Source organism: Pseudomonas sp. efr-133-TYG-23 (genome assembly GCF_030209215.1).
GTDB classification, from domain to species: Bacteria; Pseudomonadota; Gammaproteobacteria; order Pseudomonadales; family Pseudomonadaceae; genus Aquipseudomonas; species Aquipseudomonas rhodesiae.
The window spans coordinates 57,483-112,688 of the sequence record NZ_JARVSL010000005.1 but is presented as its reverse complement, the minus strand read 5'-3'; the positions used below and the strand labels follow the sequence as shown (position 1 = coordinate 112,688).

Genomic DNA, 55,206 nt, shown 5'->3' with positions numbered 1-55,206 from the left:
GGGGCAGTCATGAATGAATCTCAAAGGGAAATACGAAGTAACACATTGTTTAACGTTAAAGGCTTTGACTCAAGCCGTTCGTGATTTAGCACACCTGAGCGCAACCGTTTAATCCGCCAGTAGTGGCATTTTTGTCGATCGCATCACAGCAAAAAGCCATTGTTTTGCCAGTTATGGCGCCTATAATGCCGCGCCCTGTTAGTGCGAAAGGGAATGTCATTCCGGATTTTTATGCGAAATGACCACATTGGCTGACAACTTTCAGGGAAGAAATCTGCATGGCATTTCGCGCTTTAACCCCGCTCACGCTCGCGGCGGTAACCTTGCTGTCCGGTTGTTCGATGTTCCGCAGCTACGACACCGAGCTGCAAGCCACTAACCAGCAACTGGCCACCGGCAACGTCGATGCCGCCCTGACCTTGCTGGAGAAGAACAACACCGGCGAAGACAAAGACCTGCTCTATTTCTTCGAAAAAGGTGAATTGCTGCGCGCCAAAGGCGACCTCACCGGCAGCCAGACCGCCTGGCGCAGCGCCGACCTGCAAGTCTTCAAATGGGAAGAGTCGGTCAAGTTCGACAGCGCCAAGTACCTCGCCCAGTTCGGCAGCTTCCTGGCCAACGACAAGGTTCGGCGCTACGAAGGCTACGACTATGAAAAAGTCATGCTGACCACCCAGATGGCCCTGAACCTGCTGGCCGTGAACGACTTCGACGGCGCCCGCACCGAGATTAAGAAAACCCACGAACGCGAAGCAGTGATCGCCGAGCTGCGCGATAAGGAATACCTCAAGCGCGAGGGCGAAGCCGAGCGCGAAGGCGTGACCACCCAGTTGAAAGACCTGAACGGTTACCCGGTGGAAGCCCTGAACGCTCCGGAGGTGGTCGGCCTGAAAAACAGTTACCAGAGCGCGTTCAGCCATTACCTGGCCGGCTTCGTCTATGAAGCCCTGGGCGAAAAAGACCTGGCCGCCCCTGGCTATCGCAAGGCAGCCGAATTACGCCCTAACACTCCGCTGCTGGAACAGGCCTTGCGGGACCTGGACAAGTCCAAGGTCGGCGCCAATGAAACCGACGTGCTGATTGTGGTCCAGAGCGGCCTGGCGCCGGCCCGCGACTCGATACGCCTGCCGTTGCCGATCCCGATCAACGGCAACCTGGTGATTACCCCGCTGTCGTTCCCGGTGATCAAAGCCGACACCTCCACCGCCACCTTCGCCCAGATCGGGGTGGACGGCCAGCAACAGAACCTCACCGCGCTCAACAGCACCACTGCCATGTCCCGCCGCGCCCTGCGTGACGACATGCCGGGGATCATCCTGCGCACTACCGTACGCGCGGTCAGCCGTGGTGTGGCGCAGAACAACCTGAACAAGACCAACCCCATGGCGGGCCTGGTGCTGGGCATCGCCTCGGCCGTGACCGAAGGCGCCGACACCCGCACTTGGCGCACCTTGCCGGACATGACCCAAGTGACGCGCCTGCGCCTCAAGCACGGCGAGCACCAGGTCAGCCTGCCCAACGCATTGGGCGGCACGCTGGTGACGGTCAAGGCCGATCAGCGCTACCAGGTGATCACCCTGCGCATGGTGGGCAATCAGGTGTTCGCCGGCGGCCTCGCGGCCCATGTGGTGCCGAGCAACACGCCCCAGGCGATCGCCACCCTCAAACAACCTTAAGGAGCACGCTATGCGTCATTTCATCCTCGGCGCTTTGGCGCTGGTCCTGCTCGCCGGCTGCGCCACCCCGCCGCCACCGGCACCCGGCAGCGCCGCCAGCAAAATCGTCGTGATGGGCAAATTCAAGGGCATCGCCGTCGGCGCCATCCGCGTCGCGCGCGAGAACGGCTTCCTGACCGCCAAAGTGCAACTGAGCAACATCACCAGCAGCAACCAGACGATGTATTACCGCTTCGCCTGGCTGGGCGCCGACGGCTTCCCGGTAGGCGACGAAGAAACCTGGAAAGTGCTCAACCTGTATGCCAACCAGGCCACTTTCCTGCCGGCCATCGCCAACCTGCCCCAGGCGGCGGACTTCCGTCTTGAAGTGAAAACCCCTTGAGCCGCTCATCCTTTCTGAGAGATTTCCCCATGTTTGCACGCTTCTCGATGCTCGCCGTGGTCGCCGTTCTGGCCAGCGGCTGCGCCAATACCTCGCCAGTACTCGGCAGCAAGAACATCAACTACGGCGATACCAAGGCCGTGGAAACCGTCACCAACGAGTTCGGCTCCACCGACTTGCAGATGATCGCCGAAAGCATGACCCGCTCCCTGGCCCAGTCCGGCGTGCTGCGAGGCCGCCCGGTGGTGCAGGTGTATGACGTGAAGAACAAGACCAGCGAGTACATCGATACCCGCGAGATCACCACGTCGATCAAGACTCAGTTGATGAAGACCGGCACCGCGCGCTTCGCCAGCGACAACACCGACATGCAGAGCCAGGTCGACCAGCTCAAGCTGCAAAACCAGAGCGGCCTGTACAAGAAGTCCACGGTCAGCAAAACCGGCAACATGATCGCCGCCCAGTACCGTCTGGAAGGCTCCATCAGTTCCATCGTCAAGCGCAGCGCGGACTACAAGGACGTGTTCTACAAGTTCAGCCTGCAACTGATCGACGTCGAAAGCGGCGTGGCCGAATGGATGGACGAAAAAGAAATCCGCAAAACCACGGAGCGCTAAACAATGCGTGCATGGATCGGCATGATCGGCCTGCTGTGCGCCTTTGGCGCCTCGGCCGCGCCTAAGATCGCGGTAACCGACCTGGCCTACGAGGCGCGGGTCGAGGAATACATCCACCAGGTCTCGGCCAGCGACACCTTCCAGGCCAGCGCTTATCACGCCAGTGGCGCCTCCAATTACAGCGAGTACGAAAGCCGTACCAGCTATATCGAGCAGACCGAGCTGCGTAAATTCAGCGGTGATATCAAGGGCGAGATCCTCAAGTCACGGCAGTTCCAGCTGGTGCAGGGCACGCCCTACACCGCCGATGCCAAGGGTGACGTCTACGACGTGATCAAACGCATCAAGGCCGGCCACTTCAAGGGTGCCGATTATGTGCTGTTCGGCACGTTGTCGGACATCGACTTCACCCAGGACATCAACGCCCTGGACCACACCAACAGCTACTCGGCGGTACTGGGCCTGACATTGGTGGCGGATTTCAGCTTGATCAACACCCGTACCTACGAGATCACCTCGGCGTTTACCGCCATGGGCGAAGGCCAGGACACCAAGCTGGTCAACAGCCGTGACATCCGCGTGAGCTTGAACCGGCCACGGGTGGTGAAGGAAGTGTCGAAAGCGCTGGGTGAGGATGTGGCCAGGCAGTTGGCAGAACAGTTGGGCGGTGGCTACCAGGAACCTGGCCAGCCGGCACCGCGTAACAACCTGCCAAGGGATGAAGCGCCGAAGATTCTGCGCTGAGCGGTAATCCCCCAGGCAACACAAAACCAATGTGAGAGGGGGCTTGCCCCCGATGGCGGTGCCTCAGCTACAGCTAAGCTGACTGACACCCTGCTATCGGGGCAAGCCCCCTCTCACACGTTTAGCGACCGAGCTTTACGCCGTTGCGCGATGCAAGCTGGCCAGGAAACCCGCTGCCCCCACGAACAATCCGGCAAACGTCCGGTTTACCCGCTTTTGCTGCGTGGGCGTGCGCAACAGGCGCAGGACTTTGGACGCCAACCCCGTATACCCCGCCATCACGATCATATCGACGCTGATCATCGTCGCGCCGATGATCAAATACTGAGCCAGCAACGGCGCCTGCGGGTTCACGAATTGCGGCAACACCGCGAGCATGAACACCAAGGCCTTGGGGTTGCTGGCGTTGACCAGGAAGCCACGGAACATCATCGCCATCGGCTTGCCGATGGGGCGTACGGCCGCGTCATCGGTCATGTCCAGCGGCAAGGCACGCCATTGCTTGATGGCCAGGTACACGAGGTACGCCACACCAAACCATTTGATCGCATAGAACGCGGTGGACGACGCAGCCAGGATGGCACCCAGGCCACCCGCCACCACGGCAATCTGCATCGCCAGGCCCAATTGCAGGCCGATGGCGTTCCAGTAACCGCGTAAAAAACCGTATTGCAGGCCGCTGGACATCGACGCAATGGCGCCGGCGCCCGGGGAAAGGGAGATGATCCAACTGGCCAGGAAAAAGGCCAGCCACGTATCGAGAGCCATGACATACCTCGCGCGAGAATAAGCGGTGGAGCCTTAAGCTAACTCCACCGACCAGAGGCTGGCTATCGGTTTTTATCACCGTGCAGGCTAGCGATCGCCCGGAAACACGTGGGTACCAGGCCAACGCCGTACCGAACGCTGGAAAAACAGACTGTTAGGCACCTGCACGATCGCGCTGTCGGTACCGGCGGCCTCCACTTCAACCAGTGTGGTGTAGAGCAAATTGATTGCCACCACCCGCCCCTTGACGCCCGGTTTGTCGACGGTATCCACCAACTCGACAATGTCGCCGAGGCGAAATGGGCCGACGGTAAAGATCAGAACCGCGCAAAGCAGGTTGGACAATACCGACCACATGGCGAAGAACGCCACGGCGGCGACCGCCACGAAGCCCGACAGTGCCGTCCACAACACGGTGGCGGACACACCCAGGCGCTCCAGAACAAAAATCAGCGCACTCCCCATGATCAGCCAGCGCAGGCCGCCGCGTAGTGGCATCAGCAGCTGCGGTGGGAATGGGTAGCGCTCGCCCAGGCGCGTAAGGACTTTGCTCACAAAGCGCTGCGCCAGGTAACCGGCCAGCAGGATCAACAGGATCTGCACGCCAATCCACACGGGCTCGATCCACTGTGCCGGCAACTGCAACGCTTCCATCAGGACAGCGCCTCCAGCTCCGCTTGCAGGGTTTCGAGCAGTTCGAGGGCTTCCATCCAGGCTTCCTCCAATTGCCCTTCGCGCACCTTGAGCTTGGCCTGTTCGGCGAGCAGGTCACGCAGTTCGTCCTTGCGCGCGGCTTCGTACACGGCGCTGTCGCCGAGGCTGGCTTCGATTTTGGCCAAGCGCTCATGCAGCTTGCCCAGCTCAGCTTCCAGCTTGTCGGCTTCGCGCTTGTGCGGCGCCAGCTGCTGACGCAATGCAGCGGCGGCCTGGCGCTGGGCCTTCTTATCGGTTTTGTCCGGATTCACCGGGGTGTTGCTCACCGGCGCATTGCGCAGGCGGTAATCGGTCAGCCAACGGGCGTAGTCGTCGAGGTCGCCGTCGAATTCTTCGACTTTGCCATCGGCCACCAGCAGGAAGTTATCCGTGGTGCTCTTGAGCAAGTGCCGATCGTGGGACACCACCAATACCGCACCACTGAACTCTTGCAACGCCATGGTCAGCGCCAGGCGCATTTCCAGATCCAAGTGGTTGGTCGGTTCGTCGAGCAGCAACAGGTTCGGACGATCCCAGGCGATCAGGGCCAAGGCCAAGCGGGCTTTCTCGCCGCCGGAAAAATTCAGCACCGGCTCATCGATGCGCGCGCCACGGAAGTCGAAGCCACCGAGGAAGTCACGCAGGGTCTGCTCGCGCTCGGTCGGCGCCAGGCGTTGCAGGTGCAGCAATGGGCTGGCCTTGGCGTCGAGGGAATCCAACTGATGCTGGGCGAAGTAACCCACCACGGTGTTCTCGCCACGGGTCAAGCGACCGGCCAGGGGTTCCAGCTCACCCGAGAGGTTCTTGATCAGGGTCGATTTACCCGCGCCGTTAGGCCCCAGCAAACCGATACGCGCCCCCGGCGTGAGTTGCAGCTTGACCTTCTCCAGGATGGTTTTGTCGCCATAACCCAGGCGCGCATCCGAAAGATCCAGCAGTGGGCTCGAAATCTTCACCGACTCGCGGAACACGAAGTCGAACGGCGAATCGACGTGAGCTGCCGACAATTCTTCCATGCGCTCCAGCGCCTTGATCCGGCTCTGTGCCTGGCGGGCCTTGGTGGCCTGAGCCTTGAACCGGGCAATGTAACTTTCCATATGCGCACGTTGCGCCTGCTGCTTCTCGTAGGCCTGTTGTTGCTGGGCCAGGCGTTCGGCACGCGCACGCTCGAACGCGGTGTAGCCGCCGCGGTAGAGGGTGATTTTTTTCTGCTCGACATGGGCGATGTTATCGACCACGGCGTCGAGGAAATCCCGGTCGTGAGAGATCAGCAGCAAAGTGCCCTGATAGCTCTTGAGGAAGTCTTCCAGCCACAGGATCGCGTCGAGGTCCAAGTGGTTGGTCGGTTCGTCGAGCAGCAACAGGTCCGAGGGGCACATCAGCGCCTGGGCCAGGTTCAGGCGCATCCGCCAGCCACCGGAGAAGTCGGCGACCGGGCGGTCCATCTGTTCGTTGGTAAACCCAAGGCCGGCAAGCATCTTGCGAGCGCGGGCGTCGGCGGTGTAACCGTCGGCGCTGTCGAGTTCCGAGTGCAGGCGCGCCAGAGCTGCGCCATCCTGGGCCTTCTCGGCTTCGGCCAGGTCGTGTTGCACCTGGCGCAAGCGCAGGTCGCCATCGAGCACGTAGTCGATCGCGATGCGGTCAAGGGTGTCGATCTCCTGGCGCATATGAGCGATGCGCCAGTCGGCCGGCAGCAGGCAGTCGCCGGAGTCCGGGGTCAGCTCACCCAGCAACAGGGCGAACAGCGTGGATTTGCCGGCGCCGTTGGCACCGATCAGGCCGGCTTTGTGACCGGCGTGCAGGGTCAGCTCGGCGTCTTCGAGAAGACGTTGCGGGCCACGCTGTAATGTTAGGCTTTGAAGTCGGATCATAATGGCGGCGGAGTCTACCAGCTTCGTTGGCCGCTGGCTTGGGTGTGACTATGTGCGCTGACCTGTGGAGCTTTGCTCTCTCGATTTACGCCCGTCCGGGTATGGAAGCCGCCTGCCTGCGGTTGCAGGCGCAAGGGGTGGATGTGTGCCTGATGCTGTGCGGCGTCTGGCTGGAACAGCGCGGCGTCATCCTGACCGACGAGCGAGTGCAGGCCCTCAAGCACATCGCCGCGCCTTGGCAGACGCAGGTGATCGAGCCGTTGCGCCAATTGCGCGTGCAATGGCGAGCGAGCGCGCAGCACGACCAGCCGCTGGCGGCCTTAAGGGAACGGATCAAGTCGATGGAGCTGGAAGCCGAACGGCACTTGTTGATGCGTCTGGAAGGACTGGCCGACACATGGCCATCGGGCAAGCGGGCAGATCAACAAAGATGGTTGGAAAGACTGGCGGCCGAGGATGCCGCCAACCTTGACCACGACGCGCTGCAGCAGCTGCGCGTCGCGGCCACCGGCGCTTAGGAAGCGCTGGTTGGGGTAGTGCTTGGCGCTGCCGGTGCAGGGGTGCTGCTGGCCGGTGCGGTTGGAGCGGTGGCGGCTGCCGGGGTCGCTGCCGAAGTGGCCGGCGCAGGCTTTGCAACGGCCGGCTTGGCGGCAGCAGGTTTGGCTACTGGCTTAGCGGCGACGGGCTTAGCTGCTGGTTTGGCTGCTGGCTTAGCGGCAACGGTTTTAGCCGCTGGTTTAGCCGCTGGCTTAGCGGAGGCGGTTTTAGCTGCTGGTTTGGCGGCTGGCTTAGCGGTGGCGGGCTTAGCTGCTGGTTTGGCTGCTGGCTTAGCGGCAACGGTTTTAGCCGCTGGCTTGGCTGCTGGCTTAGCGGCGGCGGTTTTTGCTGCTGGCTTGGCGGCTGGTTTAGCGGCGGCGGTTTTTGCTGCTGGCTTGGCGGCTGGTTTAGCGGCAGCGGTTTTAGCTACTGGCTTGGCGGCTGGTTTAGCGGCAGCGGTTTTGGCTGCTGGCTTGGCGGCTGGTTTAGCGGCAGCGGTTTTAGCTACTGGCTTGGCGGCTGGCTTAGCGGCAGCGGTTTTAGCTGCTGGTTTGGCGGCTGGCTTAGCGGCAGCGGTTTTAGCTACTGGCTTGGCGGCTGGCTTAGCGGCAGCGGTTTTAGCCGCTGGTTTGGCCGAAGTCTTCTTCGCCGCGCTTGCTGCAACAGCTTTTACCGGTGTACGAGCACCCAGCACTTTAGCCACGGCTTCTTTTACACGGCCAACGCCCTGGGCCAGTTTCAGGCTTTCCTGAGCATCTTTTTTGAGTTGAGAAATGTAGGCGCGGGTTTCAGCTTGGCGATCCTTGAGCGCGTCCAGCAAGTCCTCAAGTTCTTTAACAGCGTCTTTGGCTTTGGCTTGTGCCTTGGCCTTGCCGGCGGTGGCGGCATCTTGCAATTTGGTGCGGGATTTGTGCAGCTTTTCTTGCGCCTTACCGCGCTGTTTTTCCAACTTGGCGAGCAGTTTTTCTGCATCGGCCAACGCTTGGGAACAGGCGCTTTCCAGATGTTCGAGCAAGCTGCCCGACAGTTGTTGGAGTAAGTGCAACGGGGTATTAACAGGCTTCTGTTTGGCCGACATGGTTTACCTCCTGGCTGACGTGGGTGCGGCTCATACTAGCCCTCTGCTCTTACCGCCGCTAGCGCATGTTGACAGTATCGATTGCCTCGCGTTGCACCGTACGAAAATTCTTATCGTGAGAACGAAAATGGGCGGCACTTTTTACGTTTCCACACTGGCATAATCCATCGCACTTTCGGCCGGAGAATGTCCATGTCGCGTTACCTTTTTCTTGTGCTTGGCCTGGCAATTTCGGTAGCCAATGCGAGCGCGCCGTCGCCGTCTAAAACCATCGAGCCGGATCAGCATGACCTCGCCTACAGCCTGGGCGCCAGCCTCGGTGAGCGCCTGCGCCAGGAGGTTCCAGACCTGCAGATCCAGGCCCTGATCGACGGCCTCAAACAAGCCTATCAAGGCAAGCCACTGGCCTTGGATAACGCGCGTATCGAGCAGATCCTCGCGCAGCACGAAGCGCAGAGCGAAGCGGACGCCCAAGCGCCCCTGAGTGAAAAAGCACTCGCAGCCGAACAACAATTCCTGACCCAGGAAAAAACCATGAAAGGCGTTCGTGAATTGGCGGATGGAATTTTGCTCACGGAACTCACGCCAGGTTCCGGCCCCACGCCAAAAGCCAATGGTCAGGTTCAGGTGAAATATGTCGGTCGGCTACCCGACGGGACGGTTTTCGACAAGAGCACACAGCCTCAGTGGTTTCGCCTGGACAGCGTGATCAGCGGCTGGAGCAGTGCTCTACAACAGATGCCCGTGGGTGCGAAGTGGCGCCTGGTTATTCCATCGGCGCAGGCCTATGGCGCCGACGGTGCCGGCGAATTGATCCCGCCGTACACGCCCTTGGTTTTCGAGATCGAATTGCTCGATACCCGTTCTTGAGCCAATAAAAAACGGTGCGACCTGCGCACCGTTTTTTTATCGCGTATCTCGAAGTCAGGCCTGAGCGACAGTGTTTTCTTTGTGAGCGTTGTGCAGCACTTCAATCAGGCAGTCTTCGAGCTCGAAACGCTCGTGGAGCAGCGCACCCAATTCTTTGAATTTCTCGGCGACACACTTGCCTTGATCGCACAGGTCGGTGAATGCCAGCAGCTTCTCGGTGATCACATCGATGCGTGGGTAAAGGGTCTTGGCAAAATCCAGACCGCGCTGGTCTTTGAAGGCTTCCGCCTCCTTCGTGAGCTGGGTGTAGATGCTCAAATGCCCCGCGGACACGTAATCCACCAACACAACGCAGAAATCCTGCAACGGTTCACGCTTCTGGGCCAACGCCTCGGGCTCGGCACCGAGCGCATCAAAAGCCCGAATCAATTCGTGACGTGCCTTCAACCAGCTGTCGATCAGCTTGTGCACCCCGCCCCAGCGTTCGCGAGCATTCTTGCAACGTTCCAACATGATGATCTCTCTTCCCTATTAGGGGCGCTGCCGCCTGATGCCCGCGAATACTTCAAGGATAAAACAGCAGCGGGACAAGGCTGCATCAGACAACCGGTTTGAATAACGCGTGCGGGCCAGATTATGCCCGCATGACTATGGCTTCAAGGTACGCAGGACAGAAAGTTCATACAAGTGTTTAATCCCGTCCTACAAACCTCAGCCTGCTTTTAAGGCCTCATCGGGTACAGGCGACGGCGAAGTAACGGTCGTGAAAACTGCGTGATGCCCAGAATCAGCATCCCCACGAAAAACAGCAGACTCCACTCCGGCAGGCTTAAATCGAACAACGTCCAGTTGATTTCCACGCAGTCGACAGTGCCTTCGACGGCCTGTTGCAGCGCCTGCCAAAGCGAAAGATTGTCGAGCATATGGTTGAGACTGGGCCAGCAATCGGCGGCCTGGTCGGGTGCGGCATTTTGCAGCAGTATCTGGCGTACAGCTGTGATAGCGCCCAGCGTTGCGCACGCCACGCTGGCCAGCCCATATAGCGAGATGACAGGACGTTTGGGGTTATGGAGGGCAGCGATCAAATTGATCAGCGTGAAAGCAGCCAGAAAAACCCGCTGCAGTTGGCATAAAAAACACGGGCGTAACGAGACGCCGAACTCAAGGTAATAGGATGCGCCCAACGTCAGCGCACCGGCCAGGAACGCCAGAAAAAACAAGGAGCGAGAAGGGGCCAAAGACATGCTTTATCCGCATCGCGAAAAGTAGATCGCTACGGTAGAGGAAAGGCCTGAACGCTTTCAATATACGTTAGACCAGACGATTCCGTGAGAGCCTGCAGACATCCCGCCAGAGGATGGAAGACTTCAGGCGACGGCGCGTAGGAGTTTGCTGCCAGACACTTACCCTACCTATTCGCGTGCATCAAAGGCGTGAGGGTTTGACATATCTGAGTCAACCCTCCGCTCCTTCCTACATCAAACCCGGGCAGGGACTGGCAACGGTGACGCCAATAGACGGCTATCCAACAACCCCAGGCCTTCCTGGAACAACTGGTTGCTGCGTTCGGTATCTCCCAACTGCGCCAACAGACGCGCCAGCTCGGCGCAAGCCTCAGGGTTGCGCTGCACCTGCAGGCTACTTTCCAGATAGTCGCGCGCCTTGCCCCACAAGCTGTTTTGCAGGCACAAGCGCCCCAAGGTCAGTAGCAGGCTGGCATCACCGGGATGATCCTTGAGCCAACCTTCGGCGAACTTCAACTGCCGCGCCGAGTCGCTGCCGCGTAAAAGACCGTAGAGGCGAATGAGATGGCTGTCGTAACCGCGCTTGATCGCACCACGCAGGACCTCTTCGGCCTTGGCGTCGGCGCCCAATTGGCGCAGTTGCTCGGCGTAAGCCAGCACCAACTGCGGCTCCTGACGCTGGGCCGAGGTAAGTTGTTGCCAAGCCCGCTCCAGGGATTGCTGGCCAGCTTCGTCGTGCTCCTCACGCTGAGCCGCAAGGCTGAGGTTTTCACCCCATGCGCGACGTTCCAGCTCGGCCAGTTCGCCGGCGGGCAGCACCTTGTCCTTACGCAGCTGCGGCAAAAGGTGAATCACCGACGACCAGTCACCGCGCTGTTGATGCAAACGCTGCAACTGACGTAGCACCTGCGCGTTATGCGGATGACGCTCGTGCATTGCCTGTAGCGTGACCAGCGCACCGTCCGTATCGCCACGGTCCAGTTGCAGTTGCGCATGACTCAAGGCGACCGCCAGCTCAGCCTGGGGCTGGCGCTCCAACGCGCGCTCAAGCAAAGCGTCGCACTCTTCGTAACGCCCCTGTTCATTGGCGGCTCGCGCCGCGCCCAGGTAGTACAACAACGGTTGGCGTTCGGCTTCGGCGGCACGCCGCAAATGGCGTTCGGCACTGGCCCAGCGCCCTTCGGCGAGGTCCATCTGGCCCTGTTCGATAGCGATCTGTGTACGGCGGCTGCGATTACGCCGCGACCAAGGGTTGACCACGCCGCCCGACGTGGTAACCAGGCTCAGCAAGACGCGGACCAGGTAGATCGCCAGAATGATGGCAAACACGGCGAACAGGGTCGCCCACAGGCTCGACTCGTAATGCAGCACATGTGGATAAGTAATCAGCACGTAGCCGGTGTGTTTCGAGATGCCCACAGCCAGTGCCAGGGCGATCGCGATCGCCAGCACCAGGATCACATAGAAACGCTTCATCGGCTCTACTCCTGGGACGCCGGCTTGGCAGCCGCCTTGGCTTCATCGGCAGACAGGTGGCGACGATCAAGATACGCCTGCACCGCGGCGAGGCTCGCGGCCAGGTCCGGTGTCACCACCGACACGGCTTTGGGCTCAAGCTCGGCGATGCGCGCCAGCATCGCTTTGCTCTGCGGGTTGTCCTGATTGAAGTTGTCCTGCAGCACGCTGCGCGCCTCACCCAGTGAGCGGCTATACACCGCCGACTCACCATTGAGCGCCGCCCATTGCGCCTGTTCGAGCGCCAGGCTCAGGGCCAGACGCACTTGGTTCAGGCCCTGACCGGCAAGCAACGGACGGATGTTGTCGTCTGGGTTGAAATCAATGCGGAAGTAGCGGGAAATCTGCTCCCACCACTGGCTCCAACGTCCCTCGGTATCGGTGGTGGGACGACCTTCAGCGGCAGGTTCAGTCAGTTGATACTCCGGCGCAATCGCCGCCAGCTGCACCACTTGATCGCGCAGGGCGGCCAATTGCAGGTACAGCCCGGTGCGGTCCGGCTGTTCGGTACTGCGCAGAGCGACCAGGCTCTTGGCCAACTGCTCGCGGGCCGCGTAGGCGCCGGGATCGCTTTGCTCGCGCAGAATCTCGTCAGCGCCCTGCACCAGCGCCTGAGCGCTATTGATGTCCTGCAAAGCCGACAGGCGCAGGCTCGCCAGGCGGATCAAGTGCTCGGCCTCGGCCAGACGCCAGTCCTGACGGCTGGCACCCAAAACAGTTTCCAGGCGCTGGCTCAGGTGTTGCTGATCACCCTGCAACTGGGCCACCAGACGGCGACGCTCCTCCAGCTCATCCGCACCCGGCAGTTGGGCCAGGCGCGCGGCCAATTGTTGCTGGGTTTGCTTGAGAGTTTGGGATTGCTCATCCAGGGTCTGCACTTGGCCCAGTTGCTGCTGGTGACTGGCTTGCAGGGCACGGACCTGCCAGATCCCCCAACCGCCGGCGGCCACTCCGGCAGCGCCGAGCAGCAAGGCGACGACCGCCAGGCCATTGCCACGGCGCGGCGCGGTGACCGGTGTCTCGACCGGCGCATCAAGTGCGGGTTGAGCTTCATCTTTAGGCAAGGCTGTTTCGCTCACGTATCCGTCCTTTGCGTATCAGAGAGTGGGGGCGGGATGTTTTTATAAGACATAGCCGCCTAACGCCACTAACAAAGCCGCGGCACTCGCGCCGCGACAATCCACCACTTTTTCTGCACCGGCAGCCCGCGCCATTTCCTGGACTCTTGGGCTGGGCACGAACAACGGCAGCTGTGCCACCTCCGGCCAATCGGCGCCGGCCAGGGCTTGCAGGTGCAAGAAACCCTGCCCACTGCTGACCACCACGCCGTTCAAGCGTTCCAACTGGATGCGCTGCATCAACTCACCGGCGTCGTAGGTCGGAAGGAACCGCCGGTACAACTCCAGGTAGTCGACACTAGCACCTCTCTCGCGCAAACGCTCTGCCAGCAATTCGCGGCCGCCCTCACCCCGCAGGATCAGCACCCGTGCATCGGGGCGCGCAATAGCCTCGCGTAATGCCGGCAGTTCAAGCAAGGCCTCGCTGTCATCGCCGGTGTGCGGATAGTGAACCGTGTAGCCTTGATCGGCCAGCACCTGCGCAGTAGCTGCCCCCACACTGAACCAGGGCATCTCGGACCATTGGCGATCCAGCTGTTGCAAGGCCAGGCGCGCGGCGGGTTTGCTGACGACAATCACGGCACAGTAGCGGCCGAGGTCACGCAACAGCGCTTGCTGGTCAGGGGTGATCGGCAAGGGCTCGATATCCAGCAAGGGCAGGCTGCTGCTGTAGATCCCGACGTCAGACAACACCGTCGCCAGCGCCGCCGATTCCTCGGCGGGCCGCGTCAGCAGCACACGCCAGCCGGTCACTGCGGGCCGGCCTCGCCGTAGACTTTTTGCAGGATGGCGCCGGCGCCTTTCTCCAGCAGCTCTTGCGCCACTTGGATGCCCAAAGCCGTCGCTTCGCATTGCGGGCCACGCACCTCGGCGGTCAGCAAGGTGCCGCCTTCCGGATCGCCCACCAGACCGCGCAGCCACAAGTTATCGCCTTCAAGTACGGCGTAGCAGGCAATCGGCACTTGGCAGCCGCCATTGAGGTGCTTGTTCAAGGCACGCTCGGCGGTGACGCGAACTTCGGTATCACGATGGTCGAGAGGCTTGAGCAGAGTATGGATTTCACTGTCGGCGCTGCGACATTCGATACCCACGGCGCCCTGCCCACCGGCGGGCAGGCTGTCTTCGACACTGATGGCCGAGGTGATGCGGTCTTCGAAGCCAAGGCGGATCAAACCGGCGGCGGCGAGGATGATCGCGTCATACTCACCGGCATCCAGCTTGGCCAGACGCGTATTGACGTTGCCGCGCAGAAAGCGAATCTGCAGATCCGGACGGCGCGTCAACAGCTGGGCCTGACGGCGCAGGCTGGAGGTACCGACGATGCTGCCCAGGGGCAACTCGTCCAGTGAAGCGTAGGTATTGGAAACGAAAGCGTCGCGGGGGTCTTCGCGCTCGCAAATGCAGAACAGGCCCAGACCGTCGGGGAAGTCCATGGGCACGTCTTTCATCGAGTGCACGGCGATGTCGGCTTCGTTCTCCAGCAACGCGGTTTCCAGTTCTTTGACGAACAGGCCCTTGCCGCCGATCTTCGACAACGGTGAGTCGAGCAGCTTGTCGCCGCGACTGACCATGGGCACCAGGGACACCTTGAGGCCGGGGTGGGCCAGCTCAAGGCGAGCTTTGACGTATTCGGCTTGCCATAGGGCCAAGGCGCTTTTTCGGGTGGCGATGCGGATTTCGCGAGGGGACATGGATCAATCCGTACTGAATAGATACGGCAGATAATAACAGCTCAGGCAAATACGCCTTGATTTGAATCAGCAAGTGCGGGGCCTCCCTGGCCTCGTCGCACCGGGATAAGGAATGCAGTCCCGCTACAGCCCTCGGGCTAAAGCTGCTGCATCATTTTGCGCACGCCGGCGACATGCCGACGACTGACAATCAAGGCATCGCCGTTGAGCCCTTTGAGGAACAACTGAAAGTGCCCCAGCGGCGTACGTTGCAGACGCTCGATACGCTCACGGGCCACCAACGCATTGCGGTGGATACGCACGAAGCGGTCGCCGAACTCGTCTTCAAGGGCCTTGAGCGGTTCATCCAACAAGACTTCACCCGCTTCGTGACGCAGAGTGACGTACTTGTGATCGGCGATGAAGTAGACCACTTGATTCAGGGGGATCAACTCGATGCCCTTGCGGGTACGTGCACTGATATGGCTGCGGGGGCCGTTGCCACTTTGGGCGGCAGGCTGGGTCAACGCGGCGAGCTGGGCGCGGTTGGGACGCTCGGCCTTCTTCAGGGCTTTGAGCAACGCTTCGGCCGTCACCGGTTTGGTCACGAAGCTCACGCCACTGTCTTCCAGCGTCTGCGCGGGAAACTCATCCTGAGCCGCACACAACACCAAGGCCGGAGGCGATTCGCGCTCACTCAGGCGGGCAGCAACCTGCAGGCCATCCAGGCCCGGCATACGGATATCGAGCAACAGCACATCGGGCTTGAGGCTGTCGATCAGCGTCAACGCCTCCTCACCGGTGGTGGCGCTCGGTTCAAGAACGGTATAACCCTCGAGTTCACTGATTAAACGACTCAGTCGCTCGCGGGCTTGGGGTTCGTCATCAACGATCAGGACATTCATATTGCGCTGGATTCCTGCGTGAGTCTCGCACAAGGATAACGTAGACAGGTGCGGTGACTTGCGTCACAGCGATCCACGCTAAGACTCGTGCGAGCGGCAAAAAGTGCCCCGAAGGTGGCACCCATATTTACCCGGACCTGTTCAATAGCGCCCAAGACCCGCTGCCTTCGGGCATCGTCGTAGGGTTTGCTGATACACAATCCGAATACCCCCCTTGTTTAATGGTTAGTCTGGGCTCTGACCGCGTTACCCGACTTTGGTGCATTCACACACTATCAGTCCAACTGTAGACGCTTGCCGAGACGACATTGCTCAATCGTCAAATATCGTTTCAATAAGTCTCTTTTTCCAGTCTCATCCCGGACGCGATCGACGGCAAGGCACTTAGCCATCCTTTGCACAAATAAAAATGCCAACGACCCGCGCCACCGCCTCCGCGAGCAACCCTGTTATGATCGGCGCCACACTTCCACGCCTTTTTATTAAAGCAACTCACGAGCGAATCCATGAGCACCGACAAGACCAACCAGTCCTGGGGCGGCCGCTTCAGTGAACCCGTCGACGCCTTCGTCGCGCGCTTCACCGCCTCCGTCACCTTCGACCAGCGCCTGTACCGCCACGACATCATGGGCTCCATCGCCCACGCCACCATGCTGGCCAAGGTCGGCGTGTTGACCGAGGCCGAGCGCGACAGCATCATCGACGGCCTGACCACCATCCGCGGTGAGATCGAAGCCGGTACGTTCGACTGGCGCGTCGACCTGGAAGACGTGCACATGAATATCGAGGCCCGCCTCACCGATCGTATCGGTGTGACTGGCAAGAAATTGCACACCGGACGCAGCCGTAACGACCAAGTCGCTACCGATATTCGCCTGTGGCTGCGTGACGAAATCGACCTGATCCTGTCCGAAATCACCCGCCTGCAAAAAGGCCTGCTTGAGCAGGCCGAGCGTGAATCGGACACCATCATGCCCGGCTTCACCCATCTGCAGACCGCACAGCCCGTGACCTTCGGCCACCACCTGTTGGCCTGGTTCGAAATGCTCAGCCGCGACTACGAACGCCTGGTGGACTGCCGCAAGCGCGCCAATCGCATGCCTTTGGGCAGCGCCGCGCTGGCCGGTACGACCTACCCGATCGACCGCGAATACACCGCGCAACTGCTGGGTTTCGACGCCGTGGGCGGTAACTCTCTGGATGGCGTTTCGGACCGTGACTTCGCCATCGAATTCTGCGCCGCCGCCAGCATCGCGATGATGCACTTGTCGCGGTTCTCCGAAGAGCTGGTGCTGTGGACCAGTGCACAATTCCAGTTCATCGATTTGCCGGACCGTTTCTGTACCGGCAGCTCGATCATGCCGCAAAAGAAAAACCCCGACGTGCCGGAGCTGGTACGTGGCAAGAGCGGCCGTGTATTCGGCGCACTGATGGGCCTGCTGACCTTGATGAAGGGCCAGCCATTGGCCTACAACAAGGACAATCAGGAAGACAAGGAACCGCTGTTCGACGCCGCCGACACTTTGCGCGATTCGTTGCGCGCGTTTGCCGACATGATCCCAGCAATCAAGCCCAAGCACGCCATCATGCGCGAAGCGGCTTTGCGCGGGTTCTCCACGGCGACTGACCTGGCGGACTACCTGGTGCGTCGTGGCCTGCCGTTCCGCGACTGCCACGAAATCGTCGGCCACGCCGTGAAATACGGCGTGGACACCGGCAAGGACCTGGCGGAAATGAGCCTGGAAGAACTGCGCCAGTTCAGCGATCAGATCGAGCAAGACGTGTTTGCCGTGCTGACCCTGGAAGGTTCGGTCAACGCCCGTAACCATGTGGGCGGCACCGCGCCGGCGCAGGTCAAGGCAGCGGTCGCGCGCGGCCAGGCCCTGTTCGCCAGCCGCTGAGTACAGTAGTGGGAGGGGCTTGCCCCCTCCCACACTTGATCACTTTTTCGCCGCCACCATGGCCAGGAACGCCGGCATCGCGGCTTGCCTGTCCGCCTCCACTTTTTGCGCGTTGGGCATTGCGTTAAGGCGATCCAGCAACGCTTTGGCCGCCGGCAACTGCGCCAGCAAGTCTAGCCCGAACAACTTCTCGCCGACCCCGCAGGCCAGGTTCAAGCTGTACATGAAGTACAGATCCGCAATGGTGAAGCTCTCCCCCGCTACAAACGGCGCAAACTTGCCATGCCGCCCCAGCGAGGCGATGCCCAAGAGCAATTCCGCCTTGGATTTTTCCTTGATCGCCTCCGCAACCGCTACGCCAAAAAACGCTTCGCCAAAGCAAGCGCGCGCGGGCAGTTCGATATAGAGCTCGATTTCCCGGCACAAGGCCAACACCTGGGCGCGCTCGAACGGGTCGGCCGGGAGCAGTGACGGCCCTTCCTGGGTTTGTTCGATATATTCCAAGATCACGCTGGTTTCATTGATAAAGCCCTGCTTCACCTCCAGCACCGGCACCTTGCCGCGCGGGCTGACCGCCAGTACGTCAGGGGCCTGCCCGGCATAAAACAGTACTTCTTCGAAGGGCAGGCCCTTCTCCAGCAGCGCCAGTTTCACCATGTTGTAGTAGTTGCTGACCGAAAATCCGTAAAGCTTGAGCATCGCAAAGCCTCCAGGCCGTGTGCGGGGTTGGCTGCAAGCGTTATAGACGCCCGGTGGCCGCTTGACCAGCAGCATCACCTGCTTGAATGGGGGTAGACTGGCGCCCTTTCCTTGAGGAGCACCGCCATGAGCGAGCCCACTGATATCGACAATGACGAAGAAGCTTTTGCCGAACATACGCTGATCGGAGCGATCGAAAACCAGATCGAAAGTGACAACCCACCCGCCGCCAAGGCCACATTCAACAAGCTGACGTTGGTGGGCTATGAGCGGGAAGAAATTCTAAACCTGATGGCTCATGTGCTGGCTTTCGAAATTGATGCCATGCTGGACGAGGATCGCGCGTTCGATACCCAATGGTACGAAACAGCGCTGCGCGCACTGCCCGAGCTGCCGCCGGAAAAGGAATAGCTCCGAGACGCAGCAACACGCTGGACAGTTCGGCAAAGTGAGTTCACCTTATGGCCTGCTAGCCTCTAATAAATTTAGAAAGTCTGGAGTCCTTATGTCGTATACCCCTGAGTTGGTTGCCGAACTGGAAATCCTCGCACTCTTCCCCTTGGACAGCACCCAGGAAGGCTTGAAAGTCCATCAGACCGCCGCGCCCAGCGCTATCGCCGCAGTCAAACGTCTCTTCGATAAAAAACTGATCGACCAGCCGGATGGGGGCTATCTGACCAGCCTTGGCCGCGATGCTGCCGAGCAAGCGCAAACCCTGCTGACCATCTTGACCACTGCCACGAACAAAGAAGCCGCCTGATTCCGGATGCCGCCCATGGAGTCCGCCGCCGCGGATTCCGAGGGCGTCGCCTGAGCGACTGTAAAATTCTGACGCCAAAAAACCATTTCCCTCTAAACCTCCTACGTTTCTGACTGTAAACTCCTACACGGCCGCCCACGCCGGGCTCTGCGAGCCAACGAGTTCGACATGACCCGCACCCATGAAATCCGCCCCGACTTGGACGAAGGCATCGACCGCAAGGTGCTGGCACAGTTGCGCGCGCGTTTCATGGCGCTCAATGAAGGCCGCATGGCCCGCGCCGTCGAGGGGCTGACACCTCGCCAGCAAAGCGTACTGACCCTGTTGCCGCTGTTCTTTCACGTCAATCACCCGCTCTTGCCCGGTTATGTCTCGGGCAGCACGCCGGCGGGGCTGTCGAATTTCGAGCCTACCCCCCAAGCACTGATCGAAGCCCAGCGCCTGACGCGCTCGTTCGCCTATAAACCGCGCCATGGCAACCCACCCCGACCGATCCATGGGCTGTTCCTGATGGGCAGCCTTGGCACGTTGGCCCAGGCCGACCAAAGCGACATGGATGTGTGGGTATGCCACGCGGCGGATCTGGGCGAAAACGAGCTGGCCGAACTGCGCAAAAAGTGCCAATTGCTGGAGGCCTGGGCCCAGAGCATGGGCGCCGAGGCGCACTTTTTTCTGATCGAACCGACGCGCTTCGTACTCGGCGAGCGCGACACCCAACTCAGCTCCGACGACTGCGGCACGACCCAGCACTATTTGCTGCTCGATGAGTTCTATCGCACCGCCATCTGGCTGGCCGGGCGTACACCGATCTGGTGGCTGGTGCCGGTATATGAAGAAACCCGCTACGCCGAATTCACCCATACGCTGCTGTCCAAGCGCTTTATACGCGCCGACGAAACTCTGGACCTTGGCCATCTGGCGCGCATCCCACCGGGCGAATTCATGGGCGCCGGGCTGTGGCAGTTGTTCAAAGGCATCGAGTCGCCGTACAAGTCGGTGCTCAAGCTGTTGCTGACCGAGGTGTACGCCAGCGAACACCCGCAGGTGCAATGCCTGAGCCTGCGCTTCAAACAGGCCGTGTACGCCAATCAAATGGACTTGGACGAGCTGGACCCCTACGTTGTGGTCTACCGCCATATCGAGGGCTACCTCAAGCAGCGTAACGAGCCGGAACGGCTGGAGCTGGTGCGGCGCAGTCTGTACCTGAAGGTCAACCGCAAGCTCAGCGCCGGGCAGCGCGCCAGCAGTTGGCAACACCTGTTGCTCGAACGCTTGGCCCAGGAATGGGGTTGGGATCCGCGCCAACTGGCGTTACTGGATAGCCGAAGCCAGTGGAAGGTGCGCCAAGTGGCTTCCGAACGCCGCGCCCTGGTCAACGAGCTCAACCACAGCTACCGCTTCCTGACCCAATTCGCCCGCACCGAACAGACCGTCAGCTTGATCAACAAGCGCGACCTCAATGTGCTGGGCCGGCGCCTGTACGCCGCGTTCGAACGCAAAGCCGGCAAAGTCGAATTTATCAACCCGGGTATCGCCCCAGACTTGGCCGAAGACACCCTCACCCTGCTTCAATCGCCTAACCGCAAAGAGCCGGGCCAGCATCACTGGAGTTTATATAACGGCAATCTCACTGCTCTGGAGTGCGAACACTTCGCGCCGATCAAGCGCAGCCGCGATCTGCTGGAAATGCTCACCTGGTGCCATCGCAACGGCGTCATCGACAGCAGCACACGGCTGGCCCTGCACCCCGGTGTCAGCGACATGACCGAATTCGAGCTGTTCAATCTGTTGGGCAGCCTGCAACAGACCATCGCTTTGCCCCTGGCCAGCGTCGATGAAGAGCGCCTGCTGCGTTCGGCGGTACCCGAGGAGGTGCTGTTGCTGATCAATGTCGGCGTCGACCCGCTCAAGCATCACCGCGAGCTGAACATCCTGATGACCACCGAGCGCACCGATTCCCTGAGTTACGCCGGGGTGCGCGATAATCTGGTGCTGACCCTCGACCAAGTGACCCTCAACAGCTGGAACGAGGTGATGGTCAGCCGCTACGACGGCCCCCATGCGTTGCTCGATTGCTTACGGGATTACCTCAACCAGCTGCCACCGGGTCATCTGCCGCGCCTGCGGGTGCGCTGCTTCTGTCACAACCGTGCGCAATTCATCGCGCAACGTGTGGAGGAAGTCTTCGACACCGCGCAACACCTGCTGCTGGGTCAGTCCAACCATCGCTATCTGCTGCAAGTGCAGCAGCACTACCATGTGATGGAGTTGATGCCGGGCCAGGCCACCCACGTTTCGTTGGCCACTCAGGAGGCGCTGATCGCTTACCTCAGCGAAGAATTGGCCAGCTACAGTCCGCTACACCTGGACGCCATGGCCCTGGAAGATCACGACCTGGCGCTCTTGCTGCCCATGGGCATGGCGGCCTGCGTGCAGGTGTTCTACCGGGTCAATGAAGATTTCGCCGAGTTGTACGTGCTCGATGAGTTCAACTCGCTCTGGCAACAGCGCTTGCCCTTCCATGATGAACAGAGCCTGTTGGTGCCGTTGCAGCGCTTTTTGCAATCGATCATTTATCGCCGCGATGCGCTGTCGCCGCTGGACCCGCAGCAACCGATGAGTGCCGTGCAAACGCTGTATTACCAGTTGTTGCCATCAGGCAGCGGCCGCGCCCGTGGCGTCGAACCTCGGCCAGCGCCTTTGACCCCGGCGAACAAACCGTTCTATGACGTGCAGGCGATTATCGGCAAGGCGGCACCGGGCCAAGTGAGCATCACCCTGTACTGCAATCAGCGGGAGTTTTCCGAGCTGGAATTCGGTGATCAACTCTTCACCGTGGTCGCCCAGGAGATTGTCGGGCAGCGCCGGGAACCCGAGCGCTACCGCTGCTACATCACCGACCTGGACCTGTCAGGCCTGCTCGGTGATGTGCAAAGCCCAAGCAACCTGTATCTGCGCTATAAGGCCGAGCTGGAACGATCGCTCAACGAAGCGCTGAGCCAGATTTAGAGAGGAAAGTCGCCACCATCTTTTGGCTGGCCTTCGACACTGAGCAGTTCCAGTTTGAGGGTCTTGCCACCCGGAGCCGGCCAGTCGATATGCTGGCCCACCTGCAGGCCGAGCAGCGCGCTGCCGACAGGCGCCAGGATCGAGATCTTGCCGGCGTCGGCGTTGGCGTCTTTGGGGTAGACCAGGGTCAGGTGATAGTCCTTACCGCTGCCTTGCTCGCGGCAATGCACGCTGGAATTCATGGTCACGACACCCGCAGGCACTTCATCGTGGCCGACCACATCTTCGGCGCGGTCGAGTTCGGCTTGCAACGCTTCGACGCCGGGAGACTCGTCGCCCAAGCGATCGATCAGTTGCTCCAGACGCTGCACGTCAAGGCGGGTGAGGATGATGGACGGTGCGGTGGTCATGATTCAGGCAGACTCCTTTTTTCTGCACAAAAAAGCAAAACCCCGCCAGAAAAAGGCGGGGTTCTCACGGGCCTCGATGAGTTGAGGCGTAGCCGGACACTAACACAGCGTCACAAATAAACAAGACGGCCTCAGGCGCGGGCCCTGCGCTGCTCGGCTTCGGCGCGGATCACCCGACGCCGATCATCGTCGGCGGAGCGCCATTCGCGAATGTCTTCGACATGCCGGAAGCAGCCAAGGCAGACTTTGTGCTCATCCAGACGACACAAACTGATACAAGGTGACGGCACCGCCGGGCTGACATTGCTGAACAGCGGCTTGGGCGGGCGTACGGGTGCAGGCTGGGTCACGGTCAGATCTCGTCGAATTCCAGCTCGACGCCGGCTTGTTCCAGGGTGAGGCGCGCGAGCATTTCACTCAACAGCTCATCGCTGGTATCGCACTGCCAATTGCTGTCTTCTTCGTTGTAATCAAAGTGAAAACCACCCGAACGTGCTGCCAGCCATAGCTGACGCAGCGGCTCCTGGCGACTGAAGATCAACTGGGTGCCGTTCTCGAACTTGACCGTCAGCACGCCTGCCGAGTTTTCCAAGTCCACGTCCAGGCCGCTGTCATCAAAAATATCCTCCAGCGCCTGCTGGGTCGCATCCACCAAGTCGTGAAAACGGGCTTCGGTCAAACTCATTGTGGCAACCTCGAAAGTGTCTGGTTTTGCTCAAGCGCCGCACGATACGGGCGAGCTTCGCCGATTGCAAAGGATACCGATTTCATTACCGATCTCGGTATGAAATATCCCAAGCCAGCGTAGTCTGCTTCGCGCTTAAGACGGCAAACCCCCGCCGGACGGGTATTCCAGCGCATAGGCAAGCTGGCGGGTGGTGGGTATACTCGGGCGCAATTAATGCATATTCAAGGATTTCGCCATGAAGCGCCTGATCTCTTCCCTTGCTGCGCTCGTCGCGGTCGCTTGCCTCGTTAGTGCCTGTGGTCAAAAAGGCCCACTGTACCTGCCCGATGACAGCAAAGACCCGAACGAACAGGCGCAATCGTCGCAAAAGCCAGCAAAAGCGCATAAGCACGACACCTTCGAATAAGGGAACCCCATGGACGCTTTTAACTACCGGGACGGCGAGCTGTTCGCGGAAGGCGTGGCGCTGTCCGCGATTGCCGAACGCTTTGGCACCCCGACGTACGTGTACTCCCGTGCGCACATCGAAGCGCAATACCGCTCGTTTACCGATTCGTTGAATGGCGTGCCGCACCTGGTGTGCTACGCGGTCAAGGCCAACTCGAACCTGGGTGTGCTCAATGTCCTGGCGCGCCTGGGCGCCGGTTTCGACATTGTGTCCCGTGGCGAGCTGGAACGTGTTTTGGCCGCCGGCGGCCAGGCCGACAAAATCGTGTTCTCCGGCGTCGGCAAGAGCCGCGAAGATATGCGCCGCGCCCTGGAAGTCGGCGTGCATTGCTTTAACGTCGAGTCCAGCGAAGAGCTGGAGCGCCTCCAGGTCGTGGCCGCCGAGATGGGTGTTCGTGCGCCGATCTCCCTGCGCGTCAACCCGGATGTCGATGCTGGCACCCACCCGTATATTTCCACCGGTCTCAAAGAGAACAAGTTCGGCATCGCGATTGCCGACGCCGAGGACGTGTACATCCGCGCCGCCCAACTGCCGAACCTGGAAGTGCTGGGTGTCGATTGCCATATCGGCTCGCAATTGACCACGCTGCCACCGTTCCTGGATGCGCTCGACCGCCTGCTGGCACTGATCGACCGCCTGGGCGACTGTGGCATTTACCTGCGCCACATCGATCTGGGCGGTGGCGTCGGCGTGCGTTATCGCGATGAAGAGCCGCCGCTGATTGCCGATTACATCCAGGCCGTGCGCGAGCGCATCGAGGGCCGCGATCTGGCGCTGATGTTCGAACCGGGCCGCTATATCGTCGCTAACGCGGGCGTACTGCTGACCCAGGTCGAGTACCTCAAGCACACCGAGCATAAGGATTTCGCCATCGTCGACGCGGCGATGAACGATCTGATCCGCCCGGCGCTGTACCAGGCCTGGATGAATGTCACCGCCGTAACGCCTCGCAACAGTGAAGCGCGCGCCTATGACATCGTCGGCCCGATCTGCGAGACCGGTGACTTCCTGGCCAAGGATCGTCAGCTCGCCCTGGAAGAAGGCGATCTGCTGGCCGTGCATTCGGCCGGTGCCTACGGGTTTGTCATGAGTTCCAACTACAACACCCGCGGCCGTACCGCCGAGGTGCTGGTGGACGGTGATCAAGCGTTTGAAGTGCGTCGCCGCGAGACGGTAGCCGAGTTGTATGCTGGCGAAAGCCTGCTGCCGGAGTAAGCCATGCTGCTGCGTTTTACCAAGATGCACGGGCTGGGCAATGATTTCATGGTTCTCGACCTGGTCAGCCAGCACGCGCATATCCTGCCCAAGCACGCCAAACAGTGGGGCGACCGGCATACCGGCGTCGGCTTCGACCAATTACTGATCGTTGAAGCGCCCACTAACCCGGAGGTGGATTTCCGTTACCGGATCTTCAACTCCGACGGTTCCGAAGTGGAACAGTGCGGCAATGGTGCGCGCTGCTTTGCGCGCTTCGTGCTGGACAAACGCCTGACCGCCAAACGCCAGATTCGCGTCGAGACCAAGAGCGGCGTGATCGAGCTGGATATCCGCAACGACGGCCAGATCAGCGTCAACATGGGCGCGCCACGTCTGGTGCCGGCGGATATTCCGTTCCAGGCCAGCGAGCAGGCGACCAGTTATGCCGTAGAGGTCGACGGCAAAGTGGTCGACCTGGCGGCCGTGTCCATGGGCAACCCCCACGCCGTGCTGCGCGTCACCGATATCAATAACGCCCCGGTGCATGAACTGGGGCCGAAAATCGAAAACCACCCGCGCTTTCCGGCGCGGGTCAATGTGGGCTTTTTGCAGGTGATCGACCGTCACCGCGCGCAATTGCGCGTGTGGGAACGGGGCGCCGGCGAAACCCAGGCCTGCGGTACCGGCGCCTGCGCCGCTGCCGTCGCCGCGATCACCCAGGGGTGGATGGATTCGCCGCTGCTGATCGACCTGCCCGGTGGGCGCTTGTCCATCGAATGGGCGGGCCCGGGCCACCCGGTGATGATGACCGGGCCGGCCACGCGCGTATACGAAGGACAGGTCCGTCTATGAGTGAGCCAATCCAATGACCGATAAGCCTCAAGTACCCGCACAAGCATCCCCGAGCGAAACTCTGGAGGCCGCTGCCGTCGCGGCGTACCTTGAGGCTCATCCGGATTTCTTCGTCGAACATGACGAACTGCTGCCGGCCTTGCGCATCCCCCACCAGCGCGGCGATACCGTGTCGTTGGTGGAACGACAAATGAAGATCCTGCGCGAGCGCAATATCGAAATGCGCCATCGGCTCTCGCACCTGATGGACGTGGCCCGCGACAACGATCGCCTGTTCGACAAAACCCGCCGCCTGATACTGACCCTGCTGGACGCCACCAGCCTGGAAGAAACGGTGATGGCCGTGGAAGACAGCCTGCGCCAGGACTTCCAGGTGCCTTTTGTCAGCCTCATTCTGTTCAGCGACAACCCGATGCCGGTGGGCCGCTGGGTCAGTGGCAGCGAAGCTCAAACCGCTATCGGCGGGCTGCTGTGCGAAGGCAAGACCGTCAGCGGCACCTTGCGCGAACATGAACTGGACTTCCTGTTCGGCGCCGAACAGCGAAAACAGATCGGCTCCACCGCCGTGGTCGCCCTCAGCCATCAAGGCTTGCATGGCGTATTGGCTATTGGCAGCCGCGACCCTGCGCACTACAAAAGCTCGGTGGGCACGCTGTTCCTGACCTATATCGCCGAAGTGCTCGGCCGCGTCCTGCCGCGCTTCACCACTTCCCTGCGCGCGGTGCGCTAGTTATGGAACGGCAACTGGACGCTTACTGCGCGCACCTGCGCAACGAGCGCCAGGTGTCGCCCCACACGCTGGAAGCCTACCGGCGGGACTTGAACAAGGTTCTGACCTACTGCGAAAAGCAGCAGATCGGCAGCTGGAAGGCGCTGGATATCCAAAGCCTGCGCAGTTTGATCGCACGCCTGCATCAGCAGGGGCAATCCTCGCGCAGCCTGTCTCGTCTACTGTCGGCGGTGCGCGGGCTTTATCACTACCTCAATCGCGAAGGCCTGTGCGACCACGACCCGGCCAATGGCCTGTCACCACCCAAGGGCGAACGGCGCCTGCCCAAGACCTTGGATACCGATCGCGCCCTGCAATTGCTGGAAGGCGCGGTAGAGGATGACTTCCTCGCCCACCGCGACCAGGCAATCCTTGAGCTGTTCTATTCCTCAGGCCTGCGCTTGTCGGAGCTGACCAGCTTGAATCTCGACCAACTGGATCTGGCGGACGGCTTGGTGCAAGTGCTCGGTAAAGGCAGCAAGACCCGCGTACTGCCCGTGGGCAGCAAGGCCCGCGAAGCGTTGCAGCATTGGTTGGCGCTGCGGGCTTTGGCCAACCCGGCGGACGACGCCGTCTTCATCAGCCAGAAGGGCCGTCGCCTCGGGCCACGGGCGATTCAGGTCCGGGTCAAGGCCGCGGGCGAGCGCGAATTGGGGCAAAACCTGCACCCGCATATGCTGCGGCACTCCTTTGCCAGTCATCTGCTGGAATCGTCCCAAGACCTGCGCGCCGTACAGGAACTGCTCGGGCACTCCGATATCAAGACCACACAGATCTACACCCACCTGGATTTTCAACACCTGGCAACGGTGTACGACAGCGCCCATCCAAGGGCCAAACGCATCAAGGGCGGCGACTCATGACTATCAAGCTGATCACTTTCGACCTGGACGACACGCTCTGGGACAACGTACCGGTCATCATCAGCGCCGAAGCGTCGATGCGCGAATGGCTGGCGACCCACGCGTCCAAAGTCGGCGACCTGCCTCTGGAGCATTTCGCCAGATTGCGCCAACAGGTGCTGGAACGTCACCCGGAACTCAAGCACCGCATCAGCCTGTTGCGCCATCGGGTACTGACGCACGCATTCGAAGAGGCTGGTTATCCACAGCCCGAGGCCACCGAAATGGCGGATGTGTGCTTTGAGGCGTTCATCCATGCACGCCATCAACTGACGGTCTTCCCCGAGGCCGAACCCATGCTGCAGGCGCTACGTCGCCAATACCTGCTGGGGGTTATCACCAACGGTAACGCTGACGTACAGCGGGTCGGCCTGGCGGACTACTTTCACTTCGCCCTGCGGGCCGAGGATGTCGGCATTGCCAAACCGGATGCACGGTTGTTTCAGGAAGCCTTGCAGCGTGGCGGCGTGAATGCGGACGCGGCAGTGCATGTGGGTGATCATCCAGGGGACGACATTGCCGGCGCACAGCAGGCGGGGCTGCGTGCGGTGTGGTTCAACCCGACGGGCAAGGATTGGGAGGCGGATAAGCGCCCGGATGCGCAGATTCGCAGCCTGACGGAGTTGCCGGAACTGCTCCGCAGCTGGCAATAACCTCGTAGATCCAGCGGTGGGAGAGGACTTGCCCCCGATTACTATAGGTCAGCCAGCAATTGAGGGACTGATCCCCTGCTATCGGGGGTAAACCTCCTCCCACATTTGAATCGCATAAGACTAAAAACATCAGGCATGAAAAAGCCCGCAGCGACGGCGGGCTTTTTCTTACAAGCGGGTGGCTGACCTCAGATAGGTCGGCTGCCGTACTTGTTATCCGGCTTCTTGGGCGGATCGGCTACCACGTTGGGCTCGACTTCGACCACTTTGCCGCCTTTAGCGAGGAACTCTTCCATCGCACGGGCCAGGGCATCACGCTCTTTGTTCTTGGCTTCAACGCTTGGCAACTCATCGACCGAAACCGCGGCCTTGGCTTTGCCTTTGGCTTTAGGAGCTGCGTCATCGCCGACACTGTCATCGGCCTCGCCAGTAACGTCGTCGTCAACAGCTGCCGCGTCGAGACTATCATCAGCCTCGTCGTCGTCACCTACTTCAAGTTCGTCGTTTTCCAGATCATCGTCGCTCATGTTCTACCTCATGACTTGCGAAAAGCAGATTAGTTATAGCCCAGCTTGATCCTCTGTCGAGGCGGCTGGAAAAAAATCAACGTCCACCGGCCAACCAGTGGCTTATGCCCCATCACCGTGCAAAGTGGCGAGGACTTTACGAGCACCGCCATGATCACGGTGCTCGCCCAGATAAACACCTTGCCATGTCCCCATCGCCAAGCGGCCGGTCTTCACCGGCAAACTCAGCTGGCAGCCCAGGAGACTGGCCTTGAAGTGCGCCGGCAGATCGTCCGGACCTTCGTCGTTGTGTTCGAACCCTGCACGGCCTTGTGGTACCAGCGAGTTGAAAAAACGTTCGAAGTCACGGCGAACCGCCGGGTCGGCGTTCTCGTTGATAGTCAACGAGGCCGAAGTGTGCTGCAGCCACAGGTGCAACAGTCCTACACGACATGCCTTCAATTCGGGCAAGCCGGCAAGCAACTCGTCGGTCACCAGGTGAAAGCCCCGGGGCCTGGCCCGCAGGGTAATCAGGGTCTGTTGCCACATACAGTTCTCCGCCCATCGGCGCGCATTCTAGCGCGCTCTGGGAAAAAACAAAGTGTCGAATACGCCTACATGCCTGTAAGACATTCGCACGCTGAAAAATGCCGTGTGCGTCCCTTCACAAACGCTGCACAAAAATGGCCGCACGCCCTATGACTGACAAACGCCAGACAAAAAAATGCCCGGCAAGCCGGGCATCTTTTTTTCGCGTACTTACAAGTTGTAGCCGCGCTCGTTGTGTTGCGCCAGATCGAGGCCAACCGCCTCTTCCTCTTCGGTGACACGCAGGCCCATGACCATGTCCAGCACCTTGAGGATGACGTAGGTGACGATCGCCGTGTAGATCACGGTGAAGCCCACACCTTTGCACTGGATCCATACTTGTGCCGCTACGTCCGTCACGGTGCCGAAGCCGCCCAACGCAGGGGCTGCGAACACACCGGTGAGGATCGCACCGACGATACCGCCGATACCGTGCACACCGAAGGCGTCCAGGGAGTCGTCATAGCCCAGCTTGCGCTTAAGGCTGGTGGCGCAGAAGAAGCAAATCACACCGGCCACCAAGCCAATCACCAGGGCGCCCATCGGGCCTACGGTGCCGGCAGCTGGCGTGACGGCAACCAGACCTGCGACCACGCCCGAAGCGATGCCCAGTGCGCTTGGCTTACCGTGGGTAATCCACTCGGCGAACATCCAGCCAAGCGCGGCAGCAGCGGTGGCGATCTGAGTCACCAGCATCGCCATGCCGGCGGTGCCGTTGGCGGCCGCCGCGGAACCGGCGTTGAAACCAAACCAGCCGATCCACAGCATGGCCGCGCCGATCAGGGTGTAACCCAGGTTGTGCGGCGCCATCGGCGTGGTCGGGTAGCCTTTACGCTTGCCGAGCACGATGCACGCCACCAGGCCCGCGACACCGGCGTTGATGTGCACCACGGTGCCGCCGGCGAAGTCCAGCACGCCCCAGTCCCACAACAGGCCGCCGTTGCCGCTCCACACCATGTGTGCGATCGGTGCGTAGACCAGAGTGAACCAGATGGCCATGAAGATCAGCATGGCGGAGAACTTCATGCGCTCGGCGAAGGCGCCGACGATGAGTGCCGGGGTGATGATCGCGAAGGTCATCTGGAAGGTGATGAACACCGCTTCGGGGAACAACGCCGCCGGCCCGGTGATGCTGGCCGGGGTGACACCCGCCAGGAACGCCTTGCCCATGCCGCCGAAGAAGGAATTGAAGTTGACCACGCCCTGTTCCATACCAGTGGTATCGAACGCGATGCTGTAACCGTAGATAACCCACAGGATGCTGATCAGGCCCGTGATGGCGAAGCACTGCATCATCACCGACAGAATATTTTTGGAGCGAACCATGCCGCCGTAGAACAGCGCCAGGCCAGGGATGGTCATGAACAGCACCAGCGCAGTGGATGTCAGCATCCACGCGGTGTCGCCGGAATTGAGGACTGGAGCAGCCACTTCGTCTGCCGCCATGGCCAGGCTTGGCATTACGATGGACAACAGGGCTCCGAGCCCTGCGAATTTACGCAGAGTCATATTGTTTTCTCCTGGGGCGTTGGGGTTTGGCGGCTTAGATTGCGTCGGTATCGGTTTCGCCGGTACGGATGCGAATAGCCTGTTCCAGATTGACCACGAAGATCTTGCCGTCACCGATCTTGCCGGTGTTGGCGGCCTTGGTTATCGCCTCGATAACCCGGTCAAGATCCTTGTCGTCAATGGCGACATCAATCTTCACCTTCGGCAGGAAATCCACTACGTATTCCGCGCCGCGATACAGCTCGGTGTGACCCTTCTGCCGACCGAAGCCTTTGACCTCAGTAACGGTAATGCCCTGCACGCCGATCTCGGACAACGACTCGCGTACATCGTCCAACTTGAACGGCTTGATGATGGCAGTGACTAGCTTCATGAAAACTCTCTCCCGAATTGGTGGACTTGCCCCAGGAAAACAAACCCGTCTCAAGTCTAAGCGCAGTGCCTGGCTTTGTAACGCGTCGTCGCCTCGGCTATGCCGTTGCGACGCCAGCTAACCACTGGTGACAAACCTGTACCCCTGATCCATCGGCGCACTGCATTCGTCACAGCGACTGCATCAGTGCATGGGTCATGATCGTCTAAGCAGAAACCTTGCCAGCTCCGTAAAAACCACTGAAATCAATCCTTTGCCCACTTATGCCCACCTGCGGGTCGTTTTGGTGAGCGTAATGCGCACGAAAACGGTGCGTGGCCCGCCGCCCCTCTGCGCGAAAAGCGTGCGCCCAAGGCCGTGAAAAAGACTATAGACGGCGCGTGATACACTGCCCGCCAACAGTTTTTCCGGAATATTTCCCATGCTCGCGCCCAAAGATTTCCTCGACGCCCTGAGCGGCCACGCCTCTCGCCTATTCAGCGGAGAAACTCCGTTGCCCCGCAATGAAATCGAAAGCCAGTTCAAGGCCTTGCTGCAAAGCGGTTTCAGCAAGCTCGACCTGGTCAGCCGTGAAGAATTCGACAGCCAGATGGTCGTGCTGGCCCGCACGCGTGCGCGGCTGGAGAGCCTGGAGGCGAAGGTGGCGGAGTTGGAAGCGCGGCTGACGCCTGATCAGAAATAGCCCATACCTCTGTTGAGACGAGCCTGTTCGCGCAGATCTTCGCGAACAGGCTCACGCTCCCCCTACCCAAGATACGTTCAGTAAAACCTCCCCGCCCCGCTCTTACCCACCTCGTCTACCCTTGAAAAACCGCAGGAAGCGGCCCTCACTTTTCAAGGAACGAGCATGTCCCTCGCCATCGTCCACAGCCGCGCCCAGATCGGCGTCGAAGCGCCCGCCGTCACCGTCGAAGTGCATATGGCCAACGGCCTGCCGTCCCTGACGCTGGTGGGGCTGCCCGAAACCGCAGTCAAGGAAAGCAAAGACCGCGTGCGCAGCGCCATTCTCAACTCCGCGCTGCAATACCCTGCCCGTCGCATCACCCTCAATCTCGCGCCCGCTGACCTGCCCAAGGACGGCGGGCGTTTTGACCTGGCGATTGCCTTGGGCATCCTGGCGGCGAGTGTGCAAGTGCCGGCACTGATGCTCGATGACGTGGAGTGCCTGGGCGAACTGGCCCTGTCCGGCGAGGTACGCGCGGTGAAAGGTGTACTGCCGGCGGCACTGGCTGCGCGCAAGGCGGGACGCACGGTGATAGTGCCGCGTGCGAACGCCGAAGAAGCCTGCCTGGCATCGGGCTTGAAGGTGATTGCAGTGGATCACTTGCTACAAGTGGTGGCGCACTTGAACGGCCAGGTGCCGATAGAGCCATACAAGTCCGATGGCTTGCTGTATTTGAACAAGCCCTATCCGGACCTTAGTGAAGTGCAGGGCCAATTGGCGGCCAAGCGTGCTTTGCTGCTTGCTGCGGCCGGTGCGCATAACCTGCTGTTCAGCGGCCCGCCCGGCACCGGCAAAACCTTGCTCGCCAGCCGCCTGCCCGGTCTGCTGCCGCCTTTGACCGAACACGAAGCCCTGGAAGTCGCGGCCATCCAGTCGGTGGTCAGCCTGGCGCCTCTGAGCCATTGGCCCCATCGGCCGTTTCGCCAGCCCCATCACTCCGCGTCCGGGCCGGCCTTGGTGGGCGGTGGCTCGAAACCCCAGCCGGGGGAAATCACCCTGGCCCATCACGGTGTGCTGTTTCTGGATGAATTACCGGAATTCGATCGCAAGGTGCTGGAGGTACTGCGCGAGCCGCTGGAGTCAGGGCATATCGTGATTTCCCGCGCGCGCGACCGCGTAAGGTTCCCGGCGCGTTTCCAACTAGTGGCCGCAATGAACCCCTGCCCCTGCGGTTATCTGGGTGACACCACCGGGCGCTGTCGCTGCACGCCGGAGCAGATCCAGCGCTATCGCAACAAACTGTCCGGGCCGTTGCTGGACCGGATCGACTTGCACCTGACGGTTGCACGGGAAACCACGGCGCTGAACCCGGCACTGGCAGCCGGGGATAACACAGCAACAGCGGCCGCACAGGTTGCCAACGCGCGGGAGCAGCAGGAAAAACGCCAGGGCTGTGCCAATGCGTTTCTGGATCTGCCGGGGTTGCGCGAGCATTGCAGGCTGGCGAAGGCCGACGAGAGCTGGCTGGAGAGTGCCTGCGAGCGGCTGACACTATCCTTGCGCGCGGCTCACCGCTTACTCAAGGTGGCCCGCACGTTAGCCGATCTGGAGCAGGAGGCTACGATCACTCGCGAGCATCTGAAGGAGGCGCTGCAATACCGCCCGGCGGCTATCACGTGAGCCTCCCCCCTGGTCAACAGCGCTTCAGCGGAAGCGATCCACCTCATGCCGCAAGCCCGACGCCAGCGTCTCCAACTCCTTGGCGGTGATCGCCAGGTTCGAGACGACTTCGCGCTGTTCACTGTTGGCCAGCGCAATGCTCTGCAGGTTGCTGCTGAGCAAAGTCGCGGTGCTGCTCTGTTCCTGGGTAGCCGTGGTAATCGCAGCGAACTGCTGACCGGCCGAGCGGCTTTGTTCGTCGATACGCGCCAGGGCCGACGCCACGTCGGCGTTGCGCGACAAGCCTTCCTGCATCAGCACCTTGCCTTGCTCCATGGTGCTGATGGCGTTGCCGGTTTCTTTCTGAATGCTTTGGATCATCCCGGAAATTTCATCGGTGGCTTCACGTGTACGCGAAGCCAGGTTGCGCACTTCGTCCGCCACTACAGCGAAACCACGGCCTTGCTCACCGGCCCGCGCAGCCTCAATGGCGGCGTTGAGCGCCAGCAGGTTGGTCTGTTCGGCAATGGCGGTGATCACACCGACGATGCCGCCGATCTCCTGGGAACGCTGACCCAATGTGTTGATCACCGTTGCGGTGCTGTTCAGTGCCGTGGCGATATGCTCCAGGGACGACGAGGCTTCCTGCATCGAGTTGCGTCCGATCCGGGTCTGTTGGGCGTTCTCTTGAGCCAGACGTTCGGTGTTGCCCATGTTGTCGGCGATGTTCAGCGATGTGGCGCTGAACTCTTCCACCGCGCCGGCCATGCTGGTGATTTCGCCGGACTGCTGCTCCATGCCCTCATAGGCGCCCCCGGACAACCCGGACAGCGCCTGAGCACGACCGTTGACCTCTTCGGCCGCCTTGCGGATATGCGACACCATGGTCGACAGCGCTTCACCCATCTGGTTGAAGGCCCGCGCCAGTTGGCCGATCTCGTCATGGCTGGAGACGTTCAGGCGAGCACTCAAATCCCCAGCGCCCAGGGCTTCGGCCTGACGCACCAAATCGCCCAACGGCGCCAGTTTGCTGCGCAACAACCAGACCGTCGCACCCACCGCCAGCAACATTGCCAACACACTGCCGATCACCAGACGCAGGCCGACGGCCCAGGTGACCGCGCGAATTTCCGCCTTTGGCATGCTGGCGACCACTGCCCACGGACCGCCGTCGAACGGCACCGATACGCTGTAGAAGTCTTCGCTCTTATCGCTCCAGAAACGCCCCTTGCCTGGGGTCTTGGCCAGATCCAGCATCACCGGCACCGCTTGCTCCGGGGCCTGCACACCCGTCGGCGACACCAGCCAATGTTTCTGTTCATCCAGCAAGGCCAGCGAACCGGTCTGGCCGATGCGGAAGCGTTTGAGGTTCTCGAACTGGGCGTTCTGCGCATCGGTGTAGTCAAAACCGATAAACAGCACCGCGATAACTTTGCCGCTGGCGTCACGCACAGGGCTGTACTGAGTCATGTAGGAGCGATCGAACAACACCGCCCGACCAATATAGGCCTGCCCGCTGAACACCCGTGCATACGCCGGGCTCTGGCGGTCCAGCACAGTACCAATGGCGCGACTGCCGTCCTGCTTGGTCAGGGAGGTGCTGACCCGGATAAAGTCGTCGCCACTGCGCACGAACACCGTGGCTACGCCGCCGGACATCTGCTTGAACTCATCCACTTCGGTGAAGTTGTTGTTCAGCACCTCGCTGCCCAGGTACAGGCTCGGGGTCTGCACACCGGCGACCGCGATGGGCTGGTCCGCGCGCACGCTCAAGCCGGCGCTGAAGCGCTTCTCGAACAGCCCCGTCAGGCGCTGAGTGCTTTCACGCAGCGTGCTATGGAACGTATTCAGCTGGTCGGCGAGCAGCCGCGCCTCGCTGGCCAAATGTTCCTCGCGGGTGTCAAGGTTGGCGGCATCCAGGGAACGCAGGGCAAAAACAGTACTGCCGCCAATGGCGACAGCCAGGATCACGGCAAGGGCCATACCGAGTTGGGAGGCAATCCGGGCACGAGGTTGAGACATGAGAGCTCCTGGCCGAGGCCAGGATCATCCTGATCTCATAGCGCTGCTCGGCAAATTATCTAAGTGGGCAAACGTTGGTGCACGATGGTTCCAACACACCTACTTCGGCGGGTGACCGCAATACTTGAGCGAATTGCAGGGGTATCACGCAAACGGTTGCGCGCCAGCGCTACAAGCGCTTCAATCGAAGCGTTCCACCGCAGGCAACACCATCGCTTGCACTTCACTTTGCAGGAAATCCGCCAGGCGTCGCAGGCGCTCGCCACCCGGACGGGTTTTCGGCCAGACCAGATAATAGTGCTCGCCACTGGCCACAGCGCTGGGCCATGGCAGGCTCAGCCTCCCCTGCGCCACGTCTTCGGCCACCATCAGCAGGTCGCCCATGGACACGCCGTACCCCCGCGCCGCCGCGATCATGCCTAGTTCCAGGGTATCGAAGACTTGCCCCCCCTTGAGCGACACTTGGGACGACAGCCCCATGCGCTCCAGCCAGTAGCGCCAATCGCGTCGATCCGGCGTCGGGTGCAGCAGCTCGGCCGTGGCCAGTCGCGCCGCGTCCCAGGGGCCGTCGTCGAGCAGGTTGGGGGCGCCGACGGGAATCAGCATCTCGGGGAACAGGCGACACGCCTCCCAATCCGTGGGGAAATGGCCATTGCTGAGTAGGACGGCACAGTCGAACGGCTCTTGGTTGAAGTCCACTTCGTCAACGCTCATCCACGCGCTGGTCAGTTGCACCTCATTGCCCGGCTGCAAATGCCGAAAACGACTGAGCCGCGCCAGCAGCCAACGCATGGTCAGGGTGGAGGGGGCCTTCATGCGCAGGATGTCGTCCTCGCTATTGAGGGTATGGCAGGCCCGCTCCAACGCGGCGAACCCCTCGCGCACGCCGGGCAACAGCAGCCGTGCGGCCTCGGTAAGTTGCAGGTGGCGACCGCTGCGCTGGAACAGGCGACAGGCAAAATGCTCTTCGAGGGTGCGGATATGCCGGCTCACCGCACTTTGGGTGATGGACAGTTCTTCGGCGGCGCGAGTGAAAGAGTTGTGCCGGGAAGCGGCCTCAAAGGCGCGCAGGGCATAAAGCGGTGGAAGACGACGAGACATTGGGAAAGCTCCGACAACTCAATACGAGAACCCTACCAGACTCGATAGGAGCATGAGTTTTAATCATGCAAACGATCGCATTTATCCCTTTGTGCAATGGGCTGAGAGCGCCGAGAATCAACCCTCCCCCAATTCTATGACTTTCAGAGCGTGATGATTATGCAGCATCCGGCACGTACCGAACTCTGGGCCATTCTGCGGCTTTCCGGGCCGCTGATCGCCTCGCAGTTGGCCCACATGCTCATGGTGCTGACCGACACTTTGATGATGGCGCGCCTGAGTCCCGAAGCCTTGGCCGGCGGTGGCCTGGGCGCTGCGAGCTATTCGTTCGTGTCGATCTTCTGCATCGGCGTGATCGCCGCCGTGGGTACGCTGGTGGCCATCCGTCATGGCGCGGGCGACATCGAAGGCGCCACGCGTCTGACCCAGGCAGGGCTTTGGCTCGCTTGGTTGATGGCCCTGGCGGCCGGCCTGCTGCTATGGAACCTCAAACCGGTGTTACTGCTGTTCGGCCAGACCGAAACCAACGTGCAGTCGGCGGGGCAATTTCTGACGATCCTGCCGTTCGCCCTGCCTGGCTACCTGAGCTTCATGGCCCTGCGTGGCTTCACCAGCGCCATAGGTAAAGCCACGCCGGTGATGGTGATCAGCCTCGGCGGCACGGTGCTCAACTACCTGCTCAACCATGCACTGATCGAAGGTATGTTCGGCCTGCCGAAACTGGGCCTGATGGGCATTGGCCTGGTCACGGCGATCGTCGCCAATGGCATGGCGCTGACGTTGATGTGGTACATCCGCAGCAATCGTGCGTATGCCGCCTACCCGCTGAGCAGCGGCCTGCTGCGCCTCAATACCCACTATCTGCGCGAACTGTGGCGGCTGGGGCTGCCGATTGGCGGCACCTATGCGGTGGAAGTCGGGCTGTTTGCCTTCGCGGCGCTGTGCATGGGCACCATGGGCAGCACGCAACTGGCTGCGCATCAGATCGCTCTGCAGATCGTCTCGGTGGCGTTCATGGTGCCGGCGGGGATGTCCTACGCAGTGACCATGCGCATCGGCCAGCACTACGGCGCCGGGCAGTTGCTGCGGGTCCGTCTGGCAGGACGCGTCGGAATCGGTTTCGGCGCCTTGGTGATGTTGGGGTTTGCCGCCGTGCTGTGGCTGTATTCCGACCCGCTGATCGGACTGTTCCTCGACCATAACGACCCGGCGTTCCATGACGTCATCGTCCTGGCCGTCAGCCTGTTGGCCGTGGCGGCCTGGTTCGAACTGTTCGATGGCGTGCAAACCATCGCCATGGGCTGCATTCGTGGGCTCAAGGACGCCAAAACCACCTTCCTGGTCGGTTTGGGTTGCTACTGGCTGATCGGTGCGCCGTCAGCCTGGTTGATGGCGTTCACCCTGGGTTGGGGCCCCACCGGTGTATGGTGGGGATTGGCACTGGGGCTGGCCTGCGCGGCAGTGAGCCTGACCTGGGCGTTTGAAGCGAAGATCAAACGCATGATTCACCAGGAACCTGCGGCCCCAGTAGCGTTTCAGACTGCGCAAACGGACTAGAAGCCTATTGCGTCGCTTCGCCGCGCTAGTTGGCCGCGCTCGGCATGGCTTGCCGGCCATCGCCGATAGTCAGGTAGTCCACCAGCTCAGGCAATGGCAACGGCTTGCTAATCAAGTACCCCTGGGCCTGGTCGCAACCGAACAAACGCAACAGCGCCAATTGCTCTGGGGTTTCGACGCCTTCGGCCACCACTTCCAGGTTGAGGTTGTGAGCCAGGTTGATCATGGCGTGCACCAATTTGCGGTTCTCTTCGCGCTCCTCCATGCCGCCAACGAAGCTCTTATCGATTTTCAGTAGGGCAATCGGCAGGCTGTTGAGGTGCACGAACGATGAGAAACCGGTACCAAAGTCATCCAGGGAAAACCGCACGCCCAGGCGACCAAGGGCATCCATGGTTTGTTTGACCAAGTCACTGCGGCGCATCACGGCGGTTTCGGTCAGTTCGAACTCCAACCATTGCGCCTCCACCCCACGCTCAGCAATCAGGCGGCTGAGGGTAGAGAGCAATTGGCTGTCCTGAAACTGACGGAACGACAGGTTGACCGCCATGTGCAGCGGCGGCAGGCCGCGTTCGCGCAAATCCTGCATGTCGCGCAGGGCACGGGAGATCACCCAATAGCCCAGCGGCACGATCAAGCCGCTTTGTTCGGCCAGGGGCACGAACTCGCTGGGCGGGAGCAGGCCGCGCTCGCCGTGGCGCCAGCGCACCAGGGCTTCGAGACCGACGATATGGCCGTCATCCAGGTCCAGGCGCGGCTGGTAATGCAGCTCCAGCTCATCGCGCCGCAGGGCACGACGCAGTTCGCTCTCCAGATCGGCCAGACTGCGGGCGTTGCGATTGATGCGTTCGTTGAAGATATGAAAGGTGCAACCCTGGGTGCTTTTAGCTTGCTGCATAGCGATATGGGCGTGCCACATCAGCGGGTCGGCGCCGGCGCGAGCGCGGGCATGGGCCACGCCCAGGCTGCAGCCGATCAGCAGGCTTTCGCCATCCACCCAGTAGGGTTCGGCCATGGCTTCGATGATGCGTTCGGCCATCCATTCAGCACGCTGCGGCGCACGGCGGGTGTCGATCAGCAGGGCGAATTCGTCGCTGCCCAGGCGGGCGAGCTGGTCGCCGATTTCGAGCTGGCTCTTGAGCCGCGACACTACCTGCAGAATCAGGCGATCGCCGGCCTGGTGGCCGAGGGCATCGTTGGCATGGCGAAAATTGTCCAGGTCCAGATGGCCGAGGGCCAGGCCGCGACCGTCATTCTCGGCCAGCCGCGCAGCCAGCAAAGTCTGGAAGCCCTGGCGGTTGGCGATGCCGGTGAGCGGATCCTGCTCGGCCAGGCGTTGCAGGGTCGTCTCCAGTACACCGCGCTCGCGCACATGGCGCAGGCAGCGGCGTAGCGTGTCGACAGCTATTGCATCACGCACCAGCCAATCGCTGACGCCAAGGGGCGAAACCAGCGGTTCCTGCTCCAGCAGCAGCACACAGGGCAAGCTGCAACGGCCGGGGGCAGGTTGCAGGGCCGGTGTGGTCAACAGCACCGCGCTCTGGTCGTCATCGAACAGACGACTCACGGAATCCCAATTTGGCGCGCTGATCAGCACAGCCCCATCGCCCATCGGCGCCAGGCACTCGCGCAACAACGCCGCCCACTCAGGCGTATCGGCCAGAAGCAGCAAACGCAAGGGTTCGACAGGCGTAGACAAGCTAGCTCCCTAGACTCTGCAAAATTTCATTGGCGGCGGGCATTATGACGTGCGGCCTGATAATCACCAATGATAAGAGTTATCAAACACGCCAGCTGTAATCATTTGTCAGTGCTTCAACCACAAGAAGCCCCGACATCCTGCGGCAAAGTAGCAAAACCGGCAAATTTAGATCGAGTGGTACGTCACACCGTCGATCCAGAGCAGCAGAATCTTGCCAGCCTGTTAAAATGCCCGCCCTTTTGACCAACGACCCCAAAAAATCCGTATGTCCCGACTCAACCCCCGGCAGCAAGAAGCCGTGAACTACGTCGGCGGCCCTCTATTGGTGCTCGCCGGCGCAGGCTCCGGCAAGACCAGCGTGATCACCCGCAAGATCGCGCACCTGATCCAGAACTGTGGCATCCGCGCCCAGTACATTGTCGCCATGACCTTTACCAACAAGGCCGCGCGAGAAATGAAAGAGCGCGTCGGCACCCTGCTCAAGGGTGGCGAGGGCCGTGGCCTCACCGTGTGTACCTTCCACAACCTGGGGCTGAACATCATCCGCAAGGAGCATGTGCGGCTGGGCTACAAACCGGGCTTTTCGATCTTTGACGAGACCGACGTCAAAGCCCTGATGACCGACATCATGCAAAAGGAATACGCGGGCGACGACGGCGTCGATGAGATCAAGAACATGATCGGCGCCTGGAAAAACGACCTGATCCTGCCCGCCGAAGCCCTGGAAAACGCGCGCAACCCTAAGGAGCAGACCGCCGCCATCGTCTACACCCACTACCAGCGCACGCTCAAGGCGTTCAATGCGGTGGATTTCGACGACCTTATCCTGCTGCCGGTCAAGCTGTTCCAGGAACACAAAGACATCCTGGAAAAATGGCAGAACAAGGTGCGCTACCTGCTGGTGGACGAATACCAGGACACCAACGCCAGCCAATACCTGCTGGTAAAGCTGCTGATCGGGACGCGCAACCAATTCACCGTGGTGGGCGACGACGACCAGTCGATCTACGCCTGGCGCGGTGCCCGCCCCGAAAACCTGATGCTGCTCAAGGAGGACTACCCTTCCTTGAAGGTGGTGATGCTGGAGCAGAACTACCGCTCCACCAGCCGTATCCTGCGTTGCGCCAACGTGCTGATCTCCAACAACCCCCACGAGTTCGAGAAGCAACTGTGGAGCGAGATGGGCCATGGCGACGAGATCCGCGTGATCCGCTGCCGCAACGAAGACGCCGAAGCCGAGCGCGTGGCCGTCGAGATCCTCAGCTTGCACCTGCGCACTGACCGGCCTTACAGCGATTTCGCGATCCTGTACCGGGGCAACTACCAGGCCAAGCTGATCGAGCTGAAATTGCAGCACCACCAGGTGCCGTATCGTCTGTCAGGCGGTAACAGCTTTTTCGGACGTCAGGAAGTCAAAGACCTGATGGCTTATTTCCGTCTGATCGTGAATCCAGACGACGACAACGCCTTCCTGCGCGTGATCAACGTGCCGCGTCGGGAAATCGGCTCCACCACCCTGGAAAAACTCGGCAACTACGCCACCGAGCGCAAGATCTCGATGTACGCCGCCACCGACGAAATCGGCCTGGGCGAACATTTGGACACGCGCTTCACCGATCGGCTGTCGCGCTTCAAGCGTTTTATGGACAAAGTGCGCGAGCAATGTGCCGGCGAAGACCCGATCAGCGCCCTGCGCAGCATGGTCATGGATATCGACTATGAAAACTGGCTGCGCACCAACAGCTCCAGCGACAAGGCCGCGGATTACCGCATGGGCAACGTCTGGTTCCTGATCGAAGCACTGAAGAACACCCTGGAAAAAGACGAAGACGGCGAGATGACCGTCGAAGACGCCATCGGCAAGCTGGTACTGCGCGATATGCTCGAACGCCAGCAGGAAGAAGAAGACGGCGCCGAAGGTGTACAGATGATGACCTTGCATGCCTCCAAGGGCCTGGAATTCCCCTACGTGTTCATCATGGGCATGGAAGAGGAAATCCTCCCGCACCGCTCCAGCATCGAAGCCGACACTATCGAGGAAGAACGGCGCCTGGCCTACGTGGGCATTACCCGCGCGCGTCAGACCCTGGCCTTCACCTTCGCCGCCAAGCGTAAGCAATACGGTGAAATCATCGACTGTGCCCCCAGCCGGTTTCTCGACGAGTTACCGCCGGACGACCTGGCCTGGGAAGGCAATGACGACACCCCGACCGAGGTGAAGGCCGTGCGCGGCAACACCGCCTTGGCGGATATACGCGCGATGTTAAAGCGCTAGAATCGACTACTTTTTAATCTACTTTCGGCGCACAACGCGCCATTAGAGGAAGCTTTCCGTGGAAGCACTGCACAAGAAAATTCGCGAAGAAGGCATCGTGCTTTCCGATCAGGTACTCAAGGTCGACGCGTTTCTGAACCACCAGATCGACCCGGCGCTGATGAAACTGATCGGCGACGAATTCGCTGCGCTGTTCAAGGATTCGGGCATCACCAAGATCGTCACCATTGAGGCTTCAGGCATCGCCCCGGCGATCATGACCGGCCTGAACCTGGGCGTACCGGTGATCTTCGCGCGCAAGCAGCAATCCCTGACCCTGACCGAAAACCTGCTGTCGGCGACGGTGTACTCCTTCACCAAGAAAACCGAAAGCACCGTGGCCATCTCGCCGCGCCACCTGACCAGCAGCGATCGCGTGCTAGTGATCGATGACTTCCTGGCCAACGGCAAGGCGTCCCAGGCACTGATTTCGATCATCAAGCAAGCCGGCGCCACCGTGGCCGGTTTGGGGATCGTCATCGAGAAGTCGTTCCAGGGTGGCCGTGCGGAGCTGGATGCCCAGGGCTATCGGGTTGAATCGCTGGCGCGGGTGAAGTCGCTGGCCGGTGGCGTCGTCACCTTCATCGAGTAATTTGCTACGAGGTGAACACGGATCAAGATGTGAGAGGGAGCAAGCCCCCTCCCACATTTGGCTTTGTGTTGGCTTTTAGTGTGCGGTTGCTTGTAAACCAGCGAGCAATAGGCGCTGGTAGAGGTCCTCCTTCAAACCCTCCGGCGTATCCAACCGCATCCGCCTCAAATGCGCTGGAAACGCCTGCGGCTCCGGTGCATCCAGCGCCGCCTTGCCCAACTCCAGAATCTCCGTCAGCTTGAATTTGCTCTTGAGCCAGTTCAAAGCGCGCAACAGATCCCGCTCTTCGTCCGTGAAATCGCTGCCCAGCGGATACTCCGGGAACAAACGCCGATGCCGCGCCTGGATACCCTGGAGCCGCTCCGGCGTGTTGTCGCTGAAGCGCGTATCGAGCTGGAAATCCTTGGGCAACTTGCCGGCCTTTTGCGCCTGCTCGATCAAGTCGGCCTGGAAGCGTGAGTCGGTGATGTTGAGCAACGCCTCGATCACCTTCGCGTCCGTCTGGCCGCGTAAATCCGCGATGCCGTATTCGGTGATGACGATATCCCGCAGATGCCGTGGAATGGTGCAGTGGCCGTAATCCCAAACGATATTGGAACTGACCTCCCCGGCCGATTCGCGCCAGCTGCGCAGAATCAGGATCGACCGCGCGCCCTCCAACGCATGGCCCTGAGCCACAAAGTTGTATTGCCCGCCCACGCCGCTAAGCACGCGGCCGTCTTCCAATTGATCAGCCACACCCGCGCCCAGCAACGTCACCACGATCGCGCTGTTGATAAACCGCGCGTCCTGACGCTGCAGGCGCTTGAGCGCCTCCTGACCGTACAGCTCGTTGATGTAGCTGATACGGGTCATGTTGAATTCAAGGCGCTTGGAATGGGTCATTTCCTGCAAGCGCTGGTAAAAACTGCGCGGGCCAAGAAAGAAACCGCCGTGGATCGATACACCATCGGGCTGCGCCGCATCGTCGAGCAAGCCGGCATTTGCCTGCTCCTGAGTGGCCGCATCCGGGTACACCTTGCGCCGCACAATGCCGGCGTCGGCCAGCACCAGTAGGCCATTGACGAACATTTCGCTGCAGCCGTAAAGGCCACGGGCGAAGGGCGCGACGCCGCCTTCACGGCTGATCAACGGCGCCCAGCGGTACACATCCAGGTCCGTCATCAGCAAGCGATAGGCTTCGTTGTCTGCCTGGCGCGCCAGTAATGCGGCGGTCAGCGCGTCGCCCATGGAGCCGATGCCGATCTGCAAGGTGCCGCCATCGCGCACCAAGGTGCTGGCATGCAGGCCAATAAAGTGATCCTGGAAACCCACCGGCATATTGGGCGTGGAAAACAGCGTGGTGCTGTCTTTTTCGTCGAGCAGGTAGTCGAACGCGTCCATGCCCAGCTCGGAATCACCGGGCATATAAGGCAAATCGGTGTGAACCTGGCCGACGACCAGGATGGTTTCACCCGCCTCCCGGCGCTTGGCGATCATCGGCAGTAGGTCGAGGGTAATGTCGGGGTTGCAGCTCAGGCTCAGGCGGTCGGGGTGTTCGGCACTGCTGGCGACCAGTTGCGCCACCAGGTTCAGGCCGGCGGCGTTGATGTCGCGGGCTGCATGGCTGTAGTTGCTGCTGACGTAATCCTGCTGTGCTGAAACGCTGTGCAGCAGGCTGCCGGGCTGCATGAAGAATTGCTGCACGTGGATATTGGGCGGCAGGCTGTCTTTATGCAGGTCGGCGAGAAAGTCCAATTCGGGGTAATCACCGAACACGCGCTCGATAAAGGGTTCGAGGAAACGCTTCTGCAAACCGTCGCCCAATGTCGGGCGGCCCAGGCTTAGAGCGGTATAAATGGTCAGCGCTCGTTCCGGTAGCTTGGCAATACGCCGATACAACGCGTTGACGAACAGATTGGGTTTACCCAAACCCAGGGGCAGGCCCATATGGATATGCGCCGGCAACCGCGCCAGTACGTCGTCAACTGCTTGCTCGATTGAACACAACTGCACCATCCGACCCTCCTGACATTCCATGATTTGGGTTGGACCGAGCTTGCAGGCTCTTTGCTGCAATAACCAGCCTTCAGGGTGAATCCCAGGCACAAAAAAGCCGCTCGTAAGCGGCATTTTTGACGAAGATCGGCCGATTAAAGACCGGACATCTTCTTAATCGCGCCCTTGAGGTCATCATCGGAGCAATCGGCGCAAGTGCCTTTAGGCGGCATGGCGTTGATGCCAGTGATAGCCTTGGCCAGGATGCCATCGAGGCCGCCCTGGTGGTCAGCGCGCTCTTTCCAGGCCGCGGTGTCGCCAATTTTCGGCGCGCCAAGCAAACCCGAGCCGTGACATGCGTTGCAGTGCTTGGCGATGATCTGATCTGCCGTTTTCGCTCCACCACCGCCGGCAGCCACGGCCACTTCCATGCCTTTGCATTCCTGACCTTGAACACACACCTGCCCCACAGGCTCCAGGCGCTTGGCGATCTCATCATTGGTGGCAGCTTGAGCGCTGACAGCCCATAGAGCCAGTACGGTTGCTGGTGCAGCCAGCATTTTCATAATTAGGTTCACGCGTTCACCCTCAATGGTGGCTATTCACGCCTGCGGCCACGGTTTCGCAGGCGGCGAAAGTATAACGGTTAGCCCGCCTGGCTGAAACAACCCTATTAACCAAAGGGAGATTCAGTCTGGCGGAATGCAGCTACGGGCGGCTCTGCAATGCTGGCAGGACGCCTCTTCTGTTAAAAGTTCGCGGGTGTGGCTGCGCTGATTAGTCGCGCCGGCACGTCGAACGGATTGCGAAAACGGTGGGGCTTGGTGCTTTCAAAGTAGTAGCTATCGCCCGCTTCGAGCACAAAAGTTTCAAGACCGACCACCAACTCCAACCGGCCTTCCAGCAGAATCCCGGTTTCCTCGCCCTCGTGGGTGAGCATTTCTTCACCTGTGTCGGCGCCCGGCGGGTAGATCTCGTTGAGAAACGCGATGGCCCGGCTTGGATGCGCGCGGCCCACCAGTTTCATAGTGACGGCGCCGTCGGAGATGTCGATCAGCTCATTGGCTTTATAGACGATCTGCGTCGGTATTTCCTGGAGGATCTCTTCAGAGAAGAACTCGACCATGGACATGGGAATGCCGCCCAGCACCTTGCGCAAGGAGCTGATCGAAGGGCTGACACTGTTTTTTTCGATCATCGAAATGGTGCTGTTGGTGACACCCGCGCGCTTGGCGAGCTCACGCTGGGAAAGACCTTTGAGTTTACGGATGGATTGCAGTCGTTCGCCGACGTCCAATGCAGGTGCCTCCTAGGATTCAGGCTTTGTTGTAATTGAGCGTTATCATGGCGACAGCGTTCAGTATTTACAACACTTTGGCCTAAATCCCGACCAGCTCCATTCGTGACGGCCTGTCAGGCCTCGGAGTAGAGCATTGGCACCCGCCGCAGGTTGCAGAAGATCTGGTAGGGGATGGTCTCGGCGGCGACGGCCACGTCACTGGCCAGAATGTTCTTGCCCCACAGCTCCACCGTAGAGCCCAGACCGGCCTGAGGCACGTCCGTCAGGTCGATGCACAGCATGTCCATGGACACACGCCCCAGCAACTGACTGCGCTGCCCGGCCACCAGCACCGGCGTACCCGTGGGAGCATGGCGCGGGTAACCGTCGGCGTAACCCATGGCTACTACCCCGATTCGCATCGGCTTGGGCGTGATGAACCTGGCACCGTAGCCTACGGGCTCACCCGCCGGCAGTTCACGCACGCAGATCACTTTCGATTCCAGGGTCATCACCGGCTGCAAACGTGCGGCCACAGACTGCGCTTCGCCGAAAGGCGTAGCACCGTAAAGCATGATGCCGGGCCGGACCCAGTCGCTGGACACATTCGGCCAGCCCATCACCGATGGCGAATTGCGCAAGCTGACTTCTGCGCTCAGGCCTTGGCGCGCCGCATCAAACACGGCCACCTGCTCATCACTGCTCACGCAATCGAGCTCATCGGCGCGGGCGAAGTGGCTCATCAGCACAATCTTGGCAACGCTGCCGGTGGCCAGTAGGCGCTGGTAAGCCTCGTGATAATCCTTAGGGTGCAAGCCCACGCGGTGCATACCCGAATCCAGCTTGAGCCAGACGGTCAGCGGCTTGCTCAAGCGCGCCTGTTCGATCGCTTCAAGTTGCCACAGCGAGTGCACCACGCACCAGAAATCATGCTCGATGATCAAAGGCAGCTCGTCGGCTTCAAAAAAGCCTTCCAGCAGCAGCACCGGCGCACGAATGCCAGCGGCGCGCAGTTCCAATGCTTCCTCGATGCACGCTACGGCAAAGCCGTCGGCCTCGGCTTCCAGCGCCTGGGCCACGCGCACGGCACCGTGGCCATAGGCATCGGCCTTAATCACGGCAAGTGCCTTGGCTCCCGTGAGTTCACGGGCCAATTGGTAGTTGTGGCGCAGGGCTTGGAGGTCGATCAGGGCACGGGCTGGACGCATGACGGCAGGCTTCTAGGCGGCAGAGTGAAGAAAAACCGGCGCTGATCAACAAACCTCAGCGCCGGGAGAGGGATCTGTAATTACGGCAGGGCAGCCACGACGGACAGTTCTACCAGAATTTGCGGCTCGCAAAGCTTGGCCTCAACCGTGGCGCGGGCCGGGGCAACCCCTTTGGGCAACCAGGCGTCCCACACCGCGTTCATACCGGCGAAATCGGCGTCGATGTCTTTCAAATAAATCGTCACCGACAGCAATCGGGTCTTGTCGGTACCGGCCAGGTCCAGCAAACGCTCGATATTGGCCAAGGTTTCACGGGTCTGCTGTTCAATCCCGGCGCTCATGTTATCGCCGACTTGCCCAGCCAGGTACACGGTACCGCTGTGGACAACGATCTGGCTCATGCGCTCATTGGTGAGCTGGCGCTGGATTGACATGTTTTGCGGACTCCTGGTGGTTGCCATAACGGGAAATATCGAGGCCTGCGGCGCTGATTTGCGGGGTTTTCTTGGCCATCAGGTCAGCCAGCAAACGGCCCGATCCGCAGGCCATGGTCCAACCGAGCGTGCCGTGGCCGGTATTCAGGAACAGGTTCTTGAACGGTGTGGCACCGACAATCGGCGTGCCGTCAGGTGTAGTCGGACGCAGGCCGGTCCAGAACGAAGCCTGGGCCAAATCACCGCCCTGAGGATAAAGGTCGTTGACGATCATCTCCAGGGTTTCCCGTCGACGCGGATTCAGCGACAGGTCAAAACCGGCTATTTCAGCCATGCCGCCGACGCGGATGCGGTTGTCGAAACGGGTGATCGCGACCTTGTAGGTCTCGTCGAGAATGGTCGACGTGGGCGCCATCGCCGGATTGGTGATCGGCACAGTCAGGGAATACCCCTTGAGCGGGTACACCGGGGCCTTGATACCCAGCGGCTTGAGCAACTTCGGCGAATAACTGCCCAAGGCGAGCACGTAGCGATCGGCCGTTTCCAGCTTGCCATCGATCCATACGCCGTTGATGCGGTCGCCCGCGTGATCGAGGCGCTGGATGTCTTGTTCGAAGCGGAACTCAACACCCAATTGCGTGCACATCTCGGCCAGGCGCGTGGTGAACATCTGGCAGTCGCCGGTCTGATCGTTGGGCAAGCGCAGGGCACCGGCCAGAATACCGGTGACGCTGGCCAGGGCAGGCTCGACGCGAGCAATGCCGGCACGGTCAAGCAGTTCGAAGGGCACGCCGGACTCTTTGAGCACCGCGATGTCCTTGGCCGCGCCATCCAACTGCGCCTGGGTGCGGAACAGTTGGGTAGTACCGAGGCTGCGGCCTTCGTAGGCAATACCGGTCTCGGCGCGCAACTCATCAAGGCAGTCGCGGCTGTATTCGGACAAACGCACCATGCGCTCTTTGTTAACTGCATACCGGCTGGCGGTGCAGTTGCGCAGCATCTGCGCCATCCACAGGTATTGATCAATATCGGCGGTGGCCTTGATGGCCAGCGGCGCGTGGCGTTGCAGTAGCCATTTCATGGCCTTGAGCGGCACACCCGGTGCGGCCCAGGGCGAGGCGTAACCAGGGGACACCTGACCGGCGTTGGCGAAACTGGTTTCCATGGCTGCGGCGGGTTGACGGTCGACGACCACCACTTCGAAACCGGCCCGCGCCAAATAGTACGCACTGGTGACACCAATGACGCCGCTACCCAAGACCAGAACGCGCATTTTTATATCCTCATCGCGGCGTGGCCGCCGACGTGTGTTATTCGAGCAATGATGGGCGCAGTATAAAAAGCAATCACCAGTGCATTTCACTATATAAATGCCTATATTTGGCGACAATTCTCGGCAAAAACCGTTTTTACAGAGGCGTATCCCCTATGCGTACCAACACCCAGACCAAACGGGAGCTGGACAAGATCGATCGCAATATCCTGCGCATCCTACAAACCGACGGGCGCATCTCGTTCACTGATCTGGGGGAAAAAGTCGGCCTCTCGACCACGCCCTGCACCGAGCGCGTGCGGCGCCTGGAGCGCGAGGGGATCATCATGGGCTACAACGCACGGTTGAACCCGCAGCACTTGAAGGGGAGTTTGCTGGTATTTGTCGAGATCAGCCTGGATTACAAGTCGGGAGACACCTTCGAAGAGTTCCGCCGCGCCGTGCTGAAACTGCCCCATGTGCTGGAATGCCACCTGGTGTCCGGTGACTTTGACTATCTGGTGAAAGCGCGGATTTCCGAGATGGCCTCGTACCGCAAACTGCTGGGCGACATCCTGCTCAAGCTGCCCCACGTGCGTGAGTCCAAGAGCTATATCGTGATGGAAGAGGTAAAGGAGAGCCTGAACCTGCCGATCCCGGACTAAACCAATACCTGCCGGGTGCTGGCCATATATTCGTGGATTTGTTTTTCCACCCGCGGATGAATCAACTCCACCGGCCGGCGCCCGTTGGGGCATGGCAAGGTTTGGGTGGTGCCGAACAACCGACAGATCAGCGGTCGCTCGTCATACACCGTGCAGCCAGTGGGGCCCAGGTGGACGCAGTTCAGCTCGTCCATGGCGGCTTCCTGCTCGGCAGCGGTCTTGCGCGGCAGACGCGACATTTCCTCGGGGGATGTGGTCACCGGCCCACAGCAGTCGTGGCAGCCCGGAACACACTCGAACGAAGGAATCTGACGGCGCAATGCGCTGATCTTCTGACGGTTGCAACTCATCGAACAGGTACTCAACGGCGAACAGGGGTGGATTCTGCCGCAAATTCCCCTGCGCAGACAGCATCGTCCGACCGCTGTATCCTGCGTCAAATTTTCCAAACAGGGATGCGCCCATGACCGCCAGCGCCCGGCACGCCGATTCCTACTACGCCGCCAGCAGCCTGCCTCTGCCTGATTACCCAGCGTTGAAGGGTGAAGTCACGGCTGACGTGTGCGTGGTAGGTGGCGGTTTTTCCGGGCTCAACACCGCGCTGGAACTGGCCGACCGCGGTTTCAGCGTAGTGCTGCTGGAAGCGCGCAAAGTCGCCTGGGGCGCCAGCGGACGTAATGGCGGCCAGCTGATTCGCGGCGTCGGCCATGGCCTCGACCAGTTCGCCAACTTCATCGGCACCGACGGCGTGCGCCAGATGAAGCAGATGGGCCTGGAAGCCGTGGAGATCGTGCGCGAGCGCGTCGAGCGCTTCCAGATCCCTTGCGACCTGACCTGGGGCTATTGCGACCTCGCCAACAAACCTCGCGATCTGCAGGGCCTGGCCGAAGATGCCGAAGAACTGCGCAGCCTTGGTTATCGTCATGAAGTGCGCTTGCTGCAAGCCAACGAAATGAGCAGCGTGATCGGTTCCGAGCGCTACGTCGGAGGCATGATCGACATGGGTTCCGGCCACCTGCACCCGCTGAACCTGGCCCTTGGCGAAGCTGCCGCCGCCGAGCGGCTGGGCGTGAGGCTGTTCGAACAGTCCGAAGTGACCCGCATCGACTACGGCTCCGAGGTCCAAGTCCACAGCGCCCAGGGCACAGTGCGCGCAAAGACGCTGGTGCTGGCCTGCAACGCTTATCTCAACGGCCTCAACCCTCACCTGAGCGGCAAGGTATTGCCCGCCGGCAGCTATATCATCGCCACCGAACCCTTGAGTGAAGCCCAGGCCACGCAACTACTGCCGCAGAACATGGCGGTGTGTGATCAGCGAGTCACCGTGGATTACTTCCGGCTGTCCGCCGATCGTCGCCTGCTGTTCGGTGGTGCTTGTCATTATTCCGGACGCGACCCCAAGGACATCGGCGCTTATATGCGTCCGAAAATGCTGCAAGTGTTCCCGCAGTTGGCCGACGTGAAGATCGATTACCAATGGGGCGGCATGATCGGCATCGGCGCCAATCGCCTGCCGCAGATCGGTCGCCTGGCCGATCAACCCAATGTGTATTACGCCCAGGCTTACGCCGGCCATGGCCTCAACGCCACGCATCTGGCGGGCCGGCTGCTGGCCGAAGCGATCAGCGGCCAACAGCAGGGGCGTTTCGATCTGTTCGCCCAGGTGCCGCATATGACCTTCCCCGGTGGCAAGCATTTGCGCTCGCCGCTGCTGGCGCTGGGCATGCTTTGGCACCGTCTCAAAGAGCTGCTCTGATCAATCGCGCCAGAACGGTTTCAGACCTTCCTCGCGCGCCTGTTGGGCACTCAAGCCGATGTCGCGCAGCTGCTCGCTGGTCATGCTCAGCAAGGCCTTGCGCGTGTGGCGACGGCGCCAGAACAGCCCCCAACGGCTGATATCGCCTGGCGTTACGACCCGTGCGTGGTCAGCCTCCAGTTCCTGACTGTGTAACCTCAGGCGCACATCGCTTATGCCGTTCATTTTGTTGCCCCTCATTTGCCGGTTGCCATGAGCGACTAGAATGAGCGAGCGAGCAAAACCATTACAGATTCAACCTTTATCTATTAAATCCATACAGATACTGCCACTGGGCGGCTGAATCCTGTATTTTCCTAGGATCTGTACTGGTCCCGGGAGCGACCGCCATGACCCTCTACGTCAACCTCGCCGAACTGCTGGGTACTCGCATCGAACAAGGCTTCTACCGCCCCGGCGACCGGTTGCCCTCCGTCCGTGCGTTGAGTGTGGAGCACGGGGTAAGCCTGAGCACCGTGCAACAGGCCTATCGCTTGCTGGAAGACAACGGCCTGGCAACCCCCAAACCCAAGTCCGGTTACTTCGTACCCGTGGGCCGTGAGCTCCCCGCCCTGCCGGAAATAGGCCGTCCGGCACAGCGCCCAGTGGAGATTTCCCAATGGGATCAGGTGCTGGAACTTATTCGCGCCGTACCGCGTAAAGACGTCATACAGATGGGCCGCGGCATGCCCGATGTGTTGTCACCCACCCTCAAACCCCTGCTGCGCAGCCTGGCCCGCGTCAGTCGACGCCAGGATCTTCCCGGCCTGTATTACGACAACATTCTCGGCTGTATGGAGTTGCGCGAGCAGATTGCTCGACTGTCATTGGATTCCGGCTGCCAACTGGGCGCGGAAGACATCGTGATCACCACCGGCTGCCACGAAGCACTCTCCGCCAGCATCCACGCCATCTGTGAACCCGGCGATATCGTCGCGGTGGACTCGCCGAGCTTCCATGGCGCCATGCAGACCCTCAAGGGCCTGGGCATGAAGGCCCTGGAAATTCCTACCGACCCGCTCACCGGCATCAGCCTCGAAGCGCTGGAACTGGCCTTGGAACAGTGGCCGATCAAGGTCATCCAGTTGACCCCCAACTGTAACAACCCGCTGGGCTACATCATGCCCGAGGCACGCAAGCGTGCGCTGCTGAACCTGGCCCAGCGCTTCGATGTGGCAATTATCGAAGACGATGTATACGGCGAATTGGCCTACAGCTACCCACGCCCGCGCACGATCAAATCCTTCGATGAAGACGGCCGCGTACTGTTGTGCAGTTCATTCTCCAAAACCCTCGCCCCAGGCCTGCGTATTGGCTGGGTTGCACCGGGGCGCTATTTGGAGCGAGTGCTGCACATGAAATACATCAGCACCGGTTCTACCGCCACACAGCCGCAGATCGCGATCGCCGAATTCCTCAAGGGCGGGCATTTCGAACCACATTTGCGACGGATGCGTACCCAATACCAGCGCAATCGTGACCTGATGCTCGATTGGGTCAGCCGGTATTTTCCCGCTGGCACCCGCGCCAGCCGGCCTCAGGGCAGCTTCATGCTGTGGGTAGAACTACCGGAAGGCTTCGACACCCTCAAACTCAACCGTGTGCTGGTGGAACAAGGCGTACAGGTGGCTGTAGGAAGCATCTTTTCTGCATCCGGCAAGTACCGCAATTGCCTGCGCATGAACTACGCTGCCAAGCCAACCCCGCAGATCGAAGAGGCAGTGCGCAAGGTCGGCATCGCCGCGAGCAAAATGCTGGCCGAATCAGCGGACTGACCTTTCACGGCAAATAGCCGTCATATGCCGACTACTGCCCTGATCCGGAAGCGACTCCCTTGATGATCCAACGGCTTTTACCGTTCCTCCTGTTGGGAGCCCTCGCCCTGGGCGGCTGCGCCACGGTGACTGCGCCTCGAGTGCCCAGCGACGCACTGCCGGCCGGACAATCCTCGTTCGGCCGCTCTATCCAGGCCCAGGCGGCGCTCTATCAAGGGCGCTCGGGCTTTCGCCTGCTGCCCAACAGCAGCGAAGCCTTTATGGCCCGCGCCGAACTGATCCGCAACGCCCAGACCAGCCTCGACCTGCAGTACTACATCGTGCATGACGGCATCAGCACGCGCATGCTGGTGGACGAACTGCTCAAAGCCGCCGACCGTGGCGTGCGTGTACGCATCCTGCTGGACGACACCACCAGCGACGGCCTCGACCAGGTGATCGCCACCCTCGCCGCCCACCCCAACATCCAAATCCGCCTGTTCAACCCGCTGCATCTGGGGCGCAGCACGGGCGCCACGCGGGCCATGGGCCGCCTGTTCAACCTGTCGCTGCAACACCGGCGCATGCACAACAAGCTGTGGTTGGCGGACAACAGTGCAGCCATCGTCGGCGGCCGCAACCTGGGGGATGAGTATTTCGACGCCGAGCCCAACCTGAACTTCACCGATATCGACATGCTCAGCGTCGGGCCGGTGGCCGAGCAATTGGGTCACAGTTTCGATCAATACTGGAACAGCGCCTTGAGCAAGCCGATCGACAACTTCGTCTCTACCCTGCCCTCCAAAGACGATCTGGCCGCCGCCCGCGCGGGTTTGGCGGCGTCACTGGCGGAGTCGCGCCAACAACATCATGCCCTGTACAACCGCTTGCGCGCCTACCAGACCCAACCGCGCATGGACATCTGGCGCCGCGAACTGATCTGGGCCTGGAACCAGGCACTGTGGGATGCACCGAGCAAGGTACTGGCCAAAGCCGACCCGGACCCGCAGCTACTGCTGACCACTCAACTGGCACCTGAGCTGGAAAGGGTCAACCGTGAACTGATGATGATTTCGGCGTACTTCGTGCCAGGCCAACCTGGGCTGGTGTACCTCACCGGGCTCGCCGATGCCGGCGTTTCAGTCAGCCTGCTGACCAACTCCCTGGAAGCCACCGACGTACCGGCTGTGCACGGCGGTTACGCGCCGTACCGCAAAGCGTTGCTGGAGCACGGCGTGAAGCTGTACGAACTGCGCCGCCAACCCGGCGACCCGAGCGCCGGCAGTGGGCCGCATCTGTTCCGGCGCGGCTCATTCCGCGGTTCGGACTCCAGCCTGCACAGCAAGGCAATGATCTTTGATGGCGAGAAATCATTTATCGGTTCGTTCAACTTCGATCCCCGCTCGGTGCTGTGGAACACCGAGGTCGGGGTGCTGGTGGACAGCCCCGAACTGGCCGAGCACGTACGCAACCTGGCGCTGCAAGGCATGGCGCCCGCCCTCAGCTATGAGGCGAAACTACAAGACGGCCAAGTGGTGTGGGTAACCGAAGATAACGGCCAACTGCACACCCTGACGCGCGAGCCAGGCAGTTGGTGGCGGCGGTTCAATGCGTGGTTTGCTACTTCGGTCGGCCTGGAGCGCATGCTTTAAGAACAAGGCTGTGTAGCGCCGAAAGCACCTTGGCGCACTAACAACAGCACCAGCCCCAATGCCCCGGCAGCCATCAGCAACGGCAGTGCGTGCCCGCTGACCCACTGGCTGCCGGCGCCAGCGATCAATGGCCCCAACAGACACCCGATGCCCCATAGCTGCGCGATATGGGCGTTGGCCCGCACCAGCGCGTCGTCGCGGTAGCGCTCGCCGATCAGAATCAACGACAGCGTGAACAACCCGCCCGCACTGGCGCCGAACAGCACCCACACCGGCCAGATCAGCAGCGTGTGCAGCAGAGCAGGAATCGCCAGGCTCGATGCCAGCAACAGTAGCGCACAGCCGAGAAACAGAGTACGGCGTGGCAGATAATCGGCCAGCGCGCCAATAGGCAATTGCAGCAACGCATCGCCGACGACCACCGTGCTGACCATCGCCAGGGCAATCTCGGCGCTGAATCCCTGTTGCAGGCAGTACACCGGCAGCAGTGTCAGGATCATCGCTTCGAACGCGGCGAACAGCGCCACCGCCCAGGCAATGGCCGGCAGGCTCCGGCAAAAACGCCAAAGCTCGGCGAAAGTGACGCTAAACGAATTGGCCGTCGGCGCACCGGAACGCCCCAGTAAC

The 55,206-nt window shown here is 60.8% G+C and carries 57 protein-coding genes and 2 pseudogenes (2 of these 59 running past the window's edge); 25 read left to right on the top strand and 34 right to left on the bottom strand.

Features of this window, described 5'->3' with window-relative positions; genetic code table 11:
• A protein-coding gene (locus QRN41_RS03095; protein ID WP_167416996.1) for an FTR1 family protein crosses the window boundary here: on the bottom strand, positions 1-11 show its start. The gene continues 1,885 nt to the left of window position 1, outside the view; only the first 11 of its 1,896 coding nucleotides appear in the window; its start codon is at positions 9-11; its stop codon lies off the left edge, out of view.
• A 267-nt stretch (positions 12-278) separates the two neighbouring features.
• On the opposite strand from QRN41_RS03095, the gene QRN41_RS03090 reads away from it, so the two are divergent.
• Genes QRN41_RS03090 through QRN41_RS03075 form a run of 4 tightly spaced genes read left to right on the top strand, consistent with a single transcriptional unit; the run spans position 279 to position 3,419 of the window.
• Positions 279-1,676 carry a COG3014 family protein gene (locus tag QRN41_RS03090; protein WP_285421143.1) on the top strand — a complete coding sequence of 466 codons (1,398 nt, stop codon included), beginning with the start codon at positions 279-281 and terminating at the stop codon, positions 1,674-1,676.
• A gap of 10 nt (positions 1,677-1,686) precedes the next feature.
• The gene (locus QRN41_RS03085; protein ID WP_034101418.1) at positions 1,687-2,058 is read left to right on the top strand and encodes a YcfL family putative periplasmic lipoprotein; all 372 of its coding nucleotides are present in this window, start codon (positions 1,687-1,689) and stop codon (positions 2,056-2,058) included.
• Between the two features lie 29 nt (positions 2,059-2,087).
• Positions 2,088-2,675, top strand: coding sequence for a penicillin-binding protein activator LpoB (gene lpoB / locus QRN41_RS03080; RefSeq protein WP_034101419.1), 588 nt, complete (start codon positions 2,088-2,090; stop codon positions 2,673-2,675).
• Between the two features lie 3 nt (positions 2,676-2,678).
• Positions 2,679-3,419 (top strand): hypothetical protein, encoded by a 741-nt coding sequence (locus tag QRN41_RS03075; protein ID WP_034139762.1) that lies wholly within the window; start codon positions 2,679-2,681, stop codon positions 3,417-3,419.
• A gap of 135 nt (positions 3,420-3,554) precedes the next feature.
• Here QRN41_RS03075 and QRN41_RS03070 read toward each other — a convergent pair whose 3' ends face one another.
• The 3 genes from QRN41_RS03070 to QRN41_RS03060 form a co-directional block, all read right to left on the bottom strand.
• Positions 3,555-4,187 carry a LysE family transporter gene (locus QRN41_RS03070; RefSeq protein WP_034101421.1) on the bottom strand — a complete coding sequence of 211 codons (633 nt, stop codon included), beginning with the start codon at positions 4,185-4,187 and terminating at the stop codon, positions 3,555-3,557.
• A gap of 87 nt (positions 4,188-4,274) precedes the next feature.
• On the bottom strand, positions 4,275-4,841 hold the full coding sequence (locus QRN41_RS03065; RefSeq protein WP_034101422.1) for a mechanosensitive ion channel family protein: 567 nt from the start codon (positions 4,839-4,841) through the stop codon (positions 4,275-4,277).
• Entirely contained in the window at positions 4,841-6,751 is a 1,911-nt protein-coding gene (locus QRN41_RS03060) for an ATP-binding cassette domain-containing protein (protein ID WP_285421142.1), read from the bottom strand. Before QRN41_RS03060 ends, QRN41_RS03065 begins: the two co-directional genes overlap by 1 nt.
• Before the next feature lie 50 nt (positions 6,752-6,801).
• Here QRN41_RS03060 and QRN41_RS03055 point away from each other — a divergent pair, with 50 nt between their 5' ends.
• Positions 6,802-7,269: a TIGR02444 family protein gene (locus QRN41_RS03055; RefSeq protein WP_285421163.1), complete on the top strand. Its 468-nt coding sequence runs from the start codon at positions 6,802-6,804 to the stop codon at positions 7,267-7,269.
• Here QRN41_RS03055 and QRN41_RS03050 read toward each other — a convergent pair.
• Complete coding sequence (locus QRN41_RS03050) at positions 7,266-8,366, bottom strand: AlgP family protein (RefSeq protein WP_285421141.1); 1,101 nt, start codon at positions 8,364-8,366, stop codon at positions 7,266-7,268. The two genes, QRN41_RS03055 and QRN41_RS03050, sit on opposite strands and share 4 nt — an antisense overlap.
• A gap of 192 nt (positions 8,367-8,558) precedes the next feature.
• Here QRN41_RS03050 and QRN41_RS03045 point away from each other — a divergent pair, with 192 nt between their 5' ends.
• Entirely contained in the window at positions 8,559-9,236 is a 678-nt protein-coding gene (locus tag QRN41_RS03045) for an FKBP-type peptidyl-prolyl cis-trans isomerase (protein WP_285421140.1), read from the top strand.
• Positions 9,237-9,290: 54 nt separating this feature from the next.
• Here QRN41_RS03045 and rsd read toward each other — a convergent pair whose 3' ends face one another.
• From rsd to QRN41_RS26215, 8 genes and pseudogenes are all read right to left on the bottom strand, one after another.
• Positions 9,291-9,749: a sigma D regulator gene (gene rsd / locus QRN41_RS03040; RefSeq protein WP_123479221.1), complete on the bottom strand. Its 459-nt coding sequence runs from the start codon at positions 9,747-9,749 to the stop codon at positions 9,291-9,293.
• A 209-nt stretch (positions 9,750-9,958) separates the two neighbouring features.
• Positions 9,959-10,480: a disulfide bond formation protein B gene (locus QRN41_RS03035; protein WP_167416990.1), complete on the bottom strand. Its 522-nt coding sequence runs from the start codon at positions 10,478-10,480 to the stop codon at positions 9,959-9,961.
• 234 nt (positions 10,481-10,714) lie between these two features.
• Positions 10,715-11,956 carry a heme biosynthesis protein HemY gene (locus QRN41_RS03030; protein WP_094064368.1) on the bottom strand — a complete coding sequence of 414 codons (1,242 nt, stop codon included), beginning with the start codon at positions 11,954-11,956 and terminating at the stop codon, positions 10,715-10,717.
• Between the two features lie 5 nt (positions 11,957-11,961).
• A complete protein-coding gene (locus QRN41_RS03025) occupies positions 11,962-13,074 on the bottom strand; it encodes a uroporphyrinogen-III C-methyltransferase (protein ID WP_034101432.1) in 1,113 nt (370 codons plus the stop codon).
• 42 nt (positions 13,075-13,116) lie between these two features.
• The gene (locus tag QRN41_RS03020; protein WP_167416989.1) at positions 13,117-13,866 is read right to left on the bottom strand and encodes a uroporphyrinogen-III synthase; all 750 of its coding nucleotides are present in this window, start codon (positions 13,864-13,866) and stop codon (positions 13,117-13,119) included.
• Positions 13,863-14,804 (bottom strand): hydroxymethylbilane synthase, encoded by a 942-nt coding sequence (gene hemC / locus QRN41_RS03015; RefSeq protein ID WP_034139773.1) that lies wholly within the window; start codon positions 14,802-14,804, stop codon positions 13,863-13,865. Before hemC ends, QRN41_RS03020 begins: the two co-directional genes overlap by 4 nt.
• 137 nt (positions 14,805-14,941) lie before the next feature.
• Entirely contained in the window at positions 14,942-15,688 is a 747-nt protein-coding gene (locus QRN41_RS03010) for a LytR/AlgR family response regulator transcription factor (protein WP_034139774.1), read from the bottom strand.
• Positions 15,685-15,801: pseudogene (locus tag QRN41_RS26215) on the bottom strand (sensor histidine kinase); the annotation flags it as partial. The gene QRN41_RS03010 and the pseudogene QRN41_RS26215, both read right to left, overlap by 4 nt.
• Positions 15,802-16,194: 393 nt before the next feature.
• Here QRN41_RS26215 and argH point away from each other — a divergent pair.
• Positions 16,195-17,589, top strand: a complete 1,395-nt coding sequence (gene argH, locus QRN41_RS03005) for an argininosuccinate lyase (RefSeq protein WP_167416988.1) — start codon at positions 16,195-16,197, stop codon at positions 17,587-17,589.
• A 39-nt stretch (positions 17,590-17,628) separates the two neighbouring features.
• Here argH and QRN41_RS03000 read toward each other — a convergent pair whose 3' ends face one another.
• A complete protein-coding gene (locus QRN41_RS03000) occupies positions 17,629-18,288 on the bottom strand; it encodes a glutathione S-transferase family protein (RefSeq protein WP_034139776.1) in 660 nt (219 codons plus the stop codon).
• 126 nt (positions 18,289-18,414) lie between these two features.
• On the opposite strand from QRN41_RS03000, the gene QRN41_RS02995 reads away from it, so the two are divergent.
• From QRN41_RS02995 to QRN41_RS02985, 3 genes are all read left to right on the top strand, one after another.
• The gene (locus QRN41_RS02995) at positions 18,415-18,699 is read left to right on the top strand and encodes a hypothetical protein (RefSeq protein WP_094064371.1); all 285 of its coding nucleotides are present in this window, start codon (positions 18,415-18,417) and stop codon (positions 18,697-18,699) included.
• 94 nt (positions 18,700-18,793) lie between these two features.
• Positions 18,794-19,048 (top strand): TIGR02647 family protein, encoded by a 255-nt coding sequence (locus tag QRN41_RS02990; RefSeq protein WP_034101439.1) that lies wholly within the window; start codon positions 18,794-18,796, stop codon positions 19,046-19,048.
• 168 nt (positions 19,049-19,216) lie between these two features.
• On the top strand, positions 19,217-22,057 hold the full coding sequence (locus QRN41_RS02985) for a class I adenylate cyclase (protein ID WP_167416987.1): 2,841 nt from the start codon (positions 19,217-19,219) through the stop codon (positions 22,055-22,057).
• On the opposite strand, the gene rnk is transcribed toward QRN41_RS02985, so the two are convergent.
• The 3 genes from rnk to cyaY all read right to left on the bottom strand — a co-directional run bounded on the left by rnk (position 22,054) and on the right by cyaY (position 23,152).
• Entirely contained in the window at positions 22,054-22,467 is a 414-nt protein-coding gene (rnk, locus tag QRN41_RS02980) for a nucleoside diphosphate kinase regulator (RefSeq protein ID WP_167416986.1), read from the bottom strand. The two genes, QRN41_RS02985 and rnk, sit on opposite strands and share 4 nt — an antisense overlap.
• 131 nt (positions 22,468-22,598) lie before the next feature.
• Positions 22,599-22,817, bottom strand: a complete 219-nt coding sequence (locus tag QRN41_RS02975; protein WP_034101442.1) for a DUF1289 domain-containing protein — start codon at positions 22,815-22,817, stop codon at positions 22,599-22,601.
• Between the two features lie 2 nt (positions 22,818-22,819).
• Positions 22,820-23,152, bottom strand: coding sequence for an iron donor protein CyaY (gene cyaY, locus QRN41_RS02970; RefSeq protein ID WP_034139780.1), 333 nt, complete (start codon positions 23,150-23,152; stop codon positions 22,820-22,822).
• Positions 23,153-23,390: 238 nt separating this feature from the next.
• On the opposite strand from cyaY, the gene lptM reads away from it, so the two are divergent.
• Genes lptM through QRN41_RS02940 form a run of 6 tightly spaced genes read left to right on the top strand, consistent with a single transcriptional unit; the run spans position 23,391 to position 27,976 of the window.
• Positions 23,391-23,561, top strand: a complete 171-nt coding sequence (gene lptM / locus QRN41_RS02965; RefSeq protein WP_034101444.1) for an LPS translocon maturation chaperone LptM — start codon at positions 23,391-23,393, stop codon at positions 23,559-23,561.
• A gap of 9 nt (positions 23,562-23,570) precedes the next feature.
• Positions 23,571-24,818, top strand: coding sequence for a diaminopimelate decarboxylase (gene lysA / locus QRN41_RS02960; RefSeq protein ID WP_034101445.1), 1,248 nt, complete (start codon positions 23,571-23,573; stop codon positions 24,816-24,818).
• 3 nt (positions 24,819-24,821) lie between these two features.
• Positions 24,822-25,652: a diaminopimelate epimerase gene (gene dapF / locus QRN41_RS02955; RefSeq protein WP_034101446.1), complete on the top strand. Its 831-nt coding sequence runs from the start codon at positions 24,822-24,824 to the stop codon at positions 25,650-25,652.
• Positions 25,653-25,665: 13 nt separating this feature from the next.
• Positions 25,666-26,382: a DUF484 family protein gene (locus QRN41_RS02950; RefSeq protein WP_034101447.1), complete on the top strand. Its 717-nt coding sequence runs from the start codon at positions 25,666-25,668 to the stop codon at positions 26,380-26,382.
• A 2-nt stretch (positions 26,383-26,384) separates the two neighbouring features.
• Complete coding sequence (gene xerC, locus QRN41_RS02945; RefSeq protein WP_094064376.1) at positions 26,385-27,284, top strand: tyrosine recombinase XerC; 900 nt, start codon at positions 26,385-26,387, stop codon at positions 27,282-27,284.
• Positions 27,281-27,976: an HAD family hydrolase gene (locus QRN41_RS02940; RefSeq protein WP_034139783.1), complete on the top strand. Its 696-nt coding sequence runs from the start codon at positions 27,281-27,283 to the stop codon at positions 27,974-27,976. The genes xerC and QRN41_RS02940 overlap by 4 nt, the downstream gene beginning before the upstream one ends.
• Positions 27,977-28,164: 188 nt before the next feature.
• Here the strand turns inward: QRN41_RS02940 and sutA are convergent, their stop codons facing one another.
• The 4 genes from sutA to glnK all read right to left on the bottom strand — a co-directional run bounded on the left by sutA (position 28,165) and on the right by glnK (position 30,952).
• Positions 28,165-28,503: a dormancy-specific transcriptional regulator SutA gene (sutA, locus tag QRN41_RS02935; RefSeq protein WP_034101450.1), complete on the bottom strand. Its 339-nt coding sequence runs from the start codon at positions 28,501-28,503 to the stop codon at positions 28,165-28,167.
• A gap of 102 nt (positions 28,504-28,605) precedes the next feature.
• Complete coding sequence (locus tag QRN41_RS02930) at positions 28,606-29,031, bottom strand: secondary thiamine-phosphate synthase enzyme YjbQ (protein ID WP_285421139.1); 426 nt, start codon at positions 29,029-29,031, stop codon at positions 28,606-28,608.
• A 210-nt stretch (positions 29,032-29,241) separates the two neighbouring features.
• Entirely contained in the window at positions 29,242-30,579 is a 1,338-nt protein-coding gene (locus QRN41_RS02925; RefSeq protein WP_034101452.1) for an ammonium transporter, read from the bottom strand.
• Between the two features lie 34 nt (positions 30,580-30,613).
• Positions 30,614-30,952, bottom strand: a complete 339-nt coding sequence (gene glnK, locus QRN41_RS02920; protein ID WP_002555808.1) for a P-II family nitrogen regulator — start codon at positions 30,950-30,952, stop codon at positions 30,614-30,616.
• A gap of 421 nt (positions 30,953-31,373) precedes the next feature.
• On the opposite strand from glnK, the gene QRN41_RS02915 reads away from it, so the two are divergent.
• On the top strand, positions 31,374-31,634 hold the full coding sequence (locus QRN41_RS02915; RefSeq protein ID WP_034101453.1) for an accessory factor UbiK family protein: 261 nt from the start codon (positions 31,374-31,376) through the stop codon (positions 31,632-31,634).
• 165 nt (positions 31,635-31,799) lie between these two features.
• Positions 31,800-33,296, top strand: a complete 1,497-nt coding sequence (locus QRN41_RS02910) for a YifB family Mg chelatase-like AAA ATPase (protein ID WP_094064378.1) — start codon at positions 31,800-31,802, stop codon at positions 33,294-33,296.
• A 24-nt stretch (positions 33,297-33,320) separates the two neighbouring features.
• On the opposite strand, the gene QRN41_RS26210 is transcribed toward QRN41_RS02910, so the two are convergent.
• The 3 genes and pseudogenes from QRN41_RS26210 to QRN41_RS02900 form a co-directional block, all read right to left on the bottom strand.
• Positions 33,321-34,043, bottom strand: a complete 723-nt coding sequence (locus tag QRN41_RS26210; protein WP_373874164.1) for a methyl-accepting chemotaxis protein — start codon at positions 34,041-34,043, stop codon at positions 33,321-33,323.
• Between the two features lie 180 nt (positions 34,044-34,223).
• Positions 34,224-35,258: pseudogene (locus QRN41_RS26205) on the bottom strand (Cache 3/Cache 2 fusion domain-containing protein); the annotation flags it as partial.
• Positions 35,259-35,477: 219 nt separating this feature from the next.
• Positions 35,478-36,398: a LysR substrate-binding domain-containing protein gene (locus tag QRN41_RS02900; RefSeq protein WP_034101456.1), complete on the bottom strand. Its 921-nt coding sequence runs from the start codon at positions 36,396-36,398 to the stop codon at positions 35,478-35,480.
• A 153-nt stretch (positions 36,399-36,551) separates the two neighbouring features.
• Between QRN41_RS02900 and QRN41_RS02895 the strand changes: the two genes are divergently transcribed.
• A complete protein-coding gene (locus QRN41_RS02895; RefSeq protein WP_167417043.1) occupies positions 36,552-37,955 on the top strand; it encodes a NorM family multidrug efflux MATE transporter in 1,404 nt (467 codons plus the stop codon).
• A 25-nt stretch (positions 37,956-37,980) separates the two neighbouring features.
• Here QRN41_RS02895 and QRN41_RS02890 read toward each other — a convergent pair whose 3' ends face one another.
• Positions 37,981-39,654 (bottom strand): putative bifunctional diguanylate cyclase/phosphodiesterase, encoded by a 1,674-nt coding sequence (locus QRN41_RS02890; protein WP_167416970.1) that lies wholly within the window; start codon positions 39,652-39,654, stop codon positions 37,981-37,983.
• A gap of 268 nt (positions 39,655-39,922) precedes the next feature.
• Here QRN41_RS02890 and rep point away from each other — a divergent pair, with 268 nt between their 5' ends.
• Together rep and QRN41_RS02880 are read left to right on the top strand one after the other, a co-directional pair.
• A complete protein-coding gene (gene rep, locus QRN41_RS02885; protein WP_034101459.1) occupies positions 39,923-41,932 on the top strand; it encodes a DNA helicase Rep in 2,010 nt (669 codons plus the stop codon).
• A 58-nt stretch (positions 41,933-41,990) separates the two neighbouring features.
• Positions 41,991-42,563, top strand: coding sequence for a xanthine phosphoribosyltransferase (locus tag QRN41_RS02880; protein WP_003195447.1), 573 nt, complete (start codon positions 41,991-41,993; stop codon positions 42,561-42,563).
• A 75-nt stretch (positions 42,564-42,638) separates the two neighbouring features.
• Here the strand turns inward: QRN41_RS02880 and QRN41_RS02875 are convergent, their stop codons facing one another.
• From QRN41_RS02875 to dadA, 6 genes are all read right to left on the bottom strand, one after another.
• Positions 42,639-44,561: an acetyl-CoA hydrolase/transferase C-terminal domain-containing protein gene (locus QRN41_RS02875; protein ID WP_167416969.1), complete on the bottom strand. Its 1,923-nt coding sequence runs from the start codon at positions 44,559-44,561 to the stop codon at positions 42,639-42,641.
• Between the two features lie 134 nt (positions 44,562-44,695).
• Positions 44,696-45,106, bottom strand: a complete 411-nt coding sequence (locus QRN41_RS02870; protein ID WP_034115450.1) for a c-type cytochrome — start codon at positions 45,104-45,106, stop codon at positions 44,696-44,698.
• 182 nt (positions 45,107-45,288) lie between these two features.
• Positions 45,289-45,837, bottom strand: a complete 549-nt coding sequence (locus QRN41_RS02865) for a cupin domain-containing protein (RefSeq protein WP_005792468.1) — start codon at positions 45,835-45,837, stop codon at positions 45,289-45,291.
• A 116-nt stretch (positions 45,838-45,953) separates the two neighbouring features.
• Entirely contained in the window at positions 45,954-47,027 is a 1,074-nt protein-coding gene (gene alr, locus QRN41_RS02860) for an alanine racemase (RefSeq protein WP_167416968.1), read from the bottom strand.
• Positions 47,028-47,107: 80 nt separating this feature from the next.
• Entirely contained in the window at positions 47,108-47,461 is a 354-nt protein-coding gene (locus QRN41_RS02855; RefSeq protein ID WP_167416967.1) for a RidA family protein, read from the bottom strand.
• A complete protein-coding gene (gene dadA / locus QRN41_RS02850; RefSeq protein ID WP_167416966.1) occupies positions 47,433-48,734 on the bottom strand; it encodes a D-amino acid dehydrogenase in 1,302 nt (433 codons plus the stop codon). Before dadA ends, QRN41_RS02855 begins: the two co-directional genes overlap by 29 nt.
• Positions 48,735-48,889: 155 nt before the next feature.
• Between dadA and QRN41_RS02845 the strand changes: the two genes are divergently transcribed.
• The gene (locus QRN41_RS02845) at positions 48,890-49,378 is read left to right on the top strand and encodes an Lrp/AsnC ligand binding domain-containing protein (RefSeq protein WP_167416965.1); all 489 of its coding nucleotides are present in this window, start codon (positions 48,890-48,892) and stop codon (positions 49,376-49,378) included.
• Here the strand turns inward: QRN41_RS02845 and QRN41_RS02840 are convergent.
• Positions 49,375-49,728 carry a YkgJ family cysteine cluster protein gene (locus QRN41_RS02840; RefSeq protein WP_034115453.1) on the bottom strand — a complete coding sequence of 118 codons (354 nt, stop codon included), beginning with the start codon at positions 49,726-49,728 and terminating at the stop codon, positions 49,375-49,377. The two genes, QRN41_RS02845 and QRN41_RS02840, sit on opposite strands and share 4 nt — an antisense overlap.
• Positions 49,729-49,841: 113 nt before the next feature.
• Here QRN41_RS02840 and QRN41_RS02835 point away from each other — a divergent pair, with 113 nt between their 5' ends.
• Entirely contained in the window at positions 49,842-51,134 is a 1,293-nt protein-coding gene (locus QRN41_RS02835) for an NAD(P)/FAD-dependent oxidoreductase (RefSeq protein WP_167416964.1), read from the top strand.
• On the opposite strand, the gene QRN41_RS02830 is transcribed toward QRN41_RS02835, so the two are convergent.
• Positions 51,135-51,359: a DUF1127 domain-containing protein gene (locus tag QRN41_RS02830; RefSeq protein WP_167416963.1), complete on the bottom strand. Its 225-nt coding sequence runs from the start codon at positions 51,357-51,359 to the stop codon at positions 51,135-51,137. It abuts the gene before it with no gap.
• Between the two features lie 164 nt (positions 51,360-51,523).
• Between QRN41_RS02830 and QRN41_RS02825 the strand changes: the two genes are divergently transcribed.
• Positions 51,524-52,948: an aminotransferase-like domain-containing protein gene (locus QRN41_RS02825; RefSeq protein ID WP_034101469.1), complete on the top strand. Its 1,425-nt coding sequence runs from the start codon at positions 51,524-51,526 to the stop codon at positions 52,946-52,948.
• Between the two features lie 62 nt (positions 52,949-53,010).
• Positions 53,011-54,579: a phospholipase D family protein gene (locus QRN41_RS02820; protein WP_167416962.1), complete on the top strand. Its 1,569-nt coding sequence runs from the start codon at positions 53,011-53,013 to the stop codon at positions 54,577-54,579.
• On the opposite strand, the gene QRN41_RS02815 is transcribed toward QRN41_RS02820, so the two are convergent.
• A protein-coding gene (locus QRN41_RS02815; protein ID WP_167416961.1) for an MFS transporter crosses the window boundary here: on the bottom strand, positions 54,576-55,206 show its 3' portion. 515 nt of this gene lie beyond the right edge of the window; 631 of the gene's 1,146 nt are visible here — the last part of the coding sequence; its start codon lies off the right edge, out of view; it ends in the stop codon at positions 54,576-54,578. The genes QRN41_RS02820 and QRN41_RS02815 overlap by 4 nt on opposite strands.

What these genes read in the sequence shown, in the direction of transcription:
- QRN41_RS03090 (WP_285421143.1), top strand. Translation starts at nt 279, where the DNA reads ATGGCATTTCGCGCTTTAACCCCGCTCACGCTCGCGGCGGTAACCTTG.
- QRN41_RS03085 (WP_034101418.1), top strand. Translation starts at nt 1,687, where the DNA reads ATGCGTCATTTCATCCTCGGCGCTTTGGCGCTGGTCCTGCTCGCCGGC.
- lpoB (WP_034101419.1), top strand. Translation starts at nt 2,088, where the DNA reads ATGTTTGCACGCTTCTCGATGCTCGCCGTGGTCGCCGTTCTGGCCAGC.
- QRN41_RS03075 (WP_034139762.1), top strand. Translation starts at nt 2,679, where the DNA reads ATGCGTGCATGGATCGGCATGATCGGCCTGCTGTGCGCCTTTGGCGCC.
- QRN41_RS03070 (WP_034101421.1), bottom strand. Translation starts at nt 4,187, where the DNA reads ATGGCTCTCGATACGTGGCTGGCCTTTTTCCTGGCCAGTTGGATCATC.
- QRN41_RS03065 (WP_034101422.1), bottom strand. Translation starts at nt 4,841, where the DNA reads ATGGAAGCGTTGCAGTTGCCGGCACAGTGGATCGAGCCCGTGTGGATT.
- QRN41_RS03060 (WP_285421142.1), bottom strand. Translation starts at nt 6,751, where the DNA reads ATGATCCGACTTCAAAGCCTAACATTACAGCGTGGCCCGCAACGTCTT.
- QRN41_RS03055 (WP_285421163.1), top strand. Translation starts at nt 6,802, where the DNA reads ATGTGCGCTGACCTGTGGAGCTTTGCTCTCTCGATTTACGCCCGTCCG.
- QRN41_RS03050 (WP_285421141.1), bottom strand. Translation starts at nt 8,366, where the DNA reads ATGTCGGCCAAACAGAAGCCTGTTAATACCCCGTTGCACTTACTCCAA.
- QRN41_RS03045 (WP_285421140.1), top strand. Translation starts at nt 8,559, where the DNA reads ATGTCGCGTTACCTTTTTCTTGTGCTTGGCCTGGCAATTTCGGTAGCC.
- rsd (WP_123479221.1), bottom strand. Translation starts at nt 9,749, where the DNA reads ATGTTGGAACGTTGCAAGAATGCTCGCGAACGCTGGGGCGGGGTGCAC.
- QRN41_RS03035 (WP_167416990.1), bottom strand. Translation starts at nt 10,480, where the DNA reads ATGTCTTTGGCCCCTTCTCGCTCCTTGTTTTTTCTGGCGTTCCTGGCC.
- QRN41_RS03030 (WP_094064368.1), bottom strand. Translation starts at nt 11,956, where the DNA reads ATGAAGCGTTTCTATGTGATCCTGGTGCTGGCGATCGCGATCGCCCTG.
- hemC (WP_034139773.1), bottom strand. Translation starts at nt 14,804, where the DNA reads ATGTCCCCTCGCGAAATCCGCATCGCCACCCGAAAAAGCGCCTTGGCC.
- QRN41_RS03010 (WP_034139774.1), bottom strand. Translation starts at nt 15,688, where the DNA reads ATGAATGTCCTGATCGTTGATGACGAACCCCAAGCCCGCGAGCGACTG.
- argH (WP_167416988.1), top strand. Translation starts at nt 16,195, where the DNA reads ATGAGCACCGACAAGACCAACCAGTCCTGGGGCGGCCGCTTCAGTGAA.
- QRN41_RS03000 (WP_034139776.1), bottom strand. Translation starts at nt 18,288, where the DNA reads ATGCTCAAGCTTTACGGATTTTCGGTCAGCAACTACTACAACATGGTG.
- QRN41_RS02995 (WP_094064371.1), top strand. Translation starts at nt 18,415, where the DNA reads ATGAGCGAGCCCACTGATATCGACAATGACGAAGAAGCTTTTGCCGAA.
- QRN41_RS02990 (WP_034101439.1), top strand. Translation starts at nt 18,794, where the DNA reads ATGTCGTATACCCCTGAGTTGGTTGCCGAACTGGAAATCCTCGCACTC.
- QRN41_RS02985 (WP_167416987.1), top strand. Translation starts at nt 19,217, where the DNA reads ATGACCCGCACCCATGAAATCCGCCCCGACTTGGACGAAGGCATCGAC.
- rnk (WP_167416986.1), bottom strand. Translation starts at nt 22,467, where the DNA reads ATGACCACCGCACCGTCCATCATCCTCACCCGCCTTGACGTGCAGCGT.
- cyaY (WP_034139780.1), bottom strand. Translation starts at nt 23,152, where the DNA reads ATGAGTTTGACCGAAGCCCGTTTTCACGACTTGGTGGATGCGACCCAG.
- lptM (WP_034101444.1), top strand. Translation starts at nt 23,391, where the DNA reads ATGAAGCGCCTGATCTCTTCCCTTGCTGCGCTCGTCGCGGTCGCTTGC.
- lysA (WP_034101445.1), top strand. Translation starts at nt 23,571, where the DNA reads ATGGACGCTTTTAACTACCGGGACGGCGAGCTGTTCGCGGAAGGCGTG.
- dapF (WP_034101446.1), top strand. Translation starts at nt 24,822, where the DNA reads ATGCTGCTGCGTTTTACCAAGATGCACGGGCTGGGCAATGATTTCATG.
- QRN41_RS02950 (WP_034101447.1), top strand. Translation starts at nt 25,666, where the DNA reads ATGACCGATAAGCCTCAAGTACCCGCACAAGCATCCCCGAGCGAAACT.
- xerC (WP_094064376.1), top strand. Translation starts at nt 26,385, where the DNA reads ATGGAACGGCAACTGGACGCTTACTGCGCGCACCTGCGCAACGAGCGC.
- QRN41_RS02940 (WP_034139783.1), top strand. Translation starts at nt 27,281, where the DNA reads ATGACTATCAAGCTGATCACTTTCGACCTGGACGACACGCTCTGGGAC.
- sutA (WP_034101450.1), bottom strand. Translation starts at nt 28,503, where the DNA reads ATGAGCGACGATGATCTGGAAAACGACGAACTTGAAGTAGGTGACGAC.
- QRN41_RS02930 (WP_285421139.1), bottom strand. Translation starts at nt 29,031, where the DNA reads ATGTGGCAACAGACCCTGATTACCCTGCGGGCCAGGCCCCGGGGCTTT.
- QRN41_RS02925 (WP_034101452.1), bottom strand. Translation starts at nt 30,579, where the DNA reads ATGACTCTGCGTAAATTCGCAGGGCTCGGAGCCCTGTTGTCCATCGTA.
- glnK (WP_002555808.1), bottom strand. Translation starts at nt 30,952, where the DNA reads ATGAAGCTAGTCACTGCCATCATCAAGCCGTTCAAGTTGGACGATGTA.
- QRN41_RS02915 (WP_034101453.1), top strand. Translation starts at nt 31,374, where the DNA reads ATGCTCGCGCCCAAAGATTTCCTCGACGCCCTGAGCGGCCACGCCTCT.
- QRN41_RS02910 (WP_094064378.1), top strand. Translation starts at nt 31,800, where the DNA reads ATGTCCCTCGCCATCGTCCACAGCCGCGCCCAGATCGGCGTCGAAGCG.
- QRN41_RS26210 (WP_373874164.1), bottom strand. Translation starts at nt 34,043, where the DNA reads ATGGCCGGCGCGGTGGAAGAGTTCAGCGCCACATCGCTGAACATCGCC.
- QRN41_RS02900 (WP_034101456.1), bottom strand. Translation starts at nt 36,398, where the DNA reads ATGTCTCGTCGTCTTCCACCGCTTTATGCCCTGCGCGCCTTTGAGGCC.
- QRN41_RS02895 (WP_167417043.1), top strand. Translation starts at nt 36,552, where the DNA reads ATGATTATGCAGCATCCGGCACGTACCGAACTCTGGGCCATTCTGCGG.
- rep (WP_034101459.1), top strand. Translation starts at nt 39,923, where the DNA reads ATGTCCCGACTCAACCCCCGGCAGCAAGAAGCCGTGAACTACGTCGGC.
- QRN41_RS02875 (WP_167416969.1), bottom strand. Translation starts at nt 44,561, where the DNA reads ATGGTGCAGTTGTGTTCAATCGAGCAAGCAGTTGACGACGTACTGGCG.
- QRN41_RS02870 (WP_034115450.1), bottom strand. Translation starts at nt 45,106, where the DNA reads ATGAAAATGCTGGCTGCACCAGCAACCGTACTGGCTCTATGGGCTGTC.
- alr (WP_167416968.1), bottom strand. Translation starts at nt 47,027, where the DNA reads ATGCGTCCAGCCCGTGCCCTGATCGACCTCCAAGCCCTGCGCCACAAC.
- QRN41_RS02855 (WP_167416967.1), bottom strand. Translation starts at nt 47,461, where the DNA reads ATGTCAATCCAGCGCCAGCTCACCAATGAGCGCATGAGCCAGATCGTT.
- dadA (WP_167416966.1), bottom strand. Translation starts at nt 48,734, where the DNA reads ATGCGCGTTCTGGTCTTGGGTAGCGGCGTCATTGGTGTCACCAGTGCG.
- QRN41_RS02845 (WP_167416965.1), top strand. Translation starts at nt 48,890, where the DNA reads ATGCGTACCAACACCCAGACCAAACGGGAGCTGGACAAGATCGATCGC.
- QRN41_RS02840 (WP_034115453.1), bottom strand. Translation starts at nt 49,728, where the DNA reads ATGAGTTGCAACCGTCAGAAGATCAGCGCATTGCGCCGTCAGATTCCT.
- QRN41_RS02835 (WP_167416964.1), top strand. Translation starts at nt 49,842, where the DNA reads ATGACCGCCAGCGCCCGGCACGCCGATTCCTACTACGCCGCCAGCAGC.
- QRN41_RS02830 (WP_167416963.1), bottom strand. Translation starts at nt 51,359, where the DNA reads ATGAACGGCATAAGCGATGTGCGCCTGAGGTTACACAGTCAGGAACTG.
- QRN41_RS02825 (WP_034101469.1), top strand. Translation starts at nt 51,524, where the DNA reads ATGACCCTCTACGTCAACCTCGCCGAACTGCTGGGTACTCGCATCGAA.
- QRN41_RS02820 (WP_167416962.1), top strand. Translation starts at nt 53,011, where the DNA reads ATGATCCAACGGCTTTTACCGTTCCTCCTGTTGGGAGCCCTCGCCCTG.